This window comes from Agrobacterium sp. InxBP2, from assembly GCF_026191755.1.
In the GTDB taxonomy this organism is placed as follows: domain Bacteria; phylum Pseudomonadota; class Alphaproteobacteria; order Rhizobiales; family Rhizobiaceae; genus Agrobacterium; species Agrobacterium pusense.
On sequence record NZ_JAINDY010000017.1, the window covers coordinates 57,448 to 113,774 of the forward strand.

At 60.5% G+C, this 56,327-nt stretch carries 53 protein-coding genes and 1 tRNA gene (1 of these 54 running past the window's edge); 21 read left to right on the top strand and 33 right to left on the bottom strand.

Annotation, left to right across the window (positions count from 1 at the left end; genetic code table 11):
• From K7A42_RS01155 to K7A42_RS01165, 3 genes are all read right to left on the bottom strand, one after another.
• On the bottom strand, positions 1-694 hold the start of the coding sequence (locus K7A42_RS01155) for an NAD(P)(+) transhydrogenase (Re/Si-specific) subunit beta (protein WP_022556849.1). The gene continues 752 nt to the left of window position 1, outside the view; the window shows 694 of its 1,446 coding nt (coding positions 1-694); it begins with the start codon at positions 692-694; its stop codon lies beyond the left edge, outside the window.
• Between the two features lie 21 nt (positions 695-715).
• The gene (locus K7A42_RS01160) at positions 716-2,290 is read right to left on the bottom strand and encodes a Re/Si-specific NAD(P)(+) transhydrogenase subunit alpha (protein WP_112556965.1); all 1,575 of its coding nucleotides are present in this window, start codon (positions 2,288-2,290) and stop codon (positions 716-718) included.
• 192 nt (positions 2,291-2,482) lie between these two features.
• Positions 2,483-4,366: an MFS transporter gene (locus K7A42_RS01165; RefSeq protein WP_004443480.1), complete on the bottom strand. Its 1,884-nt coding sequence runs from the start codon at positions 4,364-4,366 to the stop codon at positions 2,483-2,485.
• Positions 4,367-4,874: 508 nt separating this feature from the next.
• Between K7A42_RS01165 and K7A42_RS01170 the strand changes: the two genes are divergently transcribed.
• Together K7A42_RS01170 and K7A42_RS01175 are read left to right on the top strand one after the other, a co-directional pair.
• Positions 4,875-5,909 (top strand): aspartate-semialdehyde dehydrogenase, encoded by a 1,035-nt coding sequence (locus tag K7A42_RS01170; protein ID WP_003522626.1) that lies wholly within the window; start codon positions 4,875-4,877, stop codon positions 5,907-5,909.
• A 221-nt stretch (positions 5,910-6,130) separates the two neighbouring features.
• The gene (locus K7A42_RS01175; protein WP_004443477.1) at positions 6,131-6,946 is read left to right on the top strand and encodes a lytic murein transglycosylase; all 816 of its coding nucleotides are present in this window, start codon (positions 6,131-6,133) and stop codon (positions 6,944-6,946) included.
• A 176-nt stretch (positions 6,947-7,122) separates the two neighbouring features.
• Here the strand turns inward: K7A42_RS01175 and K7A42_RS01180 are convergent, their stop codons facing one another.
• Both K7A42_RS01180 and pdxY read right to left on the bottom strand, forming a co-directional pair.
• Entirely contained in the window at positions 7,123-7,764 is a 642-nt protein-coding gene (locus tag K7A42_RS01180) for a carbonic anhydrase (protein WP_004443476.1), read from the bottom strand.
• Between the two features lie 174 nt (positions 7,765-7,938).
• On the bottom strand, positions 7,939-8,814 hold the full coding sequence (pdxY, locus tag K7A42_RS01185) for a pyridoxal kinase PdxY (RefSeq protein WP_004443475.1): 876 nt from the start codon (positions 8,812-8,814) through the stop codon (positions 7,939-7,941).
• Positions 8,815-9,078: 264 nt separating this feature from the next.
• Between pdxY and K7A42_RS01190 the strand changes: the two genes are divergently transcribed.
• The gene (locus K7A42_RS01190; protein ID WP_004443474.1) at positions 9,079-10,539 is read left to right on the top strand and encodes a phospholipase D-like domain-containing protein; all 1,461 of its coding nucleotides are present in this window, start codon (positions 9,079-9,081) and stop codon (positions 10,537-10,539) included.
• A gap of 13 nt (positions 10,540-10,552) precedes the next feature.
• Positions 10,553-11,398, top strand: coding sequence for an endonuclease/exonuclease/phosphatase family protein (locus K7A42_RS01195; RefSeq protein WP_004443473.1), 846 nt, complete (start codon positions 10,553-10,555; stop codon positions 11,396-11,398).
• 52 nt (positions 11,399-11,450) lie between these two features.
• Here K7A42_RS01195 and K7A42_RS01200 read toward each other — a convergent pair whose 3' ends face one another.
• The 4 genes from K7A42_RS01200 to K7A42_RS01215 all read right to left on the bottom strand — a co-directional run bounded on the left by K7A42_RS01200 (position 11,451) and on the right by K7A42_RS01215 (position 17,385).
• A complete protein-coding gene (locus K7A42_RS01200; RefSeq protein WP_004443472.1) occupies positions 11,451-11,654 on the bottom strand; it encodes a hypothetical protein in 204 nt (67 codons plus the stop codon).
• Positions 11,655-11,941: 287 nt separating this feature from the next.
• On the bottom strand, positions 11,942-15,136 hold the full coding sequence (locus K7A42_RS01205; protein ID WP_022556841.1) for an efflux RND transporter permease subunit: 3,195 nt from the start codon (positions 15,134-15,136) through the stop codon (positions 11,942-11,944).
• 133 nt (positions 15,137-15,269) lie between these two features.
• A complete protein-coding gene (locus K7A42_RS01210; RefSeq protein WP_004443470.1) occupies positions 15,270-16,460 on the bottom strand; it encodes an efflux RND transporter periplasmic adaptor subunit in 1,191 nt (396 codons plus the stop codon).
• 115 nt (positions 16,461-16,575) lie between these two features.
• Complete coding sequence (locus K7A42_RS01215; RefSeq protein ID WP_004443469.1) at positions 16,576-17,385, bottom strand: alpha/beta hydrolase fold domain-containing protein; 810 nt, start codon at positions 17,383-17,385, stop codon at positions 16,576-16,578.
• A gap of 135 nt (positions 17,386-17,520) precedes the next feature.
• Here K7A42_RS01215 and K7A42_RS01220 point away from each other — a divergent pair, with 135 nt between their 5' ends.
• Positions 17,521-18,420, top strand: coding sequence for a LysR family transcriptional regulator (locus K7A42_RS01220; RefSeq protein WP_004443468.1), 900 nt, complete (start codon positions 17,521-17,523; stop codon positions 18,418-18,420).
• Positions 18,421-18,423: 3 nt separating this feature from the next.
• Here the strand turns inward: K7A42_RS01220 and K7A42_RS01225 are convergent, their stop codons facing one another.
• Complete coding sequence (locus tag K7A42_RS01225) at positions 18,424-19,323, bottom strand: LysR family transcriptional regulator (protein WP_282454672.1); 900 nt, start codon at positions 19,321-19,323, stop codon at positions 18,424-18,426.
• Between the two features lie 163 nt (positions 19,324-19,486).
• Between K7A42_RS01225 and K7A42_RS01230 the strand changes: the two genes are divergently transcribed.
• Positions 19,487-20,668, top strand: coding sequence for an MFS transporter (locus K7A42_RS01230; protein WP_004443466.1), 1,182 nt, complete (start codon positions 19,487-19,489; stop codon positions 20,666-20,668).
• A 61-nt stretch (positions 20,669-20,729) separates the two neighbouring features.
• Entirely contained in the window at positions 20,730-21,563 is an 834-nt protein-coding gene (locus tag K7A42_RS01235) for an aldo/keto reductase (protein WP_282454673.1), read from the top strand.
• Positions 21,564-21,684: 121 nt separating this feature from the next.
• On the opposite strand, the gene K7A42_RS01240 is transcribed toward K7A42_RS01235, so the two are convergent.
• Positions 21,685-21,759: transfer RNA gene (locus K7A42_RS01240), tRNA-Gly, on the bottom strand.
• A 368-nt stretch (positions 21,760-22,127) separates the two neighbouring features.
• Here K7A42_RS01240 and K7A42_RS01245 point away from each other — a divergent pair.
• Complete coding sequence (locus tag K7A42_RS01245) at positions 22,128-22,349, top strand: hypothetical protein (protein ID WP_004443464.1); 222 nt, start codon at positions 22,128-22,130, stop codon at positions 22,347-22,349.
• 66 nt (positions 22,350-22,415) lie between these two features.
• Here the strand turns inward: K7A42_RS01245 and dps are convergent, their stop codons facing one another.
• The 10 genes from dps to K7A42_RS01295 form a co-directional block, all read right to left on the bottom strand.
• A complete protein-coding gene (gene dps, locus K7A42_RS01250; RefSeq protein ID WP_004443462.1) occupies positions 22,416-22,904 on the bottom strand; it encodes a DNA starvation/stationary phase protection protein Dps in 489 nt (162 codons plus the stop codon).
• A gap of 122 nt (positions 22,905-23,026) precedes the next feature.
• Entirely contained in the window at positions 23,027-23,785 is a 759-nt protein-coding gene (locus K7A42_RS01255; protein ID WP_006700416.1) for an ABC transporter ATP-binding protein, read from the bottom strand.
• Entirely contained in the window at positions 23,782-24,750 is a 969-nt protein-coding gene (locus tag K7A42_RS01260) for an iron chelate uptake ABC transporter family permease subunit (protein ID WP_282454674.1), read from the bottom strand. Before K7A42_RS01260 ends, K7A42_RS01255 begins: the two co-directional genes overlap by 4 nt.
• On the bottom strand, positions 24,743-25,708 hold the full coding sequence (locus tag K7A42_RS01265) for an ABC transporter permease (RefSeq protein ID WP_004443456.1): 966 nt from the start codon (positions 25,706-25,708) through the stop codon (positions 24,743-24,745). The genes K7A42_RS01260 and K7A42_RS01265 overlap by 8 nt, the downstream gene beginning before the upstream one ends.
• Positions 25,709-25,900: 192 nt before the next feature.
• Positions 25,901-26,839, bottom strand: a complete 939-nt coding sequence (locus tag K7A42_RS01270) for a siderophore ABC transporter substrate-binding protein (RefSeq protein ID WP_282454675.1) — start codon at positions 26,837-26,839, stop codon at positions 25,901-25,903.
• 335 nt (positions 26,840-27,174) lie between these two features.
• Positions 27,175-27,435, bottom strand: a complete 261-nt coding sequence (locus K7A42_RS01275; protein WP_004443453.1) for a hypothetical protein — start codon at positions 27,433-27,435, stop codon at positions 27,175-27,177.
• Positions 27,436-27,563: 128 nt separating this feature from the next.
• Positions 27,564-29,081, bottom strand: coding sequence for a tripartite tricarboxylate transporter permease (locus K7A42_RS01280; RefSeq protein ID WP_004443452.1), 1,518 nt, complete (start codon positions 29,079-29,081; stop codon positions 27,564-27,566).
• A 103-nt stretch (positions 29,082-29,184) separates the two neighbouring features.
• On the bottom strand, positions 29,185-29,679 hold the full coding sequence (locus K7A42_RS01285; protein ID WP_006700420.1) for a tripartite tricarboxylate transporter TctB family protein: 495 nt from the start codon (positions 29,677-29,679) through the stop codon (positions 29,185-29,187).
• On the bottom strand, positions 29,676-30,584 hold the full coding sequence (locus tag K7A42_RS01290; RefSeq protein WP_153776944.1) for a Bug family tripartite tricarboxylate transporter substrate binding protein: 909 nt from the start codon (positions 30,582-30,584) through the stop codon (positions 29,676-29,678). Before K7A42_RS01290 ends, K7A42_RS01285 begins: the two co-directional genes overlap by 4 nt.
• 385 nt (positions 30,585-30,969) lie before the next feature.
• A complete protein-coding gene (locus tag K7A42_RS01295) occupies positions 30,970-32,037 on the bottom strand; it encodes an ABC transporter substrate-binding protein (protein WP_006700422.1) in 1,068 nt (355 codons plus the stop codon).
• Between the two features lie 81 nt (positions 32,038-32,118).
• On the opposite strand from K7A42_RS01295, the gene K7A42_RS01300 reads away from it, so the two are divergent.
• Together K7A42_RS01300 and K7A42_RS01305 are read left to right on the top strand one after the other, a co-directional pair.
• Positions 32,119-32,799 carry a response regulator transcription factor gene (locus K7A42_RS01300; RefSeq protein ID WP_004443444.1) on the top strand — a complete coding sequence of 227 codons (681 nt, stop codon included), beginning with the start codon at positions 32,119-32,121 and terminating at the stop codon, positions 32,797-32,799.
• The gene (locus tag K7A42_RS01305) at positions 32,796-34,190 is read left to right on the top strand and encodes a sensor histidine kinase (RefSeq protein ID WP_282454676.1); all 1,395 of its coding nucleotides are present in this window, start codon (positions 32,796-32,798) and stop codon (positions 34,188-34,190) included. The genes K7A42_RS01300 and K7A42_RS01305 overlap by 4 nt, the downstream gene beginning before the upstream one ends.
• Before the next feature lie 11 nt (positions 34,191-34,201).
• Here the strand turns inward: K7A42_RS01305 and K7A42_RS01310 are convergent, their stop codons facing one another.
• The 6 genes from K7A42_RS01310 to K7A42_RS01335 all read right to left on the bottom strand — a co-directional run bounded on the left by K7A42_RS01310 (position 34,202) and on the right by K7A42_RS01335 (position 37,936).
• Complete coding sequence (locus K7A42_RS01310) at positions 34,202-34,507, bottom strand: addiction module antidote protein (protein ID WP_004443440.1); 306 nt, start codon at positions 34,505-34,507, stop codon at positions 34,202-34,204.
• Positions 34,508-34,511: 4 nt separating this feature from the next.
• Positions 34,512-34,808 carry a type II toxin-antitoxin system RelE/ParE family toxin gene (locus K7A42_RS01315; RefSeq protein ID WP_004443439.1) on the bottom strand — a complete coding sequence of 99 codons (297 nt, stop codon included), beginning with the start codon at positions 34,806-34,808 and terminating at the stop codon, positions 34,512-34,514.
• A 45-nt stretch (positions 34,809-34,853) separates the two neighbouring features.
• Positions 34,854-35,738 carry a formyltetrahydrofolate deformylase gene (gene purU / locus K7A42_RS01320; protein ID WP_282454677.1) on the bottom strand — a complete coding sequence of 295 codons (885 nt, stop codon included), beginning with the start codon at positions 35,736-35,738 and terminating at the stop codon, positions 34,854-34,856.
• 207 nt (positions 35,739-35,945) lie between these two features.
• Positions 35,946-36,722, bottom strand: coding sequence for a YbaY family lipoprotein (locus K7A42_RS01325; RefSeq protein WP_282454678.1), 777 nt, complete (start codon positions 36,720-36,722; stop codon positions 35,946-35,948).
• A gap of 333 nt (positions 36,723-37,055) precedes the next feature.
• On the bottom strand, positions 37,056-37,580 hold the full coding sequence (gene hutX / locus K7A42_RS01330) for a heme utilization cystosolic carrier protein HutX (RefSeq protein WP_282454679.1): 525 nt from the start codon (positions 37,578-37,580) through the stop codon (positions 37,056-37,058).
• Between the two features lie 8 nt (positions 37,581-37,588).
• Positions 37,589-37,936 carry an antibiotic biosynthesis monooxygenase family protein gene (locus K7A42_RS01335; RefSeq protein ID WP_004429958.1) on the bottom strand — a complete coding sequence of 116 codons (348 nt, stop codon included), beginning with the start codon at positions 37,934-37,936 and terminating at the stop codon, positions 37,589-37,591.
• Positions 37,937-38,122: 186 nt separating this feature from the next.
• Between K7A42_RS01335 and K7A42_RS01340 the strand changes: the two genes are divergently transcribed.
• From K7A42_RS01340 to K7A42_RS01350, 3 genes are read left to right on the top strand one after another with little or no spacing between them, the layout of a single operon-like run.
• Complete coding sequence (locus tag K7A42_RS01340; RefSeq protein WP_282454680.1) at positions 38,123-39,016, top strand: heme/hemin ABC transporter substrate-binding protein; 894 nt, start codon at positions 38,123-38,125, stop codon at positions 39,014-39,016.
• Positions 39,013-40,101 carry a FecCD family ABC transporter permease gene (locus K7A42_RS01345; protein ID WP_282454681.1) on the top strand — a complete coding sequence of 363 codons (1,089 nt, stop codon included), beginning with the start codon at positions 39,013-39,015 and terminating at the stop codon, positions 40,099-40,101. Before K7A42_RS01340 ends, K7A42_RS01345 begins: the two co-directional genes overlap by 4 nt.
• Entirely contained in the window at positions 40,098-40,880 is a 783-nt protein-coding gene (locus K7A42_RS01350; protein WP_045532224.1) for a heme ABC transporter ATP-binding protein, read from the top strand. Before K7A42_RS01345 ends, K7A42_RS01350 begins: the two co-directional genes overlap by 4 nt.
• Positions 40,881-40,895: 15 nt before the next feature.
• Here K7A42_RS01350 and K7A42_RS01355 read toward each other — a convergent pair whose 3' ends face one another.
• Positions 40,896-41,252, bottom strand: coding sequence for a YbaN family protein (locus K7A42_RS01355; RefSeq protein ID WP_004443420.1), 357 nt, complete (start codon positions 41,250-41,252; stop codon positions 40,896-40,898).
• A gap of 247 nt (positions 41,253-41,499) precedes the next feature.
• Between K7A42_RS01355 and K7A42_RS01360 the strand changes: the two genes are divergently transcribed.
• The 5 genes from K7A42_RS01360 (at position 41,500) to K7A42_RS01380 (ending at position 45,860) form a co-directional block, all read left to right on the top strand.
• Positions 41,500-41,895 (top strand): VOC family protein, encoded by a 396-nt coding sequence (locus K7A42_RS01360; RefSeq protein ID WP_004443419.1) that lies wholly within the window; start codon positions 41,500-41,502, stop codon positions 41,893-41,895.
• Between the two features lie 18 nt (positions 41,896-41,913).
• Positions 41,914-42,606, top strand: coding sequence for a uracil-DNA glycosylase (gene ung, locus K7A42_RS01365; protein ID WP_004443416.1), 693 nt, complete (start codon positions 41,914-41,916; stop codon positions 42,604-42,606).
• Positions 42,607-42,813: 207 nt separating this feature from the next.
• Positions 42,814-43,890, top strand: coding sequence for a siderophore-interacting protein (locus K7A42_RS01370; protein WP_282454682.1), 1,077 nt, complete (start codon positions 42,814-42,816; stop codon positions 43,888-43,890).
• A 160-nt stretch (positions 43,891-44,050) separates the two neighbouring features.
• A complete protein-coding gene (locus tag K7A42_RS01375; protein WP_006700433.1) occupies positions 44,051-44,995 on the top strand; it encodes a VOC family protein in 945 nt (314 codons plus the stop codon).
• A gap of 250 nt (positions 44,996-45,245) precedes the next feature.
• Complete coding sequence (locus tag K7A42_RS01380; RefSeq protein WP_022556824.1) at positions 45,246-45,860, top strand: alpha/beta hydrolase; 615 nt, start codon at positions 45,246-45,248, stop codon at positions 45,858-45,860.
• Between the two features lie 245 nt (positions 45,861-46,105).
• Here K7A42_RS01380 and K7A42_RS01385 read toward each other — a convergent pair whose 3' ends face one another.
• Positions 46,106-46,690 carry a transglycosylase SLT domain-containing protein gene (locus K7A42_RS01385; protein WP_004443407.1) on the bottom strand — a complete coding sequence of 195 codons (585 nt, stop codon included), beginning with the start codon at positions 46,688-46,690 and terminating at the stop codon, positions 46,106-46,108.
• Between the two features lie 661 nt (positions 46,691-47,351).
• On the opposite strand from K7A42_RS01385, the gene K7A42_RS01390 reads away from it, so the two are divergent.
• The gene (locus tag K7A42_RS01390; protein WP_282454683.1) at positions 47,352-47,885 is read left to right on the top strand and encodes a transglutaminase-like cysteine peptidase; all 534 of its coding nucleotides are present in this window, start codon (positions 47,352-47,354) and stop codon (positions 47,883-47,885) included.
• Between the two features lie 51 nt (positions 47,886-47,936).
• Here the strand turns inward: K7A42_RS01390 and K7A42_RS01395 are convergent, their stop codons facing one another.
• Entirely contained in the window at positions 47,937-48,824 is an 888-nt protein-coding gene (locus tag K7A42_RS01395) for a DMT family transporter (RefSeq protein WP_172874167.1), read from the bottom strand.
• A 242-nt stretch (positions 48,825-49,066) separates the two neighbouring features.
• Here K7A42_RS01395 and K7A42_RS01400 point away from each other — a divergent pair, with 242 nt between their 5' ends.
• Positions 49,067-50,365: an adenylosuccinate synthase gene (locus K7A42_RS01400; protein WP_004443399.1), complete on the top strand. Its 1,299-nt coding sequence runs from the start codon at positions 49,067-49,069 to the stop codon at positions 50,363-50,365.
• A gap of 70 nt (positions 50,366-50,435) precedes the next feature.
• Positions 50,436-52,742, top strand: coding sequence for a hypothetical protein (locus tag K7A42_RS01405; protein ID WP_282454684.1), 2,307 nt, complete (start codon positions 50,436-50,438; stop codon positions 52,740-52,742).
• 428 nt (positions 52,743-53,170) lie between these two features.
• Here the strand turns inward: K7A42_RS01405 and rpoH are convergent, their stop codons facing one another.
• The 3 genes from rpoH to K7A42_RS01420 form a co-directional block, all read right to left on the bottom strand.
• Complete coding sequence (rpoH, locus tag K7A42_RS01410) at positions 53,171-54,073, bottom strand: RNA polymerase sigma factor RpoH (RefSeq protein WP_004443393.1); 903 nt, start codon at positions 54,071-54,073, stop codon at positions 53,171-53,173.
• A 166-nt stretch (positions 54,074-54,239) separates the two neighbouring features.
• Entirely contained in the window at positions 54,240-55,064 is an 825-nt protein-coding gene (locus K7A42_RS01415) for a class I SAM-dependent methyltransferase (RefSeq protein WP_282454685.1), read from the bottom strand.
• Between the two features lie 222 nt (positions 55,065-55,286).
• Positions 55,287-56,309 (bottom strand): RluA family pseudouridine synthase, encoded by a 1,023-nt coding sequence (locus K7A42_RS01420; RefSeq protein ID WP_113380773.1) that lies wholly within the window; start codon positions 56,307-56,309, stop codon positions 55,287-55,289.
• Between the last annotated feature and the right edge of the window lie 18 nt (positions 56,310-56,327).

The window sequence follows — 56,327 nt, forward strand, 5'->3', positions numbered from 1 at the left end:
CGCCGCCAATGCCCATGATCAGGTGGTAACCGATGAAGAAGGCGGCAAGCGTCATCAGGACCAACGTCCATGCGCCTGCGCCGTTGCAATACATGATGAGCAGCACCAGCGACAGGATCGCAGCACCAGCGTTCAGCAGATGCCCGCCCGGCAGCTTCTTCGCCTTGCCATCCACCTTGCCCGCAAGCTTGCCGAAGGCGACGACGGAGCCGGTGAAAGTGACCGCGCCGATGAAGACGCCGAGGAAGACCTCCACCTTCATGATCGCCAGTTCCACCGGCGTCTTGTGGGCGAGGATGGCGGAAAAGCCCGTCAGCAAGGAACGCGCGGTTTCATCGAGCGAGGCGACATGCGCTTCCTCGATATGGGCGTTGAAGCCGATGAAAACGGCGGCAAGGCCGACGAAGGAGTGAAGCGCCGCCACAAGCTGCGGCATCTCGGTCATCTGTACACGGCTTGCGACGAAGTAGCCGAGCACGGAGCCGCCGGCCAGCATCAGGAGCACGACGAGCCATTGCCCGACGCCCTTGCTGATTTCAGGGCCGAAGACGGTGGCGATGATGGCGAGGCCCATGCCTGTTATGCCGTACCAGACGGCACGTTTGGCGCTTTCCTGTCCGGAGAGACCGCCGAGCGAGAGGATGAAAAGAACGGCTGCGGCAACATAGGCCGCGGAAACAATACCAATGGTCATTTATTTGATTCCCCGCTTGGCTCAGGACTTCTGGAACATGGCGAGCATGCGCCGTGTCACGAGGAAACCGCCGACGATGTTGATCGTCGCGATCAGGACGGAAAGCGAGGCGAGGATCACCACCAGCCAGTTGCCGGAACCGATCTGCAGCAGCGCGCCGATGATGACGATGCCGGAAATCGCGTTGGTGACGGCCATAAGCGGCGTGTGCAGCGAGTGACTGACATTCCAGATCACCTGGAATCCGACGAAGCAGGCAAGCACGAAGACGATGAAGTGGCTCATGAAGCTTGCCGGCGCGTAGAGGCCAACGAGCAGCAATACGGCCGTGCCGGCGACCAGAAGCCCGACCTGGTTCTTGGTCTGTGCCTTGAACTCGGCCTTTTCCCTGGCGTGTTTCTCCTCCGGCGTCAGCTCTTTTGCTTTTTCCTTCGGTTTCTGCGCGGCAATGGCCTGAATTTTGGGTGGCGGCGGAGGATATGTGATTTCGCCCCCATAGGTGACCGTCGCGCCGCGGATGACGTCATCTTCCATGTTATGAACGACCTTGCCATCCTTGGCAGGCGTCAGATCGGTCATCATGTGACGGATATTGGTAGCGTAGAGGGTCGAGGCCTGCGTCGCCATGCGGCTTGGGAAATCGGTGTAGCCGATGACGATGACGCCGTTGTCGGACACGACGCGCTGGTCGGGAACTGTCAGGTCGCAATTGCCGCCGCGCTCAGCGGCGAGGTCGATGATGACCGAACCCGGCTTCATCATCGCCACCATGTCGGCAAGCCACAGCTTCGGCGCGTCGCGGCCCGGTATCAGCGCCGTGGTGATGACGATGTCGATCTGCGGTGCAAGCTCGCGGAATTTCTCCAGCTGCTTCTCGCGGAATTCCGGCGAGGAGGGGGCGGCATAACCGCCGGTCGCTGCGCCATCCTGCTGCTGGTCGGCAAAATCGAGATAGACGAATTCCGCGCCCATGGATTCGATCTGCTCGGCCACTTCAGGGCGAACGTCGAAGGCATAGGTGATCGCGCCAAGTGATGTGGCCGTGCCGATGGCGGCAAGACCGGCAACGCCGGCACCGATGACCAGCACCTTGGCGGGCGGCACCTTGCCGGCGGCTGTGACCTGCCCGGTGAAGAACCGGCCGAAATTATTGCCCGCCTCGATCACCGCGCGATAGCCGGCGATATTGGCCATGGAGGAGAGCGCGTCCATTTTCTGGGCGCGCGAAATGCGCGGCACCATGTCCATGGCGATGACGTTAGCGCCCTTTTCCTTCGCCTGCTCCAGAAGGTCCTTGTTCTGGGCGGGATAGAAAAACGAGATCAGCGTCTTGTCCGCAGACAGGCGATCAATCTCCGATGTTTCAGGCGGACGAACCTTGGCGATGATGTCGGAGCCGGTGTAAAGCGCCTCAGCGCTGTCGACCACGGTCACGCCTGCGGCGCGATAGGCGTCGTCAGAAAAACCGGCCGCCTTGCCGGCGCCGGCTTCGATGACGCAATCATATCCCAGTTTCTGCAAAGCCTGCGCGCTATCCGGCGTCATGCCAACGCGGGCTTCGCCCTCATATAATTCCTTAGGTGTCCCGATTCTCAAAACTGCTCTCCCATTCCCGTCCTGATAAGCCGTCATAGCCCATTTCGAGTGTTTTTGTCTTGTTCTTGCTGTTTTTCTACCTGCGGCGGATTGACAGGCTGGAAAAGCCCATTTTCGGCGATGGCGGTACGGCGGCAACAAAAAACCCGGCGCCGAAGCGCCGGGTGATTGCTGCGTTTCATCGACTGCCACTCAATCCATGGCGTGGATATCACGATCCTTGGTTTCCGGCAGGAACAGCATGCCGATGACCAGCGTGATGCCTGCAAAGATGATCGGATACCAGAGGCCATAATAGATGTCCCCCTTGGCCGCGCTCATGGCGAAGGCGGTGGCGGGCAGAAGGCCGCCGAACCAGCCGTTGCCGATGTGGTATGGCAGCGACATGCCGGAGTAGCGGATGCGGGTCGGGAACAGTTCGACCAGCAAAGCTGCGATCGGGCCATAGACCATCGTCACGTAGATCACGAGGACGGTGAGAACCGCGATGATGACAACCCAGTTCACGGCAGCCGGATCGGCCACCATGGAGAAGGCGCCGCCGCCGGCCACGGTGTAAACGGCCATTTCGGCTGCACCACCGGTTTCGGCCGGGGTCAGCAGCTTGTCAGCCACCAGCTTGTCGGTCGCAACCATCTTCTTGTCGGCAGCGCGAACGGCGTCTGCATTGAGGTTCAGTTCCGGGTTTGCGGCAATGAAGGCGTCCAGTTTCGCGTCCGGCACCTGTGCCGCGCCACGCACCAGCGGGTAACCGCCATCGTGGAGCGCCGTGTTGACCTGCTTCTGGAAGGCCTTGTCCTTGGCTGCCGCGTCCGCGCCGGCGGCGACGGCGTCGTAGCTGGTAATGGTGGCGTCGCCGATCTTCACGGTGGCCGGCTGGCCGGCTGCGCCCGCAACCACGTCATAAGGCACCGAGTTGCGTGTCAGGAACGAGGTGGCGATATCGCAGGACGTGGTGAACTTCGCCGTGCCCGTCGGGTTGAACTGGAACTTGCAGTCGCCCGGGGCTGCGGTCACGGTGGCGCGAACGCTCGCCTGTGCCTGTGCAAGCGCCGGGTTGCCTGCCCAGGTCAGTGCCTTGAACAGCGGGAAGTAGGTCAGCATGGCAAGGATGAGGCCGGCCATGATGATCGGCTTGCGGCCGATCTTGTCTGAAAGCCAGCCGAAGATAACGAAGAAGCTGGTGCCAAGAATGAGCGCTGCCGCCACCATGATGTTGGCCGACTGTCCGTCGACCTTCAGAATGCTCTGCAGGAAGAAAAGGGCGTAGAACTGGCCCGTGTACCAGACAACGGCCTGCCCGATGACGGCACCGACAAGCGCGATGAGCGCGATCTTGGCGTTCTTCCACTGGCCGAAGGCTTCGCTGAGCGGCGCCTTCGACGTCTTGCCCTCTTCCTTCATCTTCTTGAAGGCGGGGGATTCGTTCATCTTCAGACGGATCCAGACGGATACGCCAAGCAGCAGAACGGAAACGAGGAAGGGAATGCGCCAGCCCCAGGCAGCGAAAGCTTCCTTGCCGAGCGCGAACTGCACACCGAGGATAACCACCAGCGACAGGAACAGGCCGAGCGTCGCCGTCGTCTGGATCCATGAGGTGTAATAGCCCCTGCGGCCGTTCGGTGCGTGTTCGGCCACGTAAGTTGCAGCTCCGCCATATTCACCGCCGAGTGCAAGACCCTGCAGCATGCGCAGGACGATCAGGATGATCGGAGCGGCGATGCCGATCTGCGATGCGCTGGGCAGCACGCCGACGAGGAAGGTGGACACACCCATGATGAGGATGGTGATGAGGAAGGTATATTTGCGGCCGACGATATCACCGAGGCGGCCAAAGACCAGCGCGCCGAAGGGGCGGACGAGGAAGCCAGCGGCAAAGGCCAGCAGAGCGAAGATGTTACGCGTCGTTTCCGGATACTGGCTGAAGAAGTTCGCGCCGATGTAAATCGCCAGCGAGCCATAGAGATAGAAATCGTACCATTCGAAGACTGTTCCGAGAGAAGAGGCGAAAATCACCTTCTTCTCTTCACCCGTCATCGGACGGGCGGCGCCGCTTACGGCTGCAACATTTGCCATTGTCTGTCCTCCACAGATGTCCCAATCGACGCATTGCGGAGCCCAACTCTCTCCTCTGGACTCACCTTGCGGCTGCAATGCGCGGATCATGAGAGTGACAGAAAATTAACCCCAATAAGAGCGATGCTTTCGGATTATGACTTTAGTCTAATGTTAAACGTCCCGAATATGTCGCTGCGGCGATTTGTGCTTTGGTCCGAGTGGCTGCATGACGCGCCTTTTTCCTTGACAGAACCGAGAAACCTTCTAATAGCTTCTCGCGAAGAAGGAGCATCACCTTGCGCATGCATGTTGCAGACATGTTCGTCATGGAAGGACCGGCACAATCCGCCGGCGATGATCCGCGCCTTTCTTATTCTATCCGAATTACGGCCAAAACGACGATTAAAACCGTCTGACGTCTCTGGCCACCGCTCTCTCCCCGGTTTGGCTGGGGATCGAGGAAGCCGCGATATGATGCGGGTTCCCACCTCACCAAAAAGAGGAGAGACAGAAAGAGAGCTTGATCATGGGTTTCAAAGTTGCAATTGCAGGCGCCACCGGCAACGTCGGTCGCGAAATGCTCAATATCCTGGCCGAACGCGGTTTTCCCGCCGATGAAGTCGTGCCGCTCGCTTCCGCCCGTTCGCAGGGCACGGAAGTCTCCTATGGCGACCGCACGCTGAAGGTCTCGAACCTCGAGAACTACGATTTTTCCGACACGGATATCTGCCTGATGTCTGCAGGCGGCGATGTTTCCAAGAAGTGGTCGCCGAAGATCGGCCAGCAGGGCTGCGTCGTCATCGATAACTCATCCGCATGGCGCTACGATCAGGACGTTCCGCTGATCGTTCCGGAAGTCAACGCCGATGCGGTTGCAGGCTTCACCAAGAAGAACATCATCGCCAACCCCAATTGCTCCACGGCGCAGCTCGTTGTCGCGCTGAAGCCGCTGCATGATTTCGCCAAGATCAAGCGCGTCGTCGTTTCCACCTACCAGTCGGTATCCGGTGCCGGCAAGGAAGGCATGGACGAGCTTTTCCAGCAGACCCGCGCCGTTTTCGTGGCCGACCCGGTCGAAGCCAAGAAGTTCACCAAGCGCATTGCCTTCAATGTTATCCCGCACATCGACGTCTTCATGGAAGACGGCTACACCAAGGAAGAATGGAAGGTTCTGGCCGAAACCAAGAAGATGCTTGATCCGAAGATCAAGGTGACCTGCACGGCCGTGCGCGTCCCTGTCTTCATCGGCCATTCGGAATCGGTCAATATCGAGTTCGAAAACGAGATCACCGCCGATCAGGCCCGTGACATCCTGCGCGAAGCACCGGGTTGCCTCGTGATCGACAAGCGCGAAAACGGCGGTTACATCACGCCGGTTGAATCCGCTGGCGAAGACGCGACCTACATCTCGCGTATCCGCGAAGATGCGACGGTCGAAAACGGTCTCAACCTGTGGGTTGTTTCTGACAACCTGCGCAAGGGTGCTGCCCTTAACGCCGTCCAGATCGCCGAACTGCTCATCAATCGTGGCTTCATCAAGCCGCGCAAGGCGGCCGCCTGATCCGAGATACGAATTTTTAAGGTTCGTTAAGTATAACCCGTCTGTTCTGTGTGGGGCAGGCGGGTTTTATAATTGGCGAGATCACGGCCAGTTTATTTGCAGGCCTTGCTGCCGAAAGGCAATTTAGGCCGCCAAAAGACAGTTTTGGCACCTGAATCATACAGTATTGACGGTTTGGTTCTCGGGAAAAACTCCCCAAAGGATATCGAAGGCAGATTTTGATGCGGGCAATGAAGGTAATTCTGGCTGGTGTGGCCATGGTCTCGGTTCTGGCAGCGACGCCGGTTATGGCCGCGCAATGCGGCAACACTTCGGCGGGCTTCGATGCCTGGGTCAGCGCCTTCAAGCAGGAAGCGGCGGGTCGCGGCGTCAGCGCCTCGGTGCTCGACCGGGCTTTCTCCGGCGTCTCCTACAACCAGGCGACGATCCGCGCCGATCGCGGTCAGCACAGCTTCAAGCTGTCCTTCGAGCAGTTCATGCAGAAGCGCGGCGGTCAGACGATCATTTCGCGCGGCAAGACCATGAAGAAGAACAACGCCGCACTGTTCGCCTCCATCGAGCGTGCCTATGGCGTGCCGGCTGGTCCGCTGCTCGCCATCTGGGGCATGGAAACAGGCTTTGGCGGTTTCATGGGCAACCAGCACACGCTTTCCGCCGTTTCAACGCTTGCTTTCGACTGCCGCCGTTCGGACTATTTCACCGAGCAGCTTTATGCGGCTCTGAAACTCGTCGGCAGCGGCTCGCTGAATGTCAACGCCAAGGGTGCCGCCCATGGTGAAATCGGCCAGACGCAGTTCCTGCCGTTGAATGTCGTGCGCTACGGCGTGGATTTCGACCGCGACGGTCGGATCGATCTCGTCGGTTCGCGCGCCGACGCGCTGGCGTCCACCGCAAACTTCCTCGTCGGCCATGGCTGGCAGCGCGGTGCAGGCTACCAGCAGGGGCAGGCGAATTACGCGGCAATTCAGGGCTGGAACGCCGCAAGTGTCTACCAGCAGGCGATCGCCTTCATCGGCAAGGCGATCGACGGCCAATAAGGCCGCTTTCCACGCGCGAATTCCACTTCCGTCATGCCGGACTTGATCCGGCATCCAGTCACGGCGCGTCCGCGCCGTGAAAGAGTCTTTGGCGATCAAGGACTTGATCGCGCTGGACCCCGGATCCAGTCGGGGGTGACGAGCGTTGAGTTTGGCCGGTAGCTATTACCTGCCAATCACAGATCCGGGCGGCGGAAGTCGCCGGTCTTGCCGTCCATCACCCACAATTCGCCGGTCGAAATATCGAACCACGCGCCGTGCAGCTTCACCTTGCCGGCGGTTTCCTGTGCCTTGACGAAGGGGAAGCCGCGTAGATTGGCGATGGAGTTGCGGATGGAAACGCGTTCCAGCGCCGTCTGCCGCTCAGAGGCGGTCATGACGTCGTTGCTCTGGATTTGCGAGGCGGCCGACTTGACCATGTTCATCCATTTGCCAATGAAATCACCGGGCGACAGCGGCTCCAGATTGGGATCGAGCGCTGCCTGAATGCCGCCGCAGCGACCGTGGCCCATGACGACGATATCCTTCACCTTCAGCACCTGAACCGCATATTCGATGGCCGCCGAGGTGGCGTGATATTGCCCGTCCGGCTCGAAGGGCGGCACCATGTTGGCAACGTTGCGGACGACAAAAAGCTCTCCCGGGCCGCAGTCGAAAATGGTTTCCGGCGCGGAGCGGGAGTCACAACAGGCAATGAACAGGGTCTGCGGTTTCTGTCCGGTATCGGCCAGAACGCGGTATCTTTCGCGCTCGTCGGCATAACGACCGCTCATGAAGTTCTTATAGCCGTTGAGAAGGTTTTCCGGAAAATCTTTCATCTATCGCAGTACCGTTGTGGTTGGACCGAGATCAAGGGAAGAACTCGGTGCGTTGAAGACCAATCCTTTGGAGCATTTTCGGTTTTCTTCGAGCCGTGAAACCGCTCCAACTCCTTGCTTGTCGCATTTCCGGACGAAGACCAAGGGCCACGTTTCACGGAAATGCTCTAGCCGCTATTTGCGCTTGCTGCGCGAAGGATGCAAGAGATGACGCATCTGCACCATGGCCATGGGTGTGGAGAGGCTTGAAGAATCCGTCTCCAGCGTCAGTTCGTTCATGTCGCGTTTTTTTGTGCGGGCCAGAATTTCGAACACGCTGGCGGTTGCGAGCTGCAGCGCCTTTTCGTCATCCAGACCTTCCAGCAGGCGGGCAAGAAACAGCGCCGACATCAGGTCGCCGAGGCCGTTAGGCGCATTTTCAATGGCGCGATGTTCGGCGAGCAGCGCGTGGCGGCCGCTGAGGTAAAGGTTGCCGGTGCCGCCCGTCATCATCGGCACCGCCGAGGTGACCAGCATTTTTGGCGGGCCGAGGGAAAGCGCTGCATCCATGATGGCGCTGTTGGTCTCAAGCGCGGCGCCGCTCATCCAGGCGAGTTCATATCGGTTGGGCGTGGCGACCGTGGCAAGCGGAATGAGGTGATCGCGGATGGCTTCGGCGGTCTCAAGGGGAATATAAAGTCCGCCCAGATCACCCATGACAGGATCGCAGGCGTAAATCAGCGCCGGGTTCTTTTCCTTGAGATTTCGGATCAGCCTTGCGACGGCACGCACCTGCGCGGCGCTGCCGAAATAACCGGTCAGAACCGCCTTGACCTCGCCGATCCATTTGGCGTTTTCGAGGTCGGTCATCGCCTTGTCGAAGTCTTCGTCCTGGAAGCGCATGCGGGTGGATGGTCCGTGGCCGGGATGCCACGGCATGACGATGGTGGGCACCGCCCAAACCGGAAAACCGAGTGTCTCCAACGCGAAGACTGCCGCGCGGTTGCCCACGGAGCCCCGCATGACATGGCTGGAAATGACGATGACGGCGCCTTGGGTATTGTCCTGCATCACGGCCTTCTTGCGTTCAAACGCGGCAGAAAGCCCACCAATGCTGCCCCCGCCCAAAGATCAAGATGCGCTCTCATGACATATCGCAAGACCAGTTTCCACCGTTAATCCCGCAAAGGTCTGTCCCGCAAAAGCATGGCGGTCGTTTTGCCGCCGTCAGGGAACGCCTCTCGTTGCGGGATCGCTGCACCAATTTCTCGTTAAGGTGGCGGCTTTCGGAAAACCGCGTTACACTTTTCCGCCTGATGCCCTATAGTTGTATTCATGCTCGCTCTCATCATCGCCTATTGGCCGCATATTCTTGCCGTTCTCTCCGTTTTGATGGGAACCGTGGCGGCCGTGCACGCCACCATGACGAAGGAAGAAGTTCGCTCGGCACTGGGCTGGGTCGGCGTCATCGTGCTGTCGCCCATCGTCGGTGCGGTCATCTATGCCATTGCCGGCATCAACCGCATCCGCCGGTCCAACATCACCCAGCAGCGGTCCTTCATGCAGGACGAGATCATGGACCGCGTGGCCCGTTTCGACGCTGGCGGTGAGCTGGTAGCCGAGCGGTTCGGCCGCCGTTTCGCGGCGATGAAGGTACTGGGTGACCGGGTGACCCGCCATGCACTGACGACTGGCAACAGCATCGAACCCATCGCCACGGGTGACGCCGCCTATGCGGCGATGCTGGAAGCGATCGAGCAGGCGAAACGGTCGATCATCCTCGAAACATATATTTTCGATAATGACCGGATCGGCGCCCGCTTCGTTTCCGCCCTCCAGCGGGCAAAACAGCGCGGCGTGGAGGTGAGGGTGCTCATAGATGCCGTGGGCGCGCGTTATTCGGTTCCGAGCATCCTGCCGACGCTGCGGGAAAGGGGCATCGTCGCCAACGTCTTCAACGGTAACGTCATCATGGGTCTGCGGCTGCCCTATGCCAATCTGCGCACCCACCGCAAGATTCTCGTGGTGGACGGGCGTGTCGCCTTTAGTGGCGGCATGAACATACGCGAGGGTTTTACCGAGGAGTTCGGCCAGGGAAGACAATCGCACGACACACATTTCAAGATCAGCGGACCGGTGGTAGCGGATTTTTTCTCCATTGCGGCGGAAGACTGGCGTTTCACGACAAAGGAACTTCTGGATACGCCGGTCTGGGATATCGCCATTCCCGAAGGCGTGCCGGGCTCGCAGATCGTTGCCCGCGTTTGCTCCTCCGGGCCGGACAAAAGCATCGAGACCAATCACAAGATGCTGACCGGCGCTTTTTCCATCGCAAGGTCGTCGATTCTCATCATGTCGCCCTATTTTCTCCCGGATCGGGAGCTTATTTCGGCGCTGATTACGGCGGCGCGACGCGGCGTCGTCGTTGATATCGTCGTGCCGAAAAGCAATAATCTGGTGCTTGTCGACAGGGCGATGACGGCGCAGTTCGATCAGATGTTGCGCAACTATTGCCGGATATGGAGGGCGACGGGAGCGTTCAATCATTCGAAGATGCTGGTGATCGACGGACGGTGGAGCTACATCGGTTCGTCCAATCTCGATCCCCGCTCTTTGCGTCTGAATTTCGAGATCGATCTGGAGGTTATGGACGAAGCATTCGGACAGGCCATCACGCAGACGATCTCGACGGCGCGCGACGCCGCAATACCTGTAAGACTGAGCGAACTGAAAGCGCGTCCGTTCGTTGTTCGTTTTGTGGAACGGGTACTGTGGCTGGCCTCGCCCTATCTTTGAGCGGAGATGACGTGTGAAAAAAGACGGCGTGCTGGAAAACGAAAAAGCGGTACTGGCGCGGAATACCAGCCTGCCGGCCTTTGTGATGGACTCGCTGCGCAATCACCGTCAGCGGCAGAATGCCAAGCCTGCGGAAAAGGCGCATGATTTTCCCGTTATCGCCTCCTACAACGTGCATAAATGCGTGGGCCGGGACCGCAAGTTCGATCCTGATCGCACCAGTCGCGTGATTCAGGAAATCGGGGCGGATATCATTGCGCTGCAAGAGGCCGACAGCCGCTTCGGCGAACGCACCGGGCTGCTCGATCTCGCCCGGCTGGAAAGGGAAAGCGGCCTTGTCCCCGTGCCTGTACAGGTCGGGGTGAAGGCGCATGGGTGGCATGGCAATGTCGTCCTGTTCAAGGAGGGCGCGGTCAAGGAGGTTCATACCCTGAAGCTGCCCGGACTGGAGCCGCGTGGCGCGCTCGTTGTCGAACTGGATCTGAAGCGCGGCGGCACCCTGCGGGTCATTGCCGCTCACTTCGGGCTCCTGCGGCATTCCCGTGCCCAGCAGGCGAAGGCTCTGATCGGCCTTCTTGAAGCGAGGGATGAATGCCCGACCATTCTCATGGGCGACCTGAATGAATGGCGCCTCGGCAATGGTTCATCACTCAATACGTTTCGCGATGCTTTCGGCGCTCTGCCGCCAGCCGTACCCAGTTTTCCGTCCAACCTGCCGGTGCTGGCTCTGGACCGGATCATCGCCAATCGTGAAGGGCTGATCGAGCAGGTCGAAGCGCATGACAGCGCACTGGCGCGTATCGCTTCGGATCATCTGCCGCTGAAAGCCGCGGTGCGGACCGACCTGCTTCCGGCCTGATCTTGCAGCGGCGTGCCCAGGAAAGCTGCCGCAACAATCTCAGGAGGCCGGCTTAAACCCGTTGCGCCGCTGTCACGTGGCTGCGTGAGCGCGCTTCCAGCAAGGATGTGCGAATGGCTTCCATCAACCGCTCACGATTGTTTCTGGTCTTGCCTCTATCGAGATTTTGCGCGGAAAGCGCGAGATCAAGACCCTCATGCATCACTATCGAATAGGCAACGGTCGTCGCCCAGTTCTCGTAATCCTGCTCCATCATGTCGCCCCTGAACTAAATCATTTAGTCCGAATCACCCTGTTCTTGGAAAATAACACAAAATACAAAACATAAAATATCATTGTTTCTTCCTCTGCGCGCAGTCACCAACATCTATATTGACTTTTGCCAATTGTGGTGCGGCCAGAACGCGGCCTGTATTACCGTTAAGCACTTGAAACTGATTCAATTTCAGAAGAGGCGCATACACATCTTTCCATATGAAACGCCGCGCATCTCGGGATGCGCGGCGGGCTTGCGTCGAAGGTTGCGGTGGATAGGTGTCGGTCTCAGCCGGCCTTTTCGAGCTTGTAGTCCGAATTGGCCGGTTCTTCCTGCTTGTGCTGGATGAGCGGACGGTTGCCCGCCAGCTTGCGCACCAGCACATAGAAGACCGGAGTCATGAAGATGCCGAAGAACGTCACGCCGATCATGCCGGAGAAGACCGCGACACCCATGGCGGCGCGCATTTCCGCACCGGCACCTGTCGAGACGACCAGCGGCACCACGCCCATGATGAAGGCGAGCGAGGTCATCAGGATCGGGCGCAGGCGAAGCCGGCTTGCCTCGATGGCCGCCTGAAGCGGCGTTCGTCCCTCGAATTCCAGTTCCCGGGCGAATTCCACGATCAGGATCGCGTTTTTCGCTGAGAGACCGACAAGGACGACAAGGCCGATCTGCGTAAAGATGTTGTTATCCCCTCCCGTCAGCCAGACGCCCGTGAGGGCTGCGAGCACGCCGAGCGGGACGATCAGGATGATCGCGATCGGCAGGGTCAGGCTTTCATATTGCGCAGCGAGCACGAGATAGACGAGCAGCAGCGCCAGCGGGAAAACCACGATGCTGGAATTGCCGGCGAGAATCTGCTGATAGGTCAGATCCGTCCATTCGTAATCGACGCCCGCGGGCAGGGTTTCGGCAAGGATCTTTTCGATCGCGGCCTGTGCCTGACCCGAGGAGAAGCCCGGTGCCGGTCCGCCGTTGATATCGGCCGCAAGGAAGCCGTTATAACGGTTGGTGCGCTCCGGTCCGGTCGTCGCATTCACCTTCAGGAGCGTCGACAGCGGGATCATCTGACCCGTTGCCGAGCGAACCTTCAGGCGGCCAATGTCTTCCGCATGGGCGCGGAACTGTGAATCCGCCTGCACACGGACGCTGTATGTGCGACCGAAGGCGTTGAAGTCATTGACATAGAGCGAGCCGAGATAGATCTGCAGCGTCTGGAAGACGTCGCTGACGGAGACGCCCAGCTGTTCCGCCTTGGCGCGGTCGAGATCGGCGAAGAGCTGCGGCACGTTGATCTGGTAGCTGGAGAAAATGCCTGCCAGCTCCGGCGTCTGATATGCCTTGGCGATGACGGCCTTCGCCGCTTCGTCCAGCGTCTGGTAGCCGTAACCGGCGCGGTCTTCGATCTGCAGCTTGAAGCCGCCTGTCTGGCCGAGACCGTTGACCGGCGGCGGCGGGAACATGGCGATGAAGGCATCCTGAATGCCGGCATATTTCTGGTTCAGCTGCATGGCGATGGCGCCACCTGACAGTTCCGGTGTCTTGCGCTTTTCGAAGTCGTCGAGAACCGCAAAAACGATGCCGGAATTGGAACCGATGGTGAAGCCGTTGATCGACAGGCCGGGGAAGGCGATGGCGTGGCTGACACCGGGCGTTTCCATGGCGATCTCGCTCATCCGCTTGATCACGCTTTCGGTACGGTCGAGCGTTGCGCCATCAGGAAGCTGCGCGAAACCGATGAGGTACTGCTTGTCCTGCGCCGGCACGAAGCCGCTCGGAACTGTCGTAAACATGCCATAGGTGGCGGCCACCAGCGCCATGTAGACGATCATGACGAGGCTCTTGCGCGTCACCAGCCCGCCGACGGTCTTGCCGTAGCCGTTCGAGGCCGCGCCGAAGGCACGGTTGAAGCCGCGGAAGAACCAGCCGAGGATCTTGTCCATGAAGCGGGTGAGCCAGTCTTTCGGTGCGCCATGTTCCTTCAGCAGCAGGGCCGCAAGTGCGGGTGACAGCGTCAGCGAGTTGATGGCCGAAATGACGGTGGAGATGGCAATCGTCAGCGCGAACTGCCGGTAGAACTGGCCTGACAGGCCGGAGATGAAGGCGAGCGGCACGAAGACGGCGACCAGTACCAGCGCAATGGCGATGATCGGGCCGGAGACTTCGCGCATCGCCTTATAGGTGGCGTCACGCGGTGAGAGCCCGTTTTCGATATTTCGCTCGACGTTTTCGACGACCACGATCGCGTCATCCACCACGATGCCGATGGCGAGCACAAGGCCGAACAGCGTCAACGCGTTGATGGAGAAGCCGAAGGCATACATGACGGCGAAGGTGCCGATGATCGAGACCGGAACGGCGATCAGCGGAATGATCGAGGCGCGCCACGTCTGCAGGAAGAGGATGACGACAAGCACCACGAGGCCAACGGCCTCGAGGAGTGTATCGACAACCTTCTCGATGGAGGAGCGCACGAATTTCGTCGTATCGTAGACGATCTCGTATTTCACGCCATCGGGCATCGCCAATTGCAGATTATCCATGGTCGCGCGGACATTGTCGGCGATTTCGATGGCGTTGGAGCCGGGGGCCTGAAGGACCGCAACAGCCACGGCCGGCTCACCATCGAGCAGAGAACGCAGCGTGTAATCGGCTGCTCCGAGTTCGATGCGCGCGACATCGCGCAGGCGGGTGATTTCGCCGTTTGCGCCGCTCTTGACGATGATGTTGCCGAATTCTTCCGGCGTCGTCAGACGGCCCTGGGCATTGACGTTGAGCTGCAGGTCGACACCGTTCGGGCTTGGTGAAGCGCCGATGACGCCGGCCGCGGCCTGCACGTTCTGCTGGCGGATGGCGTCGGAGACGTCGCTGGCGGCGAGATCATGCTCGGCCACCTTCTGCGGATCGAGCCAGACGCGCATGGAATAGTCACCCGCGCCGAAGACCTGCACCTGACCCACGCCTTCGATGCGGGCGAGACGGTCCTTGACGTTCAGCGTCGCATAATTGCGCAGATAGGTGATGTCATAGGCGTCGGTCTTGGAGACAAGGTTGACGACCATGATGAAGTCGGGCGAGCTCTTGACCGTGGTGATGCCGAGCGCGCGCACTTCCGCCGGCAGGCGCGGTTCGGCCTGCGAGACGCGGTTCTGCACAAGCTGCTGGGCCTTATCAGGATCAGTGCCGAGCTTGAAGGTGACGGTGAGCGTCAGCACGCCGTCCGACGTCGCCTGGCTGCCCATGTACAGCATGTCTTCGACACCGTTGATCTGTTCTTCGAGCGGTGTCGCGACGGTTTCAGCGATAACGGTCGGGTTCGCACCGGGATAGGTGGCGCGCACGACGACGGATGGCGGAACGACTTCGGGATATTCCGAAATCGGCAAGGCGCGCATGCCAAGAAGGCCTGCCACCACAATCAGGATCGACAAGACGCCGGCAAATACCGGCCGGTCGACAAAAAATCTGGAAATATTCATATCCAGTCCCTCTCCGGGTATATTTTGGAATGCGAAGGCCGCTCCGGCGGCAATTCTGCCGCCGGTGAAGGCCGGTTCTGTCTGAATGCGCGTCTCGCGAAAGCGCGGGACGCTTACTGATCAAAGAGATGGATTACTGCGAGGCAGCAACCTTATCTTCCGCCTGAGGTGCGATGGTTGCGCCGGGACGGATGCGCTGCAGGCCGTTGACGACGATCGTATCACCGGCAGCAAGGCCGCTTTCGATGATGCGCTGGCCATCGGCCGGTGCGCCGGGCTTGATCTGGCGGTAGCTCACCTTGTTTTCGGCATCGACCACGAAGACGAAGCGCTTGTCCTGATCCGTGCCGATGGCGCGATCGCTGATGACGATGCGGTTTTCCGGCTTCGGTTCGCCCATGCGCACCCGCACGAACTGGCCGGGGATCAACCTGCCATCGGGATTGTCGAAGACGGCGCGCACACCGATGGTGCCGCTTGCCGAATCCACCTGATTGTCGATCAGGTGCAGCGTACCCTTGATCGGCGTGCCTTCATCCGAAAGCGTGCCGATTTCCACTGGGATCTGTTCGAGAGCCGGCAGGGCGCCATCGGTCTTCGGCAGCTCGGCAAGAGCCTTGGCCACCACGCCTTCGCTGGCGTTGAAGCTCGCATAGATCGGGTTGACCGACACGAGGGTCGTCAGTGCCGGCGAGGTGGAACCGGCGGCGACGAGGTTACCGGCGGTGATTTCGATGCGGCCGACGCGGCCTGAAACAGGTGCGCGGATTTCGGTGTAACCGAGATCGAGTTGCGCCGTGGTGAGTGCTGCGCGGGCGGCGCGAAGCTGGGCTTCGGCATCCGCAAACGAGCTCTGGCGCTGGTCGAGATCGCTCTGCGAGATGGTGCGGTTGTCGGAAAGTCGGCGGCCACGGTCGAGTTCCGTTTTCGCAAGGCTGACCTTGGCTTCGGCGGAGGCAACCTGTCCTTCAGCGCCGGCGACAGCGGCCTGATAGGGGGCCGGGTCGATGGTGAAGAGGGGATCGCCTTCCTTCACCAGCGCGCCTTCGCGAAAATGCACAGCCTTGATCTGGCCGGCGACGCGGGAGCGAATCTGCACCCGGTCAACGGCTTCCAGACGGCCGGAAAATTCCTCCCAGCGCATCACGTCGCGGCTTTCAACCTTGGCAACGGTGACAGGGATCGCTGGTGTTTCAGCAGGCGTGGAAGCGGCCGTTGCATCGCGACTGGTGGGGAGGTCGAAAAACAGTGCTGCTGCTGCAACGGACATGGCAAGCCCGATACCGGCGCCCGTCAGGGCCCGGCGCTTTGTGTTCAGCGTCATGGGTATCTCCTTCGCCCCCGATCGGGAGCAGGTCGTTCATCTATTTTACTTCGTCGCATGATCCGGACGTAAAACCGCTACGCACTTTTACTGGACATGCTCAAAATGCGAAATTTCAGTGGTTTAACTGGTCAACGAAAGTCTTGAACTCCGAACAGACGGATGAGACCCATCCGCCGCCCTCTCCTTGATAAAGCCCCGTCCAGCCGACGCCGGCGGGGAAAACATGCTGCCTAACGCTAACGCCTGAGGCGATGAGGCGGTCTCCGTAATTGACCGTTTCGTCGCGCAGAGGGTCGTCCTCGGCGGTAAAGATCAGCGCCGGCGCCACCCGGTTCAGCCGCGTGCACTGGCAGGGTGCGGCATAGGGGTGAAAAAACCCGCACGCCTTGGCAAGGTAATGGCTCCAGCCATCCGCCCAGCGCTGGCGCATACCGATCCTGTCCGCGTCGCGGAAGGATTCCGTCGTCATCATCGGATCGATCATGGGCGACAGAAGTATCTGACCGGCAAGTTTGCCCGGCATGCGGTCACGGGCCTTCAAGGCAAGCCCCGCCGCCACATTGCCGCCTGCCTCTTCGCCGGCCACGAACAGCAGCGATTTCGCGCCGCCATAATGCTTGCGATCCCGGCTCAGGCGATCGAGCGCTTCGTAAGCGCAGTCGATAACCATCGGAAACTCGTTGCCGGACGGCCTGCTGTAATCGGCCTCCACGACCACCGCGCCGCTTTCTGCAAGCGCGCGCGCGACCGGAAGTTCCGGGCAATTGCCGCCCGGCTCCAGGCCGGGTTCCAGAAACGAACCGCCGCGCAGATAAAGTACGACGGGCGGTTGGCTGCACAGGCTCGAACCTTCATATCGGCGCACGGAAAGCTGGGATGCGAAGCCCCCACAGCTTTTGATATTCTCCCAGTGCGCGTTCATCTGATCCGGTCCCGTTGCACCACCTTGAGCAGTGCATCACATTTGCAAAATCTGAAATTCATATTATTGTTCGGGGAAAAACGATCAAGTATGCCAAAATGAAAACACTATTCCAAAAAGACGGATAATCTCATCATGGATCAGCTCTCCGCCATGCGGGTTTTTACGCGTGTCGTGGAAACCGGCAATTTCAGCCGCGCCGCGACAGCGCTGAACATGCCGAAAACCACGGTCACCAATATGGTCCAGGCGCTCGAGGCGCATTTGCAGACCACGCTTCTCAACCGCACGACGCGGCGAGTGATGCTGACAACGGACGGCGCTCTCTATTATGAGCGTGCATCGCAGATTTTATCGGAAATAGAAGAACTTGACGGCAGCATGTCCAGCGCGCAGGTGCAGCCATCCGGCCGGTTGCGCGTGGAAATGGCCGGTGTCTTTGCGGACCTTGTGGTTATCCCACATCTTTGCGAATTTTACCAGCGCTATCCGCAAATCCGTCTCGATCTCGGTGTCGGCGACCGTCTGGTCGATTATATCGCTGAAAATGTCGACTGTGCACTGCGCGTCGGCGTGTTGCGAGACCAGTCGCTGATTGCCCGAAAAGTAGGCGAACTCCGGTTCGAAACATTTGCGTCGCCGTCCTATATCGAAAATTTTGGCATGCCCCGAGAACCGGAGGACCTGGAGAAGGATCATCTGTCGGTGGGTTACCTCAATGCCACCACCGGTCAGATCATGCCGGCCTCCTTCGACAATGGCATACGCAGCGTCGAGTTGACGCCCAACTACGTCGTTTCCGTCAATGACAGCCGCACCTACTTGAATGCGGCGCTCGCCGGCATGGGCATCGTGCAGCTGCCGATCTTCATGGTGCGCGACGCCCTTTCGCGCGGAGAGCTGGTGCCGGTGCTTTCCGAATGGCGACGGGAGGCGATGCCGATCTATGTCGTCTATCCCCAGACCCGGCACGTGACCAACAAGGTCCGCGTATTTGTCGACTGGCTTGCGAAGCTGGTACATGGGCTGGTGTGATAATCAGCGCCCGACCCTTGCGGCAAGGAAATCTATGAAGGCGCGCACGCGGGCTGCGAGATGCTCATGGCCGGCATAAACCGCGTGGATCACCTCCATGTCCTCGGCGCTATAGTCTTCCAGTACGGGAACGAGCAGGCCAGCCCTAATATCGGGTTCGACGTGGAATTCACCGACCCGACCGAGCCCAAGCCCCGATAGGCAAAGCCTGCGCATGGCCATGCCGCTATTGACGGAGGCATTGCCCGTGACTGGCAGGCGATAGACATCGGCAGAACCGGGGTCGCGAAACGGCCATTCATTGAGACTGCGACTGAAATTGAAGCTCAGGCAATTGTGCCGCGCCAGATCCTGCGGCGTTTCCGGCATGCCGTATTGTTCGATATAGGTGGGGGAGGCGACGATAACGCGGGGTACTTCCTTCAGCTTTCTTGCCTTCAGCGATGAATCGCCCATGGCGCCGGAGCGTATGGCAATGTCCGTGCGTTCCTCGATCAGGCTGATGACACCGTCAGTCAGCGAAATATCCAGCTCGATTTCCGGATAAAGCGACAGGAATTCCGGTGCAAGCGGCAGGAGATAACGTTCGCCGAAGCCCAGCGTCGCGTTGACCCGTAGCAGCCCGCGCGGCACCACCTTGCCGCCGCTCGCCACGATCTGCTCGGTCTCGGCTATGTCGGCGAGAATGCGTCGGGCCCGCGCCAGATAGACCTCGCCCTCCGGCGTAAGCGTTACGAGCCGGGTGGAGCGGGCCACCAACCTGGTGCCGAGACGGTCTTCGATACGTGTGACAAGTTTGCTGACGGCCGAGGGCGAAAGCTTCAGCCTGCGCCCGGCGGCTGAAAAGCTGCCGAGTTCCGCCGCCGCCACGAAGACTTCCATCTCTCCGGCCCTGTTATCCATCGCGCATCACCTATGAAATCAATTCAAAGGTATTTATCCGGCTTTGCCGATTATCATGCAAGTCCCCTTCGCCCATATTGCGTTCATACAATTTGATCCAACCGGGCAGCCCCAAGCTGTCCAGAAGGCCCGCGATCCAGCTGCGGGCGAAGAGGTATTCGTCATGCCATTGGCCATATTTGCCCTGACGATCGCGGCTTATGCGATCGGAACAACGGAATTCGTCATTGTCGGTCTGCTGCCGACCGTCGCGAACGATCTCCATATCACCCTGCCGCTCGCCGGTCTCATCGTCAGTGTCTATGCACTGGGTGTGACCTTTGGTGCGCCGATCCTGACCGCATTGACCGGCAAGATAGAGAGGAAGCCGCTGCTGCTCGGCCTGATGGCCCTGTTCATCGTCGGTAACAGTCTTGCAGCCCTCTCACCCAATTATGAGATGCTGCTGGTGGCCCGCGTCATTGCCGCCTTCGCCCATGGCGTCTTTTTCTCGGTCGGCTCCACCATCGCGGCCGATCTCGTGCCGGAAAACCGTCGCGCCTCGGCCATTGCCATGATGTTCATGGGCCTTACGGTCGCCATCGTCACCGGTGTTCCGCTCGGCACCTATATCGGCCAGGTCTTCGGCTGGCGCGCAACCTTCTGGGCCGTTGCTGCCCTTGGTGTCATTGCCTTCCTCGGCATTGCAGCGCTTCTCCCGAACACACTCAAGAAGGCGCCGCCGGCAAGCTTGCTCGATCAGGTCCGTGTTCTCGGCTCCGGCCGCCTGCTCATCGTCTTCGCCATGACCGCGCTTGGTTACGGCGGCACCTTCGTCGCCTTCACCTTCCTTGCGCCAATCCTGCAGGATGTGACCGGATTTTCGGAAAAGAGCGTCAGCCTGATCCTCGTGCTTTACGGTATCGCCATCGCGGCCGGCAACATCGGCGGCGGCCGGATCGCCAACCATAATCCGGCCAGGGCGCTGATTGGCCTCTTCCTGGCGCAGGCCATCGTGCTGCTCGTCTTTTCCTTCACCGCGGTTTCGCCGGTGCTGACGCTCATCACGCTTGCCGCGCTTGGTTTCCTCTCCTTCGCCAATGTTCCCGGCCTGCAGCTTTATGTGGTGCAGCTTGCCAAGGAGCATCGTCCCGGCGCCGTCGATGTCGCTTCGGCGCTCAACATCGCCGCCTTCAACCTCGGCATCGCCATCGGCGCGTGGCTCGGCGGTCTGGTGGTGGAATCACCGTTGGGTCTTGGAGCCACACCCTGGGTTGGCGCCATCCTCGTCGCGGTTGCCCTGCTTCTGACCATCTGGAGCAGCGCGCTCGACCGCCGCGCCGCGCTGACGCTGAAAACTGCCTGAGCTTTTCATGAAATACCCGGCCGCTCCCAAGCCGGCCGGGCCACCTCAAAGGAGAAAATATATGTTTGATGTCACTGCAAACGGCGCGTCAATCCCGGCGCTTGGTTTCGGCACGTTTCGCATTCCCGGCCCCGATGTGCTGCGTATCGTTCCCCATGCGCTGAAGGCCGGGTTCCGCCATATCGATACCGCCCAGATCTATGGCAATGAAGCCGAGGTCGGTGAAGCCATTGCTGCTTCGGGCGTTACGCGCGGCGAAGTGTTTCTCACCACCAAGGTCTGGGTCGAGAACTACAGGCACGATGCCTTCCTCGCCTCTGTCGATGATAGCCTGAAAAAGCTGAAGACCGATCATGTGGACCTGCTGCTGCTGCACTGGCCGAACGAGGCGGTTTCGCTTGCCGAGCAGATCGGCGCGCTGAACGCGGTGAGGCAGGCCGGCAAGGTGCGCCATATCGGCGTCTCCAACTTCAGCACGGCGCTGATGGCCGAAGCGGTGAAGCTGTCCAATGCCCCGATCGTGACCAACCAGATCGAATACCACCCCTACATCGATCAGGATGTGGTTATCGCCGCCGCCAAAGCTGCGGGCATGTTGGTGACGGGTTATTACGGCATGGCCGATGGTAAAGTGTTTGACGATCCGGTGCTGAAGGAGATTGCCGCGGGCCGTGGCAGGTCGGTAGCACAGGTGGTTCTGCGCTGGCTCGTGCAGCAGCAGGGCGTCGTCGCACTGTCGAAAACGGTCAGCGAAGCGCGCGTCGAGGAAAATCTCGCCATCTTCGACTTCCAGCTTTCGGCAGATGAAATGGCGGCAATCCGTGCGCTTGCCAGACCGGATGGCCGCATCGTTTCGCCGGAAGGGCTTGCGCCCGTCTGGGACGAGGCCGCCTGACGATGAGGGCCGGGGAGAGAACTCTCTTCCCGGTTTCTTTGCGCGAGAAATTTTCGCGTATGGCGATGCGCCTCGCATCGCATCGGGCATGCCAGAGATTTATCGGCCTGTTCTGGAAATTTGGAGCGGGCGAAGGGATTTGAACCCTCGACCCCAACCTTGGCAAGGTTGTGCTCTACCCCTGAGCTACACCCGCTCAAATCCACCGGTCCGGGGTAGTATGCTGAACCGTGGGCCGCCGAAGCGGCGACGGGTGCTATATCGCTCAATCGTTTTTGGAATGCAACAGTTTCTTTTGCGGTTTCGGTGGAAATCCGCCTGCCTGCGAATTTATCTGCCCTTCCGGGAAGCGGCGGGCTCGGACGCCATGGATATTTGAGCGAAGATATTGTTTCATCTGGTTTTTATTGCCGTCTCACAATGGAGCGCCCAGATGCGGTGCCAGGAAATAATCTATTTACATTTGGTTAAAATCTGATTCGACAAGTGATTCGTTCGGGTGTACAAATTTCCTGTCCACGAAAAAAAGAAACGATACTTGGCATATCATCAGGAGGATGAGCCTTGTCGTATGCAGCTTTTGAACGGGTTGGCGCACAATTGTCGCCGGAGCAGATCACCGATCTGCAGAATATTTTCGATGGCGTATGTTTCGAGTGCCTTCAAGATCGCAGCAGCCACGTTGCCAACGAGTGCGCGGCGGTTCTTATCCGCAGCGCCCAGCGCGGCATTCTCGACCATGAGATGTTGCGGGACATCGGGCTTGCCGTTTTGCGGCGGCACTGATGCCTGAGAAGAAAAAAAGCGCCCGGATATCCGGGCGCTTTGTTTTTGAAGTGGGCGGATTTCCGCTCAGCTCTTTTCCTGCACATGCGCTTCGAGGAACCAGAGCGCCTTGTCGAGATCGCGCGAGGCGGCGGTGAATATGTCGGCCGTCGTGGGGTCGCCCGCTTCATCGGAATCGTCGATGGCCTTGCGGATCATGTTGGCCACATCGCCATAACGTTCGATCAGGGCGTCCAAATGGTCATGGATCTTGTAGATGTCGGTCGGATAGGCCTTGAGCTTGGTTGTCGAGGAGACCGATTGCAGGCTGCCGAGCGCCGTGCCGCCAAGCTGGACCACACGTTCGGCAATCGTGTCGCCATGATTGTCGAGCTGGGTGCGGAACGTATCGAGAAGTTCATGCACGGCGATGAATTGCGGGCCTTTCAGGTTCCAGTGCGCCTGTTTGGTGATGAGCGCAAGGTCGATCACCGAAGCCAGCGATTCGTTTAGAATGCCGATAACGGTCGACTTGGCGTTTGAAGGCAGGTCGTTCTTCGTCTTGTGCGTCTTCATCGATGTCTCCTGAAGTTGCGGACGGAATGCCGCTTTGGAAAAGTCCGTCGATTAACGTGCGGGCCTGTGGCCCTGTTCCATGTTAGGCGACGGGACAGCAAAAATCCTGCACAATCATCATGTCATTCGTAAAACAGGCAGATGCGCCGGCCGTCTATCTCACTGACGCTGATCGGCATGTCATAGATTTCCTTGAGAATATCGGGACGGATGATCTCTTCCGCAGGACCCTGATGACAGATGCGGCCCTCGCGCATGGCGATGATGGTGTCGGAATACCAGGAGGCGAAGTTGATGTCGTGCAGAACCAGAACCACGGTCTTCTTCAGCTCGTCGGCCGCCTTGCGCATGATTTTCATCATGCTGGAGGCGTGTTTCATGTCCAGGTTGTTGAGCGGCTCGTCAAGCAGCACATAATCCGTATCCTGGCAAAGCACCATGGCCACGAAGGCGCGCTGGCGCTGACCGCCGGACAGTTCGTCCAGAAACCGGTCGGCCAGATTTTCAAGGTGCAGATATTCAAGCGCCCGGTCGATATGGGCCTTGTCCTCGATGGTGGGGCGGCCCTTGGAGTAGGGGTAGCGGCCGAAGCCGACAAGGTCGCGCACGGTCAGGCGCGAGGAGATGTGGTTGTCCTGCCGCAGGATGGAGAGCCGCTTCGCCAGCGTATCGGAGGGGGTTTTCGTGACATCCAGCCCGTCGACCGTGACGGTTCCCGTATCCATGGACATCAGCCTTGCGACGATGGACAGGAGCGTGGATTTACCCGCGCCGTTCGGCCCGATGATGGAGGTGACGCCGCCTGCCGGGATGGAAACCGAGACGCCGTCGATGACGACGCTGTCACCATAGGATTTGCTGATCTGACTGGCGATGATCATCGCGCACCTCGTTTCAGAATGAGACCGATAAAGACGATGCCGCCCAGAAATTCGATGATGATGGAGAGCGCCGTATCGAAGGCGAAAACCCGCTCCAGCACCACCTGACCGCCGACGAGACAGATCACGGCGATGAGGATCGCCGCAGGCAGCACATAGGCATGCTTGCCGTTGCCGGTGAGATAATGGGCGAGGGCCGCGACCAGCAGGCCGAAGAACATGACCGGGCCGACGAGCGCAGTGGAGACGGCGACAAGTACGGAGACCAGCACGAGGATGACGGTCACGGTGTACTTGTATTCTACCCCGAGGCTGATGGCCGTCGCGCGGCCGAGCGAGAGCACGTCGAGCGTGTGCATCAGGCGCAGCCCGATAATGGTGACCACGCCGATGATGATGGCGGAAACAGTGAGCAGCGTCGGATCGATGGAATTGAAACTGGCGAAAAGCACATCCTGCAGCACCGTGTATTCGTTCGGATCGAGGACCCGCTGCATGAAGCCCGAGAGGCTGCGGAAAAACACGCCGAAGACGATACCGACCAGGACGAGAAGATGCAGGCTGCGTTCCGCTCCGACAAAAAGCCAGCGATAGAGCAGGGCGGAAAAGGCGACGAGCAGCCCGGTTTCCACCAGAAATTTCAGTTGAGGATCGATCATCACGACTGTTGCCGAGCCGAAGACGAAGATCAGCCCGGTCTGCATCAGCACGTAGAGTGAATCGAAACCCATGACCGAAGGGGTGAGGATACGGTTGTTGGTGACCGTCTGGAACAGCACGGTGGAAACGGCGATGGCGTAGGCCACCAGCAAAAGCGACAGGAGCTTGATGCCGCGAAACGGCAGCACGAAACTCCAGCTTCCCCTGGCGCCGAGCGTCATGAAGGCGGTCATGGAAATGAGCGCCAGTGCGGCGAGCACAAGCAGAACGATTTTTGCGCGCCTGTCAGGGTTTCTCTCACGCATGGTTGCGTTTCCGCAGCAGGAGATAGAGGAACAGCGCGCTGCCGATGACGCCGACCACGGTTCCGATGGGTATTTCGTAAGGCGCGCGCACGGTCCGGCCGATGATGTCGCAGGAGAGCACAAAGACCGCGCCGAGCGTCGCCACCCATGGCACCGAGCGGCGCATATTGTCGCCGATCATCAGGCTCACGACATTCGGCACGATGAGGCCCAGGAAGGGGATCATGCCCACCGTCACCACCACGACAGCGCTGACCAGCGAAACGATGGTGAGGCCGAGCGCCATTACCCGGCGATAGTTGAGACCGAGATTGGTGGTGAAGTCCCGGCCCATGCCCGCCACGGTGAAGCGGTCGGCGGCGAGATAGGCGGCGATGGCGAAGAGAAAACCGATCCACAGCAACTCATAACGGCCGCGCAGTACGCCGGAAAAATCCCCCGTCATCCATGCCCCGAGCGATTGCAGCAGATCGAAGCGATAGGCGAAGAAGGTGGTGACGGCGGAAATGACGCCGCCAAGCATGATGCCGATCAGCGGCACCAGCAGCACGTCGCGCAGCGGCACCTGCCGCAGGATGCGCAGGAACAGCGCGGTGCCGGCGAGAGCAAAAGCTGCTGCCACCAGCATCTTGCCGAAGATCGGTGTATCCGGTGCCAAAAGGGTGACGGCGAGCAGGCCGAGGCCGGCGGATTCCGTCGTGCCTGCCGTGGAAGGTTCCACGAAGCGGTTTCGCACCAGCATCTGCATGATGAGGCCGGCAATCGCCATCGAGCTTCCCGCAAGGATCAGCGCGAGCGTGCGCGGAATACGGCTGACGAGCAGCACACGCAGCGCGTCTGCACTCGTGTCGGGTGCGAAAAGCGTTGCGAGCGAAACGTTGCTCACGCCGACGAACAGGCTGGTGATGGCGAGCACCAGGGCTAGCAACAGGACAAGGATGAGAGACAGGGATTTCACGTTGGCGGTTTTTCGTAAATGGTAAAAGCTCCCCGTAACCTGGCAGGCTGCCGAAACAGGTGTCCGACCTGTCCTTGGTCATCTTCGGGCTTGACCCGGGATCCACAACCTGACGCGCGATGGATCCTCGGGTCAAGCCCGAGGATGACGTCGAGTATGGAGCAGCCTTCAGAAGCGCATGCCTAGAGGCTTTTACGATTTCTTGTCAGAGACAGCCTCGTAGACCTGATCGAGCAGGGTGGTGAGCGCCGTATAACCGCTGCTGACGATATAGGCCGCCTGCGGGTCGAGGTAAACGATCTGCTTTTTCTTCCAGGCGTTGGTCTGGTGGACCAGTTCGTTATCCAGCACCTGCGCGGCCGCCTTGCCGGGATCGGTGGCGCGGCCGATGCCGGCATCGCGGTCGATCACGAACAACCATTCCGGATTGACCTCGGCAAGATATTCGAAGGAGACGACGTCGCCGCGGTCGAAACGGTCATCAATGTCTTCGGCGACCGGCTTGAAGCCGATTTCGGTGTGCAGCCAGCCGGTGCGCGAGCCTGGGCCATAAACGCCGACCTTGCCGGCATTGGTGACGAGGATCATCGCCGTTCCGGAATTGGGGGCGATCTCTTTCAGCTTCGCCACCTTTTCATCGATGGCGGCATCGAGCTTTTGGGCTTCTTCCTGCTTGCCGAAGATATCGCCAAGCTTGGCGATGTTGGCTTTCACGCTGCCGATGAATTCCTTGGAATCCACCGACATGTCGATGGCCGGTGTGATCTTGGCAACATCCGGATATTTTGCCCGCGAACGGCCGCCAACGATGACGAGATCGGCCTCTGCCGCATTGATCGCCTCGTAATCGGGCTCGAACAGCGTGCCGACCTTCAGATATTTACCGTCGGCATATTTCTGCAGATAGGTCGGCAGGTTGGAGCCGACGACGCCCGTCGGTTCGACGCCGAGTGCATCGAGATTGTCGAGCGAGGGAACATCAAGAACCAGAACCTTTTTCGGCGCGGCTTTCAGCACGGTCTCGCCCTGGGCGTGCTTGATCGTCATTTCCTCAGCGCTTGCGGTCATCGCGCCTAGGCTGAAGGCCGCGGCCGCCAGCAGCCGAACGGGGAAGGTGAAGTTGATGGCCACGAATATGTCCCTTGCGAATGGTTCCGGACCGGCGGAAAGCTTTCCGTCGGGTTAACTTGATGTCCGTTATCAGCTTTATTGGCAAGGCGGGCGGAAATCAAAATTATGTTTTAGAACGGTTCTGAATTGCCGTGAGCGGGAAATGCGGGAAACATCTGCTCGAACCTCTTCCCCGTCATGCTCGGGCTTGACCCGAGTATCCCACTGCGGTGGTGGTGATGGATCCTCGGATCAAGGCCGAGGATGACGTTGAGGGGAAGGAAAGGCCGGCGTCACTTTGGTCGGTGCCTTTTACCCGTCTGTTTTACCCATCACGACCAACGTGGCAGCCGCTGTCAATCCGGTGGCCAGTCGCCGACGATTTCGCGCCTCTCCAGTTTCAACGATCGGTCCGGCTGCACCCGGTAAGTCTCGATCGCCAGCCTTCCGTCGCCCATCACGAATTCGTTGCTGAGCGTACTGCCGACGGGGGACTTTGTCAGTTTGGTACGGGGCTGCCCGCCATAGGTGATACTGCCGGGAATGGGTTCCACATCGGGGGCGGCGGTAGTGCAACCGGTTAAAGCAAGGATGGTCAGGATTGCAAGGCTGCGCATGACAGGGTTCCTCAGAGGGTTTCATAAAATCTATGCCGCCCCCAACCTCGCCGCAATCCATAACGTTCCATAAAAAAGCCCCGTATCCGGAGATACGGGGCCAGTTGCCTTGGGAGGTTCTTTGGTTCTCAATCCTCGTTGGCGGCAAGCTGCGTCAGCACCTCGCCACGGCCGCGGATACGCATGATGAGCGGAATGATGAAGGCGGCTGCCGCGACGATGAACAGGCCAACGGCAATCGGCGAGGTGAACAGCACGGTCGGGTCGCCCTGGCCGATGGCCAGTGCGCGGCGAAGCTGCTGTTCGGCGAGCGGGCCAAGGATGAGGCCGACAACCGCAGGCGCGATCGGATAACCGAAGATGCGCATGATGTAGCCGAGGATGCCGAAGGCGAGCAGCATGCCGAGTTCGAACACCGACGGGTTGGCGCCGATGGTGCCGAGCGTAGCGAACAGCAGGATGCCGGCGTAAAGCCAGGGCTTCGGAATGGTCAGCAGCTTCACCCAGAGACCGACGAGCGGCAGGTTGAGCACCAGCAGCATCAGGTTGGCGATGAAGAGGCTGGCGATCAGGCCCCAGACCAGCTGCGGATTGGTGGCAAACAGCAGGGGGCCGGGCTGCAGGCCGAACTGCTGGAAACCGGCGAGCATGATGGCCGCTGTTGCCGTCGTCGGCAGGCCGAGCGTCAGGAGCGGCACCAGCGTACCGGCAGCCGAGGCGTTGTTCGCCGCTTCCGGACCCGCAACGCCTTCAATCGCGCCGTTGCCGAATTCTTCCGGATATTTGGTCAGCTTCTTTTCGGTGGCATAGGACAGGAACGTGCCGATTTCAGCGCCGCCGGCAGGCATCGCGCCAATCGGGAAGCCGATCAGGGTGCCGCGCAGCCACGCCTTCCACGAACGCGCCCAATCCTGCGCGCTCATCCAGACCGAACCCTTGACGGCTTCGACCTTGTCGTCGCCGCTCTGGCCCTGCGCCACGATGAACAGCGTTTCGCCGATGGCGAACATGGCGACCGCAAGCGTTGTGACTTCCACGCCGTCGAGCAGGTCGGGGATGCCGAAGCTCATGCGGGTCTGGCCGGTCAGCTGGTCGATGCCGACGATGGCCAGCGCAAAGCCGATGAACAGCGAGGTGAGACCGCGCAGCGCCGAATCCCCGAAGGCGGAGGAAACGGTGACGAAAGCCAGCACCATCAATGCGAAATATTCGCGCGGACCGAAGACCAGCGCCAGCTTGACGATGTAGGGCGCGACGAAGGCGAGCGCGATGGTGGCGATGAGGCCGGCCACGAAGGAGCCAATGGCGGCGGTGGCGAGGGCCGGGCCGCCTCTGCCCTTGCGGGCCATCTTGTTGCCTTCGAGCGCGGTCACGATCGAGGCGCTTTCGCCCGGCGTGTTGAGCAGGATGGAGGTGGTCGAGCCGCCATACATACCGCCATAATAGATGCCGGCGAACATGATGAGCGATCCGGCAGCATCGAGCCGGTAAGTGACGGGCAGGAGTAGAGCGACGGTCAAGGCGGGGCCGATACCGGGCAGAACGCCGACGGCGGTGCCGAGTGTCACGCCGATCAGCGCATAGAGCAGGTTCATGGGTTGGGCGGCAACCTCAAGACCGTGCAGCAGGAATTCAAAGGTACTCATGGACAGATGTCCCCCTGTCGAGCGGAAGGGCGGGCGGAACGGCTGGCTTGGCGTCAGTGCGCGTCGGCGGTTCCGGTGATCTCGAATATGGTTGGAATGGCTGTCAGAAGAACAGCCGTTCCAGAGGTCCGGCGGGCAGCGAAAGCTGCAGCAGCTGGGCAAAAACGGTCCAGATGGCAAAACTCAGCACAATGCCGACCGGTATCGAGAACCAGAGCTTGCGTTTGCCGAAAGCGCGTGCCGTGAAGGCGAACAGCAGACCGGTGGCAATGGAAAAGCCGGCAACTGTCAGCAGCAGCATCTGGGCGGCAAGGCCGGCAATCACCCACACGACCGGAGCGATTTCCTGCCTGTCGCGCTCGGGAAAATCACCGCGCCAGGCCTCGACGGCCGTCCAGATCGCCAGTCCGACAAGACAGAAGGCGATGGCGTAGGGTACTGTTGCCGGGCCGACAGGGGAATAACCGGTGACGCTGGCAAGGCGGGCGCTATCCCAGAAGATGACGCTGGCAACGGCGACGAGGGCGACGGCGATGACCAGCGCCGCCCAGTCGGGGCGACGCTTTTGATCATGCGAAGGGTTGGAACCCTGGCTCATTTTACCAGTCCGATGTCTTTGAGGATGGTTTCGGTGGCGGCGGTGTCCTTGGCAAGCTGTTCCTTGAAGGCGTCACCGGCGAGATAGGTATCCATCCAGCCCTTGGTCTTCAGGGTTTCCTGCCACTTGGCGGATTTCACCAGCTTTTCGACGTCGGCGTTGATGGCCTTTTCCTGATCGGCGGAAATGCCGGGGGCTGCCGCAACCATGCGCCAGTTCTGCACGACGACATCAAGACCGCTTTCCTTCAGCGTCGGCGCGTCGACGCCCTCAAGACGGTTTTCGCTGGTGACCGCGAGAAGGCGCAGCGTGCCGGCCTTCACCTGGCCTTCGAATTCGCCATAGCCGGAAACGCCAGCGGTGACCTGCGAACCGAGGATCGAGGCAAGTGCTTCGCCGCCGCCGGAATAGGCGATGTAGTTGATCTTGGTCGGATCGACGCCGGCCGCCTTGGCAATCAGGCCAACGGCGATATGGTCGGTGCCGCCGGCAGAGCCGCCGCCCCAGGAAACGCTGCCCGGGTCTTTCTTCAGCTGGTCGATGAGATCGCCGATGGTCTTCAGCGGCGAGGATGCCGGAACGACGATCGCTTCATATTCGCCGGTCAGGCGGGCGATCGGGGTCACTTCCTTCAGCGTCACGGGCGCATTGTTGGTGAGGATCGCGCCGACCATGACATAACCGCCGACGATGAGGGCGTGTGGGTTACCCTTCTGCTGGCTGGCGAATTGCGCAAGACCGATGGTGCCGCCGGCGCCCGGTACGTTCTGCACCTGAACGCTCTTGGAAATGCCTTCTTCCTGCAGCACGCTCTGCAGCGAGCGCGCGGTCTGGTCCCAGCCGCCGCCGGGATTGGCCGGTGCGATGACGGTGTAATCTGCCGCAGCCGCCGGAAGCGCGATCATGCCCGCCAGAAATGTGCCGATAAGAAAATGTTTCACGTAGAAAACCCTCCTCAGGATGCCCTTTTGGGCGTCGTTTTTCGTTTATGCGGAAGGGGCTTTAGGGCGCATCTGTGCCGACGCTGAGTACTCAACGCTGGGCCTTGGCAATCCTCAAGATTTCCTCCCGCATCTTCTTCCGCCTCCACGGAATGAAGAAGGATTGCAGAGCATCACAAAAAGCTGTCATCTAACTGACGCAACGCAAGTCCTTGCGCATTTACTCTCTATTAATTTGTGCCGGACGTCCACTGTGGCGTGTGGATGGCTTTGTTTTGCGCCTTTGAAGCCTGCTTCACCCTCATTTCTGTGACAGGCACAGGACTGAGGGATGGTGGGGCGCTCAAACCTACTGCGACCGCAAAGCCTCGTTCCAACGCTCGATGAGGCGGGTGCGCTTGACCTGATCCAGATAGACCATCAGGCCGGGGCTGACCGGGACCGGCCGCAATTGCGCACCGTGGATGGCCTGCATGGTGTTCGCCGTGTTTTCGCCCGCCACTTCCGGGCTGACGGCGGGGATCTGCAATTGCCGGGCCATGATCGTCTGACCTTCCTTGGACATGAAGAATTCGAGATAGCGGCGGCCGAGTTCAGGATTGGCTGCGGCTTCCGGAACCAGCCCGATGCGCGACATCACGACGGTATAATCCTTCGGCAGAACGATGCCGACATCCGGGTGGCGTGAGGCCCAGTCTGCGGCGTAGGAGCCGAGAATATTGTAACCCATCACGAAGCGGCCGTCGGAGACGCGCTCCAGAATGGCCGAGGAGGTGGAATAAACCTTCACACCCGCGGCACCCATGGCCTTGATGACGCTCCATATATCGCCGAACTGTTCCTGGTCGCGTGACATGAACAGGAAGCCGACGCCGGAGCGTTCGATGTCATAGGTCGCGATACGGCCATGCACCTCTTTGGCGTGGCGTTCGAGATAATCGACAAATTCGGCGCGGGTGGCGGGCGGCTTTTCGGTGGTGAAGCTTGGCTTGTGATAGACAAAAACCGCCGGCTCGAAGGTCAGCGCATAGGCGGTGTTGCGCCAGTTCGCCCAGGCGGGCCAGCGGGCGCTCATGGCGAGATCCGACCGCTGGGCATAACCGTCATTGCTCAGCTTCACCTGCAGGTCCATGGCCGAGGAAAAGGCGAAATCGGCGGTCTTCTTGCCAGCATCGGTTTCCTTGACGATACGGTCGTAGATTTCGCCGGTCAGCATATCCTCATAATGGACGGCAATATCGGGATTGGCCTTCTGGAAACCCTCGATCATCGGGGTCGCCAGCGGTTCGTCGAGCGAGGAATAGACCACCAGTGTCTGCGCATCCGCCTTGCCGGAGGGAGCCGGAAAAACGACGGCCTGGGCAAGCGCAGGCGAGGCCATGCAGAGACAGAGACAGAGAAGAAGGCAGATACGCATGGAAAAGATCATGCCGCAGGCGCTGGCCATTCACAAGCGGTAAGGGTCTGGTTAAACTCGGCAATGTTGCAGGAGGAAGATTTGCGTATTTTGCTGGTCGAGGACAATCAGGTGCTGTCGGAAGGGCTTTCGGCGCTTCTGCGCGGCAGCGGTTATGCGGTGGACGTGGTTTCCGATGGCGCCTCCGCCGATGCGGCAATTACAGCGGAAAGTTTCGATCTGGTCATTCTCGATCTCAACCTGCCGGAAATGGATGGCATCGAGGTGCTGCGCTCCATGCGATCGCGTCAGGACAAGGCGGCGGTGCTGATCCTGACGGCGCGCGGCACGCCGGAAGAAAAGGTCAAGGGGCTCGATCTCGGTGCCGACGATTACATGATCAAGCCCTTCGATATCACCGAATTCGAGGCGAGGGTGCGGGTGCTTCTGCGCCGCAATGCGGGGCTGCGCTCTTCGGCGCTGAGTTTCGGCAAGGTGCTGTTCGATCTTAATTCCCGCACCTTTTCGGCGGACGGTCGCCCGCTCGATATTCCGGCGCGCGAAGTGGCGCTGCTGGAGGTGCTGTTCATGCGGGCGGGCAAGGTTGTCGCCAAAGAGGCGATCGTGCAGTCACTGACAGGTTTCGACGACGATATTTCCGCAAATGCCATCGAGCAATATGTCAGCCGCCTGCGAAAGCGGCTCGCGCCGCACGGGCTGACGGTGAAGACGGCGCGCGGCATCGGTTACTATCTCGAAAAGCTGCCGGAGATGGCTGAATGATACAGGCCGCCTATTCGCTCAGGCGGCGACTTCTAGGCTGGCTCCTCATCTCCACCGCCATCATCGGCTGCGTTGCGCTGACCGATACCTGGCGCGAGGCGGTCAACACCGCCAATGTGGTTTCAGACCGGGTGCTTTCCGGTTCCGCGCTCGCCATTGCCGAGCGGGTGGTGGTGGCCGAGGACGGTTCGCTGGAAGTGGACATTCCCTATGTGGCGCTGGAAATGCTGACATCGGCTGCCCAGGACCGGGTGTTTTACCGTGTCGACGGGCCGAACGGGCAATTCCTCACCGGCTATCAGAACCTGCCGACGGTCGCGAACCCGAAGGGTGATACGCCCGCCTATCGTGATGCCGTGTTTCGCGATGAACCGATCCGCATCGCTGCCATCAGGCGTTTCGCTTCCACTGGCATTAATTCCGTGCCCTTTTCCGTCACGGTTGCCGAAACCACCATTGCCCGCAGCCAGCTGGCGCAGGCCATCATCCTGCGCTCGGCGCTGCGCCTGCTTTTGATGATCGTCGGGGCGGCGATCATCGTCTGGATCGCGGTGACGATTTCGCTGCGCCCGCTTTACCGGCTCAGCGAAGCCATTGCCGAGCGCAGCCCGAACGATCTGCACCCCATCCGCCAATCCGTGCCTGTCGAGGTGGAAAATCTGGTGGAGACGGTCAATTCCTTCATGGTGCGGCTGCAATCGGCGCTGGATGCGCTCAGGCATTTCACCGGCAATGCCAGCCACCAGCTGCGCACGCCGCTTGCCATCATCAGCACCCAGCTGGCTCTTTCCGTCCGCGCCGCCAGCCTTGAGGAAGCGCAGGCGGCGGCGCTGAAGGGTGGGGCATCGGTCGCCCATGCCGAGCATATCCTTGCCCAGCTTCTGCGCATGGCCAATATCGATGCTGCCGGCTCCAGCGAGAAACATGATTTTTCCGCGATAGACCTCGTGGCTGTGGCGCAGAACGTGACGGCCGATTTCGTGCCGCGCGCCGCTGAGGCGGGTATCGATCTCGGTTTCGAAGGCGAGGGCGCGGCGACAATTCTCGCCGAGCCGCTCTTGATCGGCGAGTTGATCGGCAACCTCGTTTCCAACGCCATCAATTATGCCGGTCGCGGCGCGGAAGTCACCGTCCGCGTGGGCAGGGAGACGGGCGTCGTCTGGCTGGAAGTGGAAGATAACGGCCCAGGCATCCCGCCTGAGAAACGCGCCATGGTGCGCCAGCGCTTCGCCCGCGGCGAAGAAAACGCGGCCCCCGGCGCCGGCCTCGGCCTTGCGATCATCGAGGAGATCGCCGGGCTGTTCGGCGGGCGGCTGATGCTGGAGGATGGTGCGGGTGGGCGTGGGCTGAGAGCGCGGGTGGTGTTTGATGGAGCGGAGAACGCATCGTAGACTGCGGGTTGTCAGGCGGCTGTATCCGCAGGTGATTTCGCCACCAGGGAAAGTTTGTAGCCCAATGCATCGGCGACCTTGGCGATCGTTGCCAGTTCGGGGTTTCCCTCGCCGCTGAGCGCCTTGTACAACGTCTGACGGGGAAGGCCGGTCTGTCTCGAAAGATCGGTTATGCCTTTGGCTCGCGCCACGACGCCGAGAGCGTGGGCAAGCTCCTGTGCGTCGCCGTTCTCAGTGGCGTCTGCTATGTAGGCGGCAAGTGCTTCGTCACTATCAAGATAGCGGGCAGCATCGTAATCGCGTGTCACAAGTGGCATGGTCTCATTCCTTGAGTGCTCGGGCCAATTTCTTGGCTTTGGCAATATCGCGGGACTGTGATGCCTTGTCGCCACCGCACAGCAATATGATCACGACATCGCCGTTCCGGAAGAAATAGACCCGATATCCGGGTCCAAAATCGATCCTGAGCTCACTGACGCCTTCGCCGACCGGCTTTACGTCTCCTGGATTGCCGTCTGCCAGCCTGTAAATGCGCCGTGCGATGCGGGCACGCGCCTGCAGATCGCGCAGACCGGCAAGCCAATCGGCAAACTCGCTTGTTTCCCGGATCGTGAGCATGGCCAAATGTAAACCCTGGTTGTCATTCCGTCAATGACGGTTAACTCACCCCATCCGCTCGGAAGCATAGCTTCCCGGGCTTGGCGGGAAGACCACGGTGCGGTTGCCGTTGATGAATGTGCGGTGGTGGATGTGGGCGTGGATGGCGCGGGCTAGCACCTGGCTTTCCACGTCGCGACCAAGCGAAACGTAGTCATCGGCTGATTGCGCGTGGGTGATGCGCACCGTGTCCTGCTCGATGATCGGGCCTTCGTCGAGATCGGCTGTTACATAATGCGCTGTCGCGCCGATCAGCTTCACGCCGCGCTCATAGGCCTGCTTGTAGGGGTTCGCGCCCTTGAAGCTTGGAAGGAAGGAGTGGTGGATGTTGATGATCTTGCCCGACATTTTGCGGCACAGGTCATCGGAAAGAACCTGCATGTAGCGGGCGAGCACGACGAGCTCCGTGCCTGTTGTCTCGACCAGCTCCATGAGCTCGGCTTCGGCCTTCGGCTTGTTCTCCTTCGTCACCTTGATGTGGTGGAAGGGGATGTCGTGATTGACGACAACTTTCTGATAATCGAAATGGTTGGACACGACACCGACGATGTCGATCGGCAGCGCGCCGATCTTCCAGCGATAGAGCAGGTCGTTGAGGCAATGGCCGAAACGCGACACCATCAGCAGCGTCTTCATGCGTTGGCCGTCCGGGTAGATATCCGCTTCCATGCCGAATTTTTCCGCCACCGGCCGGAATCCGTCGGTAATGGCTTCGAGGGAGGCGCCTTCTTCCGAGATGAAGGAGACGCGCATGAAGAACTTGCCGGTCTCGAGGTCGTCGAACTGCGAACTGTCGACGATATTGCAGCCTTTCTCCGCCAGATAACCGGAAATCGCGGCGACGATGCCGCGGGTCGATTTGCAGGCTACGGTCAGAACATAGGATGTCATTCGTTTTCCCTCAGAGACGTCGCGCCGGTATCAGCCGACGCAGTTCGGCGCGTTCCATAGCGCAGCTCCGCGGTGGAGCAAAGCGTCAAGACGAACGCAGTCAAAGTCATAGGGCGGGAAAGGGAAGCGCGCCGTGCCGGAAGCGACATGGAATGTTCCATGGCCAGCACGGCGACGCGGGGTGTTTTGCCGGGGCGGTCGCCAATCTCAGGCGCGGCGCAGGCGCATTGCCGTGCGGCCGCGGCCGTCGAGCAGTTCCAGCGCGCCGCGGCGCGGCTCCAGCCTGAAGGAGCGGGCGCCTTCCAGCGCTTCGATGAACTGCCGCTCCTGGCGCATGATGTCTGGCGCGCAGGCCATCTGGGTGGAAATCATCCGGCCGAAATCGACACGGTTACGGTTGATCTTCACTTCACCGCCAACACCGTTACAGCCGGCATTTCCGGAAACGCGGCCTTCGCGGGAGATTTCCAGCGTCGCCTGCCGGCGGCCGCGAACCCTCTCGCCGCGGATTTCCTCGACCAGCCAGCGCCCATCGACACCGGCTTCCGGCTCCGGGCGGCCCGGGCCGGCGCCGACGCGCTCCAGCACGAGATCGGTATCGTCGCGGCCACCGGTCAGGACGGAATAGCGCCGGGTGGTGGTAAAGAGCAGCCGGTCGCGGTCGCGGATTTCGGCGCTCAGCGCATAGGAGCGGCGGCCACGGATGTCGCGGTCGTCATAACGCAGCACGAAGGGCACCGGCACCTGGCCGCGCGGGCGAATGGTGGTTTCGGCAATCGTCTGTGACGGCGCGTCCGCCAGCGACACATCGATCAGGCGCACGGTAACGGTTGCGCCCGGCGGCAGGGCGATGCGTTCGCGATAGGAGACGCTGCCGCGCAGGCTCGCCGGTGCCGCCGCCGCGCCGCCTGCCGCAAAGAGCGGGGCAAGCGCGAGAAGACCGGCGAAACTGCGGCGCGAAAGAAGGGGCTGGTGGTCGGTCATGGTGCTTGCTCCGTGCTGGTTCCGGTGGAATTGAACCGGATGATAAAAAACGGCACTGAACGTGCGATGAACCGGATTTTCAAATCCGGTCAGGTGGACATTTGGTGTGGATGGCAAGGGACCGACGGGAGGATCTATGCCATTGCATCCCCTCCGCCCTCATTCCTGTGCTTGTCACAGGACACCAGTCGACACGCGTCTGCGTGGCGGGAAGATTCTTTTCAGCCGAAGGACCTGGGCTGGTTGGATTCCTGTGACGAGCACAGGAATGAGGGTGGTGGGGGCCGCATCGTCCAAGGGAGCAACTCCTTGCCGGCGGCCTCCGCTCAGCTCTCAGCCGCGGAAACCGTTCCGCAGCGCTTCGAACTTCGCCAGTTGTTCGGCCAACAATTCCTTGTTCTCGTCGCGGCGGACGAACACCTTGAACATGGCGCCGCCGGCGGCATTCATGAACCAGACGGAACAGGAGCGGCGTCCGTGGAAGCCGCGGTCGACGAAGGTGATGCCGGCGCAATTTTCCTTCTTGATGTGACCGCCGATGGGGCTGTCGCCGTGGATGTTGAACCAGCCGTGACTTTCGCTCCCTTCCGGCAGGTGGCCTGGCACTTCCAGCACGATATCGCCGGTCTGCACGATCATCAGGATTTCACCCCAGCCGCGCATCTCGTTCCAGATCGCATCGAAGCGATCGGCGGCAGCGGAAACGGCCGCACCTTCCGGCAGGATCGCCAAAATCTCGGCCGGCGTCACCTCGGCCTTGGCGGCGATGGCCTCCACGATGCCATCAGGTTTTTCAGCGAGCGCGGCGGCGGCGCGTGCCCGCCTGTCGTCGTTCGTCTTTTGGACTGCAATGCTCATCGGTAGCCTCAGGCGGCAATCGAACGGCGCTCGCCATTCTTGTCTTCGTGGATAATGACGTCGAAACCTTCGAAATGCGGACCGGAGAGATATTCCACCTTGCCGCGGTTCTCGCCGGCCTTGGCATGGGCGGCGCGGAACTGTTCGGATTTCGTCCAGGCAAGGAAATCGTCCTTGGTGGCCCAGACGGTGTGCGAAGCATAAAGCGTGTGATCGTCCGCCTTCGGGCCCTTCAGCATGTGAAATTCGATATAGCCCGGCAATTCGCTCAGATGCGATTTGCGCTCGCGCCAGATGGATTCGAACGTGTCTTCGTAACCCGGCACGACGCGAAAGCGGTTCATTGCGATAAACATGAAAGTCTCCCTTTAAGTTTCCTGTTTCAGTCAGGATATCGTCCGCGGACGGGGTTGGGAAGGGGTTCACGCCAAAGCGAACAAAAATACTCCACTTATCGATTGCGCGGCGTATAAACATGTGTAAATAACTCAAGATTAGTGGCGCGGGTGAACCTGCGCCGGGTCGTTTTTCAGGATAACGCCATGTTGAATTCCCGTCTTCGTTCCTTTGTTTTCGCCGCCCTCGTGCCCGCCGCAATTGCCTTTGCCGCGCCGGCCGCCATGGCTTCGGACAAGGGTAATCCGGAGGCTAAACGCATCGTTGCCCTGGGCGGTACGGTTACGGAAATCCTTTATGCGCTGGGCGCAGGAGACCGTATCGTGGCGCGCGACAGCACCAGCAGCTATCCGGCCGATGCGCTTGCAAAGCCTGACGTCGGTTATATGCGGGCACTGTCTTCAGAAGGTATCCTGTCGCAGAAACCCGATCTCATTCTCTCCGAAGACGGCTCAGGCCCGGCGGACGTCATCGCCATCCTGAAAGCCAGCGCAGTGCCTTTCGTCACCGTCGATACGCCGCCGAGCGGCGATGCAATCCCTAAAAAGATCGAGGATGTCGGTGCGGCCGTGGGGCTCTCGGACAAGGCGAAGGCGCTGGCTGCCGAGACCAGGGCGAGGCTTGATGCGCTCACCAAGGACGTCTCCGCCGTGCCGGAACAGGGCCGGAAACGCGTTCTGTTCGTGCTTTCCACTGCCGGTGGCCGCGTCATGGCAGCGGGCAAGGATACCGAGGCGGCGGCGATCATCGAAATGGCTGGGGGTATCAACGCGGCGGAGGACATTACCGGTTACAAACCGCTGACGGACGAGGCGGTCATTGCCGCGGCGCCCGACGTGGTGCTCACAATGGCGCGCGGCGACCACGCCGCCAAGGCGGATGAGACTTTCGCCCTTCCCGCGTTCCAGTCTACACCCGCCGCCGCCAGCAAGGCACTCATCAGCATGGATGGGCTTTATCTTATCGGTTTCGGCCCCCGCACGCCCGCTGCAGGCCGGGAGCTGGCAAACAAGCTCTATCCTGATGTGGTGAAGCCGTGAGCCTAGCCGTCTTGAGTTCGACCGAGGTCAGCGTTGCGGGCGACAGATCCCGTCAGGGCGTTGTTGCCCTTGTCGTGCTCGTCGGCATCCTGCTGTTTGCCTGTGGCGTATCGCTGATCAGCGGACCCACGGGCGTCGGCATCTCCGAACTCCTTGCCTATCTCACCGGCGGCGCGGATCAGCTCGATGCGCGCGACAGGATCATTCTCGAGGCGGTGCGCCTGCCGCGCACGGCGCTCGGCATGTTGATCGGCGCGGGACTCGCTGTTTCAGGGGCGATGATGCAGGGCCTGTTCCGCAATCCATTGGCCGATCCCGGTATTGTCGGCGTCACCTCGGGCGCTGCGCTCTTTGCTGTCGCCGCCATTTCGCTCGGGGAAGGCGCGCTTGCCACGGTCGCGCTGTTTTTCGGCCCTCACTTCCTGCCGATCATGGCCTTCTTCGGCGGGCTCCTGAACACCTGGGTGCTTTATCTGATCGCCACGAAGGACGGCGCGACCTCAACCACCACACTCATTCTGGCCGGCATTGCGGTGGCGGCCATCAGCGGTGCGATGACCGGGTTGATGATATTCGTCGCCGATGACCGGGCGCTGCGCGACATCACCTTCTGGTCGCTCGGTTCTCTCGGCGGGGCAACGCCCGCCAAGGTACTGGCCACCCTGCCTTTCATCATCGTCGTTCTCGCCATCATTCCCTTCGTCGCGCGCGGGCTGGATGCGCTGATCCTCGGGGATGCGGCCGCCTTCCATATGGGAATACCGGTGCAGCGGCTGAAACGGGTCGTCATTCTGGCCGTTGCCGCCGCCTGCGGGGCGAGCGTGGCGGCGGCGGGTTCCATCGGCTTTGTCGGTATCGTCGTGCCGCATCTGCTTCGCCTCGCCATCGGCCCGTCGCATCGTTTCCTGTTGCCGGCCTCCGCCCTTGGCGGGGCGGCGCTTTTGCTGCTGGCCGACAGTTTCGCCCGCACGGTGGCCGCACCGGCGGAACTGCCGATCGGCGTCGTCACGGCGCTCATCGGTGCGCCGGTTTTTCTGTTCCTGCTGCTGGGACGCGGCGGTTTTTCCATGCGGAACATGTCATGATCCGGGCCGAAAACCTTACCCTCATCCGCTCCGGCCGTCGGCTGCTTGATGAAGTCAGCGTCGATCTGAAACCCGGCAAGGTCAATGTCATCATCGGTCCCAACGGTGCCGGCAAATCCACGCTGATGAAGGTTCTCTCGGGCGAGATGCGCGCTCAGGCCGGTTTGGTGACCTATAATGATGTCGACCTGCCGGTGTTCAAGCCGGTCCAGCTTGCGCGGCTCCGCGCCGTGCTGCCCCAGAGCACCCAGCTCGCCTTCCCTTTCACTGCGCTCGAAATCGTCCGCATGGGGGCGGTCGCGCAGGGGTCGCGTGCGCCGGAAGAGCAGGCCCGCCGGGCTCTTGCCAAGGCCGGGCTGCGCGGTTTCGAACAGCGCTCCTACAATATGCTCTCAGGCGGCGAGCAGCAGCGGGTGCAGTTTGCGCGGGCGCTGGCGCAGGTACCGAACCCGGTTGAAAATGGCGAGGCAAGGGCGCTCTTCCTCGACGAGCCCACTGCAAGTCTCGATATCGGCCACCAGATCGCCGTGCTGGAAACGGCGCGGGATTTTGCAAGCGGCGGCGGGCTGGTTCTCGCCATCCTGCACGATCTCAATCTGGCCGCGGAATTTGCCGATCAACTTATCGTCATGCATGGCGGCCGGGTGACGGCCAGTGGCCCATCGCTGGAAACGATCAGCGATGAGACCATTGCAAGGGTCTATGGCATTGGTGGTGTCGTCGGACGGCTGCCGGCGCGGCATATTCCCTACGTACTTCCGCAGTCTCGCCACCGATAGGGGCTGTCCTCCGCCTCAATTTTCCGGGCGGGTGGCGATGAAGAGCGCGGAGCCCAGCATGACGGCGGCGACGACGGCTGCGCGCAACGGCGGCGGCTCGCTCAGGAACCAGAAAGCGGCGTAGCTGACGGACATGGCCGAAAGCGCCGCGATCTTGGCTTTGCGGGCTATTGCGCCGCGTTCGCGCCATCGCCGCAGGGAAGGGCCGTATCTGGGATGGGCGAGAAGCCACGCCTCGAGTTTTGGCGAGGAGCGGGAAAAACACCAGAGCGCCAGAAGCAGAAAAGGCGTGGTGGGCAAAACGGGAAGAAACGCGCCGACAATGCCGGTCGCGACCATAAGCCAGCCAAGACAGAGGTATAAAAGGCGCATGCCTAGCCGGTATCATGACTTTACCACTCAGGATAGAGCGGTGGGCCGAAAAGGATGGGTCCCGTTGCCGCAGGCTCCACCGCACCGGAAACCGGCAGCTTTTGCCATCACATTTGCCGTGATCTGCGTTCTCCCCGGCCCTGTGTCGCGCCTTTAGGGTTGAAAGCGCCGCACACTGTCTTTATCCCCTTGGCCGCGATGCCCGGAGCATAACCGGGCCGTCAACAGGAAGAAGAAGGAAAACACCATGGCCAAGCTGATCCACTCGATGGTCCGGGTGCTGGACGAAAAGCGTTCGGTGGAATTTTACAAACAGGCTTTCGGGCTTGAAGTGGCGGAACGCGCCGAGTTCGAGAATTTCACGCTGATCTATCTCAGCAATGCCGAGGGCGATTTCGAGCTGGAGCTGACCGTCAACCGCGGCCGCGAAGTGCCCTATGCGCTGGGCGACGGTTATGGCCATCTCGCCGTCAGCGTTGCCGATGTTGACGCCGAGCATCAGCGCTTCAACGAGATCGGGCTTTCCCCCGGCAAGATCATCGAGGCCGATTACAAGGGCCAGCCTTTCGCAAAATATTTTTTCATTTGCGATCCCGATGGTTACAAGATCGAAGTGCTGCAGCGCGGCAACCGGTTCAAATAAGCTCTGATGGAGGCAGGCATGGCAGAGGCAGGCGTTAAACTCGAAGACAGCTGGAAGCGCGTGCTTTCCGCAGAATTCGCCAGCCCCTACATGCAAAAGCTGAAAGAGTTCCTGCTTGCCGAAAAGACAGCCGGCAAGCGTATCTTCCCGAAGGGCGCGGACTATTTCCGCGCTCTCGATCTGACACCGCTCGATGAGGTGAAGGTCGTCATATTGGGGCAGGACCCCTATCACGGCGCCGGCCAGGCGCATGGACTGTGCTTTTCCGTGCAGCCCGGCGTGCGCATCCCGCCCTCGCTCGTCAATATCTACAAGGAATTGCAGGCCGATCTCGGCATTCGCCCGGTCGGCCACGGTTTTCTGGAAAGCTGGGCGAAACAGGGCGTGCTACTGCTCAACAGCGTGCTGACGGTGGAAGAGGCCCGCGCCGCCTCGCATCAGGGGCAGGGCTGGGAAAAATTCACCGACGCCGTCATCCGCGCCGTCAACGACGAGTGCGACCATGTCGTCTTCCTGCTCTGGGGTTCCTATGCCCAGAAGAAGGCGGCCTTTGTGAACCAGCGCAAACATCTGGTGTTGCGCTCGCCGCACCCGTCACCGCTTTCCGCCCATAACGGCTTTTTCGGTAATGGCCATTTTTCCAAGGCGAATGCCTTTCTCATCTCCCATGGCCGCGACCCGATCGACTGGCAATTGCCGGAATCGGTGTAAGCCCTCCCTGCATATACTTCCGTCATTCCGGCCGTGAGCCGGAATCCAGCCGACGCGTGTCTGCGCGGCGAGAAGAGTCCTTTCAGCCCAAAGACTTGGGCTGGCTGGATGCCGGATCATGTCCGGCATGACGGGATTCAAAACCAAAATGTCTTTACGCGCGGCAGGCTCCGGTCTAAAGAATACTAGACTATGAAGTGAAGGATTATGCCCGTGTCTCTCCTGTCTGCCGAAACCTCCGTCTCGCTGCCCGATCCGCTGTCGATCGTCGATGCTTTCGAGGATCATTTTTCCGAGCATATGGAGATGGAGCGCGAAGGCGCGACGGTTCGGTTCAAGACCGAATACGGCCATGGCCGTTTCAGCGCAGAAGGCGGTCGTTTCGCCGCAAGCGTCAGCTGCATTTCCGAACATATATTGATGTCGGTCAAGGCCATGGTAGCGGAGCATATTGTCGAGTTTTCCGGGGAGACGGGGCTGGATTTCCGCTGGAGCGGCCATGGCGCGCAGCAGCGCGAACTGCCCAATCTTTTCGTCGGCAAGATTGCCCGCGCCTATAATCTGACGCCTCATATGCGCCGGCTGGTTGTTTCCGTCGAAAGCGGCATTGAAAGGCTGATGACGGGCGGCATGCATGTGCGGCTGCTTCTGGTCCCGGATCAGGCCCGAGCGCCGGTCTGGCCTTATCTTGCGCCCACCGGGGCCATCGTCTGGCCCTCGGGCGAGGATCTTCTCACGCGCCGCGTCTACACCATCCGTTCCGGCGATATTGCGCGCGGTGAAGTCCATATCGACTTCGTCATGCATGAGGGTGACCACATGCCGGGCGCGACATTCGGCGCAACGGCCAAGCCCGGCGATGTTCTCGGCATCATCGGCCCGAGCGGTGTCTGCCCGGAGGCCGAACGTTATGTCTTTGCCGGCGACGAGACGGCGCTGCCGGTGATGCTGCGCATGGCGGCCGAAATGCCGGCCGGGAAGAAGCTCAGCGTTTATGCCGAGATCGATGACGAAGCCGAGCGGCAGGAAACCGTTTGCGCGGCAAATGTCGAGTGGACATGGCTCTATCGTCGCGGCAAGGCCGCCGGCACCGCCGGCCTTATTGAAAAAGCGCTGCGCGACCATGCCTGGAGCGGGGACCATGAAGGATTGCATGTCTTTGTCGCCTGCGAAAAATCCGAGGCGAGGGCGGCAAAATCCTTCCTTACCGACGAGATTTCCGTGCCGAAAGCTGCTCTGCGCGCGGTCGGTTACTGGAGCCTAGGTGTCGCCGACGATCATTAACTGGCTCATCGGTCGTTGAACAGTCGGTTTTATCGTTCACCATTCGGGAACAATCCGTTCCCGTTGTCCACTCTATGCCCGAGAGCACTGTTACCCCATCTTTACGCCATGAAAAGGACGGGCCCAACCATGCGGCCCGCCAGGCAAGAAGGGGTTTATCATGCTCAACCAGATCAAGGGCCTGCACCACGTCACATCCATGGCGGCGAGCGCGCGCCAGAACAACAGTTTTTTCACCGATACGCTCGGCCTGCGCCGGGTAAAGAAGACGGTCAATTTCGACGCGCCTGATGTCTATCATCTCTATTATGGCGATGAAGTCGGCACGCCCGGCTCTGTCATGACCTATTTCCCGTTTCCACATATCGCCCGCGGCCGTCCCGGCACCGGCGAAGTGGGCACAACGCTGTTTTCCGTACCGGACGGGTCGCTCGGCTACTGGCAGGAGCGTCTTTCGAAGGCCGGCGTGGATGGCCTGAAGGCCGACGAAGCCTTTGGAAACAAGCGCCTGCATTTCGCAGGCCCCGATGGTGACGGTTTTGCGCTGGTCGAGGTCAGGGATGACAACCGTGCGCAGTGGATCGGCAATGGTGTTGGTCAGGATCAGGCGATCCATGGTTTTCAGGGTGCGTCGCTGCGACTTCGCGATGAAGGTGCGACGGCCGAGCTCCTGAAATTCATGGGTTATCAGGAAGTCGACCGTCAGGACGGCGTATTGCGCCTTGGTATGCCCGGCGGCAACGGTGCCGATGTCATCGACATCGAAACCATGCCGAATATATCAGGCGCGCGGCTGGGTGCTGGCTCCGTGCACCACATCGCCTTTGCGGTCGAAAACCGCGAAAAGCAGCTGGAGGTGCGCAAGGCGCTGATGGACACCGGTTATCAGGTGACACCCGTCATCGACCGCGATTATTTCTGGGCGATCTATTTCCGCACGCCGGGCGGCGTGCTGTTTGAAGTTGCCACCAACGAGCCGGGTTTCGACCGCGACGAGGACACCGCCCATCTCGGCGAGGCGCTGAAGCTGCCGACCCAGCATGCGCATCTGCGCTCCGTGCTGGAAGAGCATCTGGAGCCGCTGGGGGATGAGAAGGCCGCGTAATCGCTCGATGGCTTTTGGCAGGATGTTGCCGCGTCTTTCTTCTCCCCGGCGGGGAGAAGGTGGCCCGAAGGGACGGATGAGGGGGCAACGCCAGCGATAGACCGCACCCTCGCCCCCTCATTCGGCTGCCGCGGACTTCTCCCCTCGGGGAGAAGAAACAAGCGGCGCTTGCTCCACATGGGAATGTTCCGTTCGGCTGAAAAAGCCGCGTGGATGCCACTGAACCTCTCCTTCCAGAAAGGATTTTTCGATGACCAAGGACAGCTATTTCCACAAGTCCCGCGCCGGTGCTGTCGGTGCACCGCTTTTCGTCCTGCTGCACGGCACTGGCGGTGATGAAAACCAGTTCTTCGATTTCGGCTCGCGTCTCCTGCCGCAGGCAACCATCCTCTCGCCTGTCGGTGATGTCTCCGAACACGGCGCGGCGCGGTTTTTCCGCCGCACCGGCGAGGGCGTGTACGACATGGCCGATCTTGCCCGGGCTACCGGGAAGCTTGCCGATTTCGTCAAGGCCAACCGGGAGCAATATCAGGCCGGTCCGGTCATCGGTCTCGGCTTTTCCAATGGCGCAAATATTCTCGCCAATGTGCTGATCGAACAGCCCGGGCTTTTCGATGCCGCAGTGCTGATGCATCCGCTCATCCCGTTCGAGCCGAAGATTTCCCCTGCCAAAGCCACGCGCCGGGTGTTGATCACGGCGGGTGAGCGCGATCCGATCTGCCCGGTGCCGCTGACCAAGGCGCTGGAACAGAGCCTGAAGGCGCAGGGTGGAGCCGTGGAGACGGTATGGCATCCGGGCGGGCATGAAATTCGCTCCAGCGAGATTGATGCCGTGCGGGAATTTCTCTCGGTTTACGGGGAGTGATGCTGTCTTCCGTCATGCCGGGCTTGACCCGGCATCCAGCCACGGCGCGTCTGTGCCGTGAAAAGAGTCTTTCGCGATCAAGGACTTGATCGCACTGGACCCCGGATCTAGTCCGGGGTGACGGGGCGCGGATGATGTGCATTCGCCCAAACTCAAGGTCATCCTCGGGTCAAGCCCGAGGATGACGGAGGAGGGATTTACTGCTCCGTCAAGTAATCCCTAGACCAGCCTCGTCCCGCCCAGCCTCAACGATACCCGCACTGCTGCAACTGCGCCTCGTAACGCAACGCCATGTTGGCGGAGCGGCGGGCAGCCTTCTGGACGGCTGAATTGTTGCGCCAGCTTCCCTTCGCATAACCGGCATGGCCGGAATAATAGGCAAGGTAGAGGTTATAGGGATCGTTCAGTGCAATGCCGTTTTCGCGGCGGCTCTTGGCGTGATACCAGCCGACGAAGTGGATGGCATCGGTGAAATCGGTACGGCTTGCCGACCAGCGGCCGGTTTCTCGCTGGTAAACACTCCATGTGCCGTCGAGTGCCTGGGCGTAGCCATAGGCCGTCGATTGCCGTTTCCAGGGAATGAAGCCCAGCAGCTTGGTGCGCGGAGGCCGCGCATAAGGGCGGAAGGCGGATTCGGTATAGATCGTCGCCATCATGACAGGCACGGGCACGCCGAACTCTCGTTCTGCCGCTTTCGCATCACGCCGCCAATTGTTGAAGATGCCGTTGCGCTGCTCGAAAATCGCACAGGCATTGGTCACCTGCGACGGTGCGGTGGCGCAGCCGGCGAGAACGAGCATCAGGAAAACAACGGCAAATACGCCACGCATAACGGAACCCTTTCGTTCCGTTATTCTTAAATTGCTAACCATTAACGTCGGGTTTTAAGACAAGGTTAATTCAAATGCCGCCGATCGGGCGGGCGTTAACCCGCTGAAAATTCCTGTGGCCGGGATGGGGCGAAACCACCTCCCGGCGCCTTTTTTCAGAATGCGTCATCCCCGCGCGTCCCCGGTGCTGCCAGCCAGACTATACTTTGCCCATACCGGTCATCAGGCGTGCGCGCGGCGCAGGATGGGCGGGGCAGGCGGCCTAAACCGGGGAGTTTCCCGATGTCACGGTCAAGGCGGCCGGCATATGCCCATCCTCCAAACAGGAACCGGTTTGGCGGGCGGGCCATGTGTTTGAAGCAGGGGCTGCATCGTTTGCAAAACCCTCTACCACCCTTTGATACCCCGCAGCGATGCGGCCCCTTTTTTTCTCTTCCCGACGTTGCCGCGGAATCCGCGGCGACGATACCGGCGCATGTTCATAAATCGCGCCCGCTGTACAAAAATGAAAACCGGTAAAATTGTAGCAATCGGCTTAAAGCGGCTGAAAACAGTGTTGTGCCATTGTGGGATCACAGACGGAGAACGTCCCTTGAAAGAGACGCTCCACCACTAAATCGAGACCGGCACAAGCCGGCGGATCGCAAAACGGGGTATGAAAATGCTGAAGAAGATTATTGCTGCCGCCATCTGCGGAATTGCCGTTGCTTCCATGTCCAACCATGCCGACGCGGCTGGCGCTGCCGGTTTTGCCCGCGGTTTTGCCGCCGTCGAGAGGTCCGCCGTTACGCAGATTGGTGTTTCCGCACCTGATGGTTTCGATGGCTGCGTCCTTTCCGCAGGTCAATGCGTTTCGACCATCGCGGCGCCGCTGACGGCCGAGCGACGTGAGGAACTGTTGCGCGTCGACCGCGATGTGAACACCACCATGGGCTCGCTCGACGATTATTTTTCCGGTCTCGCAACCGATCTTCCGGCAACGCCTTCTGCAAACCTTGGGGATTGCGGTGACTGCGCCGCGATCAAGCGCGCCGCCCTTGCCGGCGCTGGCTGGTCTTCCAGTGCGTTGCGCCTTGCCTTTTCGCTGAACAATGACGGATCGCTCGAAAAAGTGCTGATCGTCACCACCGATAAGGGCGATATCGTCCTTGGCAATGCCGCCCTTTCTCCGGTCGAGCGCGAAACCGCGCTTTAAACCCATCCTTTCATGCCTGCCAGACTGCGCCGGTTTTCTGACCCTGTGGGTTCAGGAAGCCGGCGATTTTTTTCGTTCCGCCACGGCAATGCCGGCCAGCGCCATGATGAGCGCTGCGATCTGGTAGGTGTGCAGGGTCTCACTGAGCACGACGACCGACAGCAACGTGCCGAAAACCGGCACCAGATTGATGAACAGGCCGGCGCGATTGGCGCCGATCTGTTCCACGCCCTTGATGTAGAGGATCTGTGCGATGAGCGACGCAAAAATGGCGGCATAGACCACCAGCACCCAGCCCTTCTGATCCGGCCAGACGACGCTGTCGCGCGACATTTCCCAGAAGACCAGCGGTACCGACGTAAGCAGTGCGAACAAGGCGGGGATGGCCATCAGTGTCCGCCAGTCGACCGTGGGTTTCCAGCGCAGGATGACCGTGTAGATGGCATAAACCAGCACGGCGAGCAGCATGACGGCGTCGCCGACATTCATTTCCAGTTGCAGCAGCGAGACCGGATCGCCATGCGAGGCGAGCAGCGCCACGCCTGCAATGGTCAGGCAGAAACCGGCGATCTGGCCGAACAGCACCCGGGTACGGAACAGGATGAAGTTCAGAACAAAAATGACCATGGGAATGCCGGCCTGTATGACGGCGGCATTGATGGCCGAGGTGTGCTGCAGGGCGGTGTAGAGAAATACGTTGAAGGCCGTGTAACCGACGCTGCCGAGCACGAAAAAATAGGGCAGGCGTTTTTTCACCACCGGCCAGTCCTTGATCAACTGCGGCACTGAAATGGCAAATATGATGGCGACGGCGAAGACCCAGCGCAGGAAGGTGAAGGCCATGGGGCTGATGTGGCCGACGGCGAGCTTGCCGGCAACGGTGTTGCCGCCCCAGCAGAGCGTGGCGATGATGAGGGCGATATAGGCTTTCGAAGGCACGCTGATGTTTCGCTTCTTCATAAGGGCGGGAAAACGGTGAGGGGTGAGCGGCGGCCTTGCACCCGCGCTTGGCCGCCCACGGGGCGAGATAATGCGGGAAATCCGCGGCTTGTCACGGAAAAAGCAAAATTCTCCATAAGAAACAGGGTCGCTTTCCGTAAAACAACACAGTATACATTCGCGGGTTTGGGTTTCCCATCGGGTTATCGGGCGTGCAAGCGCCATGAGCAGGAAAGCAAGAAATGACGAATGTTGTGGTGGTCGGCTCGCAATGGGGCGACGAAGGCAAAGGCAAGATTGTTGACTGGCTGTCCGAGCGGGCAGATGTCGTCGTGCGGTACCAGGGCGGTCACAATGCCGGCCACACGCTTGTCATTGATGGTGTCAGCTACAAGCTTTCGCTCCTGCCGTCCGGCGTCGTGCGTCCCGGCAAGCTCGCCGTCATCGGCAATGGCGTCGTCGTCGACCCGCATGCGCTGATCGCCGAAATCGGCCGTCTGGAAGCGCAGGGCGTCAAGGTTACCCCGGAAAACCTGCGTATCGCCGACAATGCCACGCTCATTCTGTCGCTGCACCGTGAATTGGACGGCATGCGCGAGGACGCCGCCTCCAACAGCGGCACCAAGATCGGCACCACACGCCGTGGCATCGGCCCGGCTTACGAAGACAAGGTCGGCCGCCGCGCTATCCGCGTTATGGATCTCGCCGACATGGAGGCGCTTTCCGCCAAGGTCGATCGCATCCTGACGCATCACAACGCGCTTCGTCGCGGCTTCGGTGCGGCCGAAGTCTCGCATGAAACGATCATGGAAGAGCTGGGCTCGATTGCCGAGCGCATCCTGCCGTTCAGCGAAACCGTGTGGCTGCTGCTCGACAAGAAGCGCCGCGCCGGTGCCCGCATCCTGTTTGAAGGCGCGCAGGGTTCGCTGCTCGATATCGACCACGGCACCTATCCCTATGTGACCTCTTCCAACACGGTTGCCGGCCAGGCCGCTGCCGGTTCGGGCATGGGTCCTGGTTCGCTGGGTTATATCCTCGGCATCACCAAGGCTTACACCACGCGCGTTGGCGAAGGCCCGTTCCCGACCGAACTCAATGACGAAATCGGTCAGTTCCTGGGTGAAAAGGGTCATGAATTCGGCACCGTCACGGGCCGCAAGCGCCGTTGCGGCTGGTTCGATGCCGCGCTGGTGCGCCAGTCGGTCGCCACCAACGGCATTACCGGCATTGCGCTGACCAAGCTCGACGTTCTCGACGGTCTGGATGAGCTGAAAATCTGCGTCGGCTACAAGCTTGACGGGCAGGAAATCGATCATCTTCCGGCCAGCCAGGGCGCGCAGGCGCGTGTGGAGCCGATCTACATCACGCTGGAAGGCTGGAAAGAATCTACCGTCGGTGCCCGAAAATGGGCGGATTTGCCTGCTCAGGCAATCAAATACGTCCGGCAGGTGGAGGAACTGATCGGGGCGCCGGTTGCGCTTCTGTCGACAAGTCCCGAGCGTGACGACACCATACTTGTGACTGATCCGTTTGAGGATTAATGTCCTCGGCGATCTAGATTCATAAACCATATCGGGCCGGTACGTCGCCGGTCACGACGAGAAAGTGCTTATGGCGGATTTTGTAGCAGTCATTCGCAAGGCCGTGGATGGCTTGGCGAACAATACTCCCGAAAACCGGGCGAAGGTTTACGACAAGGCGCGCAGTGCGGTTGTGCGCCAGCTCGAGAATATGAAGCCACGTCCGCCGGAAGAATTGTTGCGCCGGCAGATCGCCAAGCTGGACGCCGCCATTGCCGAAGTGGACAGCGAATATGCCGAGGCGCTTCCGGCGCTGGAGGAGGATGACGCGTTCTCCCCCGTCGCGGAAGACGCGGCTGCGCCTTACCACCAGCACGAAATCGAAGAAGACGACCGCGCGGCGCATGCCGCCGAGCCTGTTACGCACGAAGAGCAGGAGCAGGTTTATGAAGAGCCCGCCCCCGTCGAGGCCGACGAGCGCGAGCCGGTCTACGAAGAGCAGGCCACCGAAGAAGAACCCGGCCGTGAAACGCCCGTAGCCGAGCGGGATGAGCAGGTTTACGCTGAGCCACACGAAGAGCCGCGCGTAGAACAGCATGGCGAAGCCGAGCCGGAAGAGCTTTATGAGGCGCCCGCGCCCGTGGCGCCGGTATCGCCCGTCGCTTCCGACGAGGTGCATCAAACCTATTTCACCCGTGCGGAGGAAGAGCCGGCCTATCGTTCGGCCGACGAGCATGATCGTGAATTCGAAACCGCACCGCTCGCAGAGGATGCGTCCGTTCCGGCCCACTGGGCGCAGCCGGTGGATGAAGATGACTGGCGCAAGCTGGATGAGGCGCGGGACGAGGACCTGCGCGCGGCGGACGATTATGCCGACAGGCGCGCCGAGGCGGATGAGCATCCGCTCGTTGCCGATTATCCCGCGCATCATTATCAGGAACCGGAAGTGACGCTGGATCCCGAAAGGCGGGACGATGCGGATCAGCGGTTCGGCCAGACTCCGGCTTTCGGCGCCCGCGACGAGTTTTCCGAGCAGCGACAGAGCGAGGAGGTCACTCCGAAAAAGGCCGTCGTGGAAGATTTCTCGTCCTATTTTCAGGATGCGGATATCGCCATTCCCGCCAAAGACGCCCCCGTCCTGCCGCGTGCCGATAACGATCCCTTCGGCGATCAGGCGCAGGCGAAGGACAACAGGGAGCGTACGCCCTGGGATGATCTGGACGAGCTGATCGGTTACGACGGCGCGTCGTCCACCACCCGCCAGTCTTCGGATGAAACGCCCGGCCTCGGCGCGGCTGCGGCAACGCCTGCCTACATGGTCAAGAAGAAGCCGCGCCGCAACTATGCCTCCGTGGTGCTGGCACTTGTGGGCGTGGCGCTGCTTGCCGGCGGTGGTTATGCCTTCTGGCTGAACCGCGATGCGCTGAACGACATGGTCGGCGGGCTGGTCAATTCTGCCCAGAACGGTGGTACCCAGACATCTTCGCCGGAGACGGCGCAGACGCAGCCCACCACGCCGCCCGCAACCCAGCAGCCGCCTGCGGCTGGCCAGCAGCAACCGACGGCCACACCAAACAACCACCCGAACCAGTCGCATGGCGATGATGGTTCGGTTACCGGCACAAAGTTCACCCAGCGGCTTCTGGCCGATGGCACCGAGCGTGACGAGGGCCAGGCGCCGGGCGCTAACGGCCAGCCCGTCACGGCGGAAGGTCAGTCGGTCTACGAGCAGAATGTTGCGCCTCCGCCGGCAGGCGAAAGCCCGGCCGGCAATACAGGTGCACCTGCCGGCACACCGGCTGGCGCACCTGCCGGACAGCAACCTGCCGCCGCGGCTTCCGGCGACCGCATGTTCCTTTATGAGGAAGTGCTGGGCCAGACGGTTCCGACCGCCATTCAGGGCAGCGTGTCCTGGTCGCTGCAGCAGGAAAATGATGCCGAAGGCAAGCCTTCGCCCACCGTGCAGGGGCAGATTACCGTTCCCGGCCGTGGCCTCAGCGCGCTGATCACCTTCAAGCGCAACACCGATCCGTCGCTGCCGGCGAGCCATCTGATCGAAATCGTCTTCTCGGTTTCGCCCGGCTTTGAGGGCGGCGCGATCGACAGCGTCCAGCGTATTGCGATGAAGAGCACCGAGCAGGATCGCGGCAACGCGCTGATCGCGGTTCCGGCCAAGATCACCGACGATTTCCACATGATCGCGCTCAACGACTTCCCGGATGCGATGAAGACCAATCTGGAGCTTCTGAAGAGTCGCAACTGGATCGATATTCCGGTGTCCTACCGCAATGGCCGCCGTGCGCTGCTGACCCTGCAAAAGGGCAATGACGGCATCGCCGCTTTCGACAAGGCGCTCAGCGAATGGGCGGCATCAGCGCCGGCGACGGGCGGTCAATAAGGATTGAAAGGGCGGCTCAGGCCGCCCTTTTCTTTACATGGCTACGGCGGTGTCTTTGCTGTGTCAGGTGATGGGTTTCGGGGATGTCGGTGGGTGCGGCTCACCCCCCTCTGCCCTGCCGGGCATCTCCCACACAAGGAGGGAGATCGATATGCCGCGAGGTCTCGACCAACTCAACGGCCGAGGATAAAGCGGCGGTAGCGCGTCTTGCCGATCTCCCCACCTGTGGGGGAGATATCCGGCAGGCAGAGGGAGGTAAGCGGCATCCTCTGAAGCATCGATATTTTTCCTACCGGTTTTCCTCCAGCACTATCGTCGGTCTCAGAGGCAGACCATTTCCTATCGCCCGCCTTTTACCAACAAAAAATCCCCGGCCGAAGGCCGAGGATGATTCATGGTCAGCGCATTGGCGTCATGAGCGGGCTGTCTTACGCATCCACCACGCGCAGGGCGCGCGCCGCTTCCAGCGCTTCCTTCTGCACCGCTTCCTGCACCTTCTCGAAGGCACGGACTTCGATCTGGCGAACGCGCTCGCGGCTGATGTCGAACTCTGAGGAGAGTTCTTCCAGCGTCACCGGCTCCTCGGCAAGTCTGCGGGCCTCGAAGATGCGGCGTTCGCGGTCGTTAAGCACGCCCATGGCTTTCGCCAGCATGCGGCGGCGGGTTTCCAGTTCGTCCTGCTCGATCAGCACGTCTTCCTGGCTGTCATGGTCATCCACCAGCCAGTCCTGCCATTGGCCGGACTCGCCTTCGGACGCCTTGATCGGCGCATTCAGCGATGCGTCGCCATGCAGGCGGCGGTTCATCGAGATGACTTCTTCTTCCGACACCTGCAGCTTCGTCGCGATTTCCTTGACATGCTCCGGCTTCAGGTCGCCATCGTCGATGGCCTGGATGCGGCCCTTCAGACGGCGCAGGTTGAAGAACAGACGCTTCTGGTTGGCAGTTGTGCCCATCTTCACCAGCGACCACGAGCGCAGGATATATTCCTGGATCGAGGCCTTGATCCACCACATTGCATAGGTGGCCAGACGGAATCCGCGTTCCGGATCGAATTTCTTCACCGCCTGCATCAGGCCGACATTGCCTTCGGAAACGACTTCGCCGATCGGCAGGCCGTAACCACGATAGCCCATGGCGATCTTGGCCACGAGACGCAGATGGCTGGTGACGAGCTTGTGCGCGGCGTCGCGATCGCCATGCTCGGCATAACGCTTGCCAAGCATGTACTCTTCCTGCGGCTCCAGCATCGGGAATTTGCGGATTTCGTCGAGATATCTATTGAGACCGGCTTCGCCGGCTGTAATCGTAGGCAAACTATTGCGGGCCATAAAGCACCCCCTTATCTATGGTCTGGAACGGCACCCTCTTTGATCGGCGAATAACCCGCCGGAGGCGCGCCGTAAGCTGCGGGTCGTTACCGACCCCGCACGAACCCATGTGACAGATATGTACGCTCACGCCGCGTTTCAAGCGAACGCTGCGTTCACACATGCGTTATGTCGAGGCAACCCCTTCTTTGACCTGTTTAACTTTCGAGCGGTAAATTCGTTCCGAAAAACCGCCAAGGCCGGAGCGCACCATCAGCTCATACATCACCCGTCTGCGCATCGGATTGTGCAGACGCACCACCTTCGCGCCGAGGAACTGCGTCTCGACATGGGCAAGCGCCTGCAGGTCCGGATCGATGGCAATGGCCTGAGCATAGATTGAGTGAAATTCGCGATGGCACACATAGGTCTTGTATTTTGTCATGCCGAAGCAAACGAGGCTGTGGCCGTGGGTGCGCAGGAAATCGGCGACACCCACCGTCACTTCCGGCCAGGCGGGGTTGAAGGTGTCATCGAAAACGATGATGCCGTGCGGCGCGATCACCTCCATGGCCAGTTTCGCATCGGCCAGCACGTGATGCAGGTGATGGCCACCATCAACACTGAAAAAGCGTGCCGGACCGATGCGGGACGTGATGTCGTCCGGTGTCAGCCGCGTGCTGTCGCCCTTGATGATGAGGTTCCGATCCATTGTGAAACCCAGCCGGCGGCCGTTTTCCATCAGGCGTTCATACTGGTCGAGGCTGCCGTCTTGCGGCGGGTCCAGATCGAAAAGATCGACGCCCAGCACCTTTTCCTGGCTCTGCGCGAATTTGCGCAGCAGGAAATAGGAGCGACCGTAATAGACGCCGATTTCCGCGATGCCGCCACTAAGGGCGCTTTTCGTCTGCGCCTGCAGAAGTGCCTTGAAGACGAGCGCATCCGGCGGGTCGATGTAACCTTCGACGCTGCGCAGCTCCTGGAATATAAACCGGCGGTCTTTAATCGTCATGCGCACGCGATCCCGTCATCGTGCCGGCTCCGTTCAAGGCAGTTCGAACGTGCGGCGGTTCAAGGCTTTGCGAGGCAAAGGAGGTGCGAGGATTAAAGCGAAATTGGGGCGGTCTATGAAGAGGACCGTTGGCAGAATATCGCGTTCCGCTAATCTTTTTTTGTTATCCGAAGCTTCCGGCGAAATGTGCGGCGCAGTTTTTTGGAACTGCGCCAGGCGTTTTCAGGCACGCAATGCGGCGACCAAGGCTTCCATGTCTTCTGGAAGCTCGGTTTCGAACTCCATCACCTCACCAGTGCGAGGGTGTTCGAAAGCGAGCAGATAGGCATGAAGTGCCTGGCGCGGAAAGCGCCCGACGATGCCCTTTGCCGGTTCTTCCAGAAGGTTCGCCTTGGTACGGAAAGCCGCGCCATATTCGGGATCGCCGATCAGCGGGTGGCCGATATGGGCCATGTGCACGCGGATCTGGTGGGTGCGGCCCGTTTCGAGACGGCATTCCACCATCGAGGCGAGACAGGTGGCGTCCGGCCGCTCGTGATAACGCTCGACTACCTCGTAATGGGTGATTGCCTCGCGGGCATCATCCGAATCCTCGTGCTTGACGGCGCGTTTGGTGCGGTCGACGCTGCGGCCGAGCGCTGCGTCGATTGTGCCACGCAGCGTGCGCGGGCGGCCCCAGACGATGGCCTTGTAGGCGCGTTCCAGCGGCCCGGTGCGGCCATGGTCGGCAAATTGTGCGGCCAGATGCCGGTGGGCGTTGTCGTTCTTCGCAACGACCATGACACCTGACGTTTCCTTGTCCAGCCGGTGTACGATGCCCGGGCGCTTGACGCCGCCAATGCCGGAGAGGCTGTCACCGCAATGATGAATGAGGGCGTTGACCAGCGTTCCCGTCCAGTTGCCGGCGCCGGGATGCACGACGAGGCCGGCGGGCTTGACGAGCACGATCAGGTCTTCATCCTCATATTCCACGTTGAGGGGAATGTCCTCGCCCTTGGGTTCCGGGTCTTCCGGCTCGGGCATGACGATCTCGATACGGTCGCCGGGATGCACCTTCTTTTTCGGCTCGGTCACCGGCTTGCCGTTGAGGGAAACCGCGCCCTGTTCGATCAGCGCCTTCAGGCGACTGCGGGAGAAGTCGCTGCCCACTTCGCCCGCCAGCCAGGAATCGAGGCGGCCTTCGGCGTCTTCCCCGGCAATCAGGACTTTCCTTGCGTCTCCGCCTTGTTTAAAGGGGTCGTTCATTCTTATTTTTCCGATCCA

Bases quoted from the DNA above. Each gene is read 5' to 3' on its own strand.
- K7A42_RS01360 (WP_004443419.1), top strand. From the start codon at position 41,500: ATGGCCAAGCTGATCCACTCGATGGTCCGGGTGCTGGACGAAAAGCGT.
- K7A42_RS01315 (WP_004443439.1), bottom strand. From the start codon at position 34,808: ATGCTCACGATCCGGGAAACAAGCGAGTTTGCCGATTGGCTTGCCGGT.
- K7A42_RS01280 (WP_004443452.1), bottom strand. From the start codon at position 29,081: ATGAGTACCTTTGAATTCCTGCTGCACGGTCTTGAGGTTGCCGCCCAA.
- ung (WP_004443416.1), top strand. From the start codon at position 41,914: ATGGCAGAGGCAGGCGTTAAACTCGAAGACAGCTGGAAGCGCGTGCTT.
- K7A42_RS01275 (WP_004443453.1), bottom strand. From the start codon at position 27,435: ATGCGCAGCCTTGCAATCCTGACCATCCTTGCTTTAACCGGTTGCACT.
- K7A42_RS01310 (WP_004443440.1), bottom strand. From the start codon at position 34,507: ATGCCACTTGTGACACGCGATTACGATGCTGCCCGCTATCTTGATAGT.
- K7A42_RS01390 (WP_282454683.1), top strand. From the start codon at position 47,352: ATGCTGAAGAAGATTATTGCTGCCGCCATCTGCGGAATTGCCGTTGCT.
- K7A42_RS01400 (WP_004443399.1), top strand. From the start codon at position 49,067: ATGACGAATGTTGTGGTGGTCGGCTCGCAATGGGGCGACGAAGGCAAA.
- dps (WP_004443462.1), bottom strand. From the start codon at position 22,904: ATGAAGACGCACAAGACGAAGAACGACCTGCCTTCAAACGCCAAGTCG.
- K7A42_RS01170 (WP_003522626.1), top strand. From the start codon at position 4,875: ATGGGTTTCAAAGTTGCAATTGCAGGCGCCACCGGCAACGTCGGTCGC.
- K7A42_RS01165 (WP_004443480.1), bottom strand. From the start codon at position 4,366: ATGGCAAATGTTGCAGCCGTAAGCGGCGCCGCCCGTCCGATGACGGGT.
- K7A42_RS01385 (WP_004443407.1), bottom strand. From the start codon at position 46,690: ATGCGTGGCGTATTTGCCGTTGTTTTCCTGATGCTCGTTCTCGCCGGC.
- K7A42_RS01220 (WP_004443468.1), top strand. From the start codon at position 17,521: ATGGATCAGCTCTCCGCCATGCGGGTTTTTACGCGTGTCGTGGAAACC.
- K7A42_RS01205 (WP_022556841.1), bottom strand. From the start codon at position 15,136: ATGAATATTTCCAGATTTTTTGTCGACCGGCCGGTATTTGCCGGCGTC.
- K7A42_RS01355 (WP_004443420.1), bottom strand. From the start codon at position 41,252: ATGCGCCTTTTATACCTCTGTCTTGGCTGGCTTATGGTCGCGACCGGC.
- K7A42_RS01405 (WP_282454684.1), top strand. From the start codon at position 50,436: ATGGCGGATTTTGTAGCAGTCATTCGCAAGGCCGTGGATGGCTTGGCG.
- K7A42_RS01290 (WP_153776944.1), bottom strand. From the start codon at position 30,584: ATGATCGCGCTTCCGGCGGCTGCGGCAGATTACACCGTCATCGCACCG.
- K7A42_RS01340 (WP_282454680.1), top strand. From the start codon at position 38,123: ATGTTGAATTCCCGTCTTCGTTCCTTTGTTTTCGCCGCCCTCGTGCCC.
- K7A42_RS01370 (WP_282454682.1), top strand. From the start codon at position 42,814: ATGCCCGTGTCTCTCCTGTCTGCCGAAACCTCCGTCTCGCTGCCCGAT.
- K7A42_RS01305 (WP_282454676.1), top strand. From the start codon at position 32,796: ATGATACAGGCCGCCTATTCGCTCAGGCGGCGACTTCTAGGCTGGCTC.
- K7A42_RS01415 (WP_282454685.1), bottom strand. From the start codon at position 55,064: ATGACGATTAAAGACCGCCGGTTTATATTCCAGGAGCTGCGCAGCGTC.
- K7A42_RS01235 (WP_282454673.1), top strand. From the start codon at position 20,730: ATGTTTGATGTCACTGCAAACGGCGCGTCAATCCCGGCGCTTGGTTTC.
- rpoH (WP_004443393.1), bottom strand. From the start codon at position 54,073: ATGGCCCGCAATAGTTTGCCTACGATTACAGCCGGCGAAGCCGGTCTC.
- K7A42_RS01380 (WP_022556824.1), top strand. From the start codon at position 45,246: ATGACCAAGGACAGCTATTTCCACAAGTCCCGCGCCGGTGCTGTCGGT.
- K7A42_RS01260 (WP_282454674.1), bottom strand. From the start codon at position 24,750: ATGCGTGAGAGAAACCCTGACAGGCGCGCAAAAATCGTTCTGCTTGTG.
- K7A42_RS01210 (WP_004443470.1), bottom strand. From the start codon at position 16,460: ATGACGCTGAACACAAAGCGCCGGGCCCTGACGGGCGCCGGTATCGGG.
- K7A42_RS01375 (WP_006700433.1), top strand. From the start codon at position 44,051: ATGCTCAACCAGATCAAGGGCCTGCACCACGTCACATCCATGGCGGCG.
- K7A42_RS01225 (WP_282454672.1), bottom strand. From the start codon at position 19,323: ATGGATAACAGGGCCGGAGAGATGGAAGTCTTCGTGGCGGCGGCGGAA.
- K7A42_RS01215 (WP_004443469.1), bottom strand. From the start codon at position 17,385: ATGAACGCGCACTGGGAGAATATCAAAAGCTGTGGGGGCTTCGCATCC.
- hutX (WP_282454679.1), bottom strand. From the start codon at position 37,580: ATGAGCATTGCAGTCCAAAAGACGAACGACGACAGGCGGGCACGCGCC.
- K7A42_RS01335 (WP_004429958.1), bottom strand. From the start codon at position 37,936: ATGTTTATCGCAATGAACCGCTTTCGCGTCGTGCCGGGTTACGAAGAC.
- K7A42_RS01230 (WP_004443466.1), top strand. From the start codon at position 19,487: ATGCCATTGGCCATATTTGCCCTGACGATCGCGGCTTATGCGATCGGA.
- K7A42_RS01180 (WP_004443476.1), bottom strand. From the start codon at position 7,764: ATGAAAGATTTTCCGGAAAACCTTCTCAACGGCTATAAGAACTTCATG.
- K7A42_RS01420 (WP_113380773.1), bottom strand. From the start codon at position 56,309: ATGAACGACCCCTTTAAACAAGGCGGAGACGCAAGGAAAGTCCTGATT.
- K7A42_RS01325 (WP_282454678.1), bottom strand. From the start codon at position 36,722: ATGACCGACCACCAGCCCCTTCTTTCGCGCCGCAGTTTCGCCGGTCTT.
- K7A42_RS01200 (WP_004443472.1), bottom strand. From the start codon at position 11,654: ATGATGGAGCAGGATTACGAGAACTGGGCGACGACCGTTGCCTATTCG.
- K7A42_RS01350 (WP_045532224.1), top strand. From the start codon at position 40,098: ATGATCCGGGCCGAAAACCTTACCCTCATCCGCTCCGGCCGTCGGCTG.
- pdxY (WP_004443475.1), bottom strand. From the start codon at position 8,814: ATGCAGGACAATACCCAAGGCGCCGTCATCGTCATTTCCAGCCATGTC.
- K7A42_RS01190 (WP_004443474.1), top strand. From the start codon at position 9,079: ATGCTCGCTCTCATCATCGCCTATTGGCCGCATATTCTTGCCGTTCTC.
- purU (WP_282454677.1), bottom strand. From the start codon at position 35,738: ATGACATCCTATGTTCTGACCGTAGCCTGCAAATCGACCCGCGGCATC.
- K7A42_RS01255 (WP_006700416.1), bottom strand. From the start codon at position 23,785: ATGATCATCGCCAGTCAGATCAGCAAATCCTATGGTGACAGCGTCGTC.
- K7A42_RS01295 (WP_006700422.1), bottom strand. From the start codon at position 32,037: ATGCGTATCTGCCTTCTTCTCTGTCTCTGTCTCTGCATGGCCTCGCCT.
- K7A42_RS01175 (WP_004443477.1), top strand. From the start codon at position 6,131: ATGCGGGCAATGAAGGTAATTCTGGCTGGTGTGGCCATGGTCTCGGTT.
- K7A42_RS01285 (WP_006700420.1), bottom strand. From the start codon at position 29,679: ATGAGCCAGGGTTCCAACCCTTCGCATGATCAAAAGCGTCGCCCCGAC.